This is a genomic window from Rhodococcus sp. LB1, from assembly GCF_001583455.1.
Lineage (GTDB): Bacteria > Actinomycetota > Actinomycetes > Mycobacteriales > Mycobacteriaceae > Rhodococcus_F > Rhodococcus_F opacus.
This window is the reverse complement of record NZ_LTCZ01000323.1, coordinates 25,051-80,508: the sequence shown is the minus strand read 5'-3', so window position 1 is coordinate 80,508 and position 55,458 is coordinate 25,051. Positions and strand designations below refer to the sequence as shown.

58 protein-coding genes and 3 pseudogenes (1 of these 61 only partly in view) are annotated in these 55,458 nt (G+C 67.8%); 40 read left to right on the top strand and 21 right to left on the bottom strand.

The features are described 5' to 3' along the window. From clpB to pyrE, 5 genes are all read left to right on the top strand, one after another. Positions 1 to 401 carry the 3' end of an ATP-dependent chaperone ClpB gene (gene clpB, locus AZG88_RS32870; RefSeq protein ID WP_061700223.1) on the top strand. Its footprint begins 2,152 nt before the window's first position, so the window shows 401 of its 2,553 coding nt (coding positions 2,153-2,553); its start codon lies beyond the left edge, outside the window; the stop codon is at positions 399 to 401. Positions 402 to 544: 143 nt separating this feature from the next. Next, positions 545 to 1,483 carry a DUF5666 domain-containing protein gene (locus tag AZG88_RS32865; RefSeq protein WP_061700222.1) on the top strand — a complete coding sequence of 313 codons (939 nt, stop codon included), beginning with the start codon at positions 545 to 547 and terminating at the stop codon, positions 1,481 to 1,483. Between the two features lie 94 nt (positions 1,484 to 1,577). Beyond that, complete coding sequence (locus AZG88_RS32860; protein WP_061700221.1) at positions 1,578 to 2,429, top strand: hypothetical protein; 852 nt, start codon at positions 1,578 to 1,580, stop codon at positions 2,427 to 2,429. A 67-nt stretch (positions 2,430 to 2,496) separates the two neighbouring features. Beyond that, the gene (locus tag AZG88_RS32855; protein WP_061700220.1) at positions 2,497 to 3,291 is read left to right on the top strand and encodes an SDR family NAD(P)-dependent oxidoreductase; all 795 of its coding nucleotides are present in this window, start codon (positions 2,497 to 2,499) and stop codon (positions 3,289 to 3,291) included. Between the two features lie 20 nt (positions 3,292 to 3,311). Next, complete coding sequence (gene pyrE / locus AZG88_RS32850; RefSeq protein ID WP_005238397.1) at positions 3,312 to 3,842, top strand: orotate phosphoribosyltransferase; 531 nt, start codon at positions 3,312 to 3,314, stop codon at positions 3,840 to 3,842. Between the two features lie 40 nt (positions 3,843 to 3,882). Here the strand turns inward: pyrE and AZG88_RS32845 are convergent. The 4 genes and pseudogenes from AZG88_RS32845 to AZG88_RS32830 form a co-directional block, all read right to left on the bottom strand. Beyond that, a pseudogene (locus AZG88_RS32845) lies at positions 3,883 to 5,155 on the bottom strand (MFS transporter). Positions 5,156 to 5,189: 34 nt separating this feature from the next. Continuing rightward, positions 5,190 to 5,630 carry a MarR family winged helix-turn-helix transcriptional regulator gene (locus AZG88_RS32840; protein WP_061045733.1) on the bottom strand — a complete coding sequence of 147 codons (441 nt, stop codon included), beginning with the start codon at positions 5,628 to 5,630 and terminating at the stop codon, positions 5,190 to 5,192. Between the two features lie 91 nt (positions 5,631 to 5,721). Continuing rightward, complete coding sequence (locus AZG88_RS32835) at positions 5,722 to 6,177, bottom strand: SRPBCC family protein (protein WP_005238401.1); 456 nt, start codon at positions 6,175 to 6,177, stop codon at positions 5,722 to 5,724. Further along, entirely contained in the window at positions 6,174 to 7,721 is a 1,548-nt protein-coding gene (locus tag AZG88_RS32830) for a flavin-containing monooxygenase (RefSeq protein WP_061700219.1), read from the bottom strand. The genes AZG88_RS32835 and AZG88_RS32830 overlap by 4 nt, the downstream gene beginning before the upstream one ends. 95 nt (positions 7,722 to 7,816) lie before the next feature. On the opposite strand from AZG88_RS32830, the pseudogene AZG88_RS55800 reads away from it, so the two are divergent. Next, positions 7,817 to 8,324, top strand: a pseudogene (locus AZG88_RS55800) (SRPBCC domain-containing protein). Positions 8,325 to 8,340: 16 nt separating this feature from the next. Then, on the top strand, positions 8,341 to 8,835 hold the full coding sequence (locus AZG88_RS32820) for a J-domain-containing protein (RefSeq protein WP_061700218.1): 495 nt from the start codon (positions 8,341 to 8,343) through the stop codon (positions 8,833 to 8,835). A gap of 4 nt (positions 8,836 to 8,839) precedes the next feature. On the opposite strand, the gene AZG88_RS32815 is transcribed toward AZG88_RS32820, so the two are convergent. Further along, positions 8,840 to 10,108 carry a benzoate/H(+) symporter BenE family transporter gene (locus AZG88_RS32815; RefSeq protein WP_061700217.1) on the bottom strand — a complete coding sequence of 423 codons (1,269 nt, stop codon included), beginning with the start codon at positions 10,106 to 10,108 and terminating at the stop codon, positions 8,840 to 8,842. 245 nt (positions 10,109 to 10,353) lie between these two features. Here AZG88_RS32815 and AZG88_RS32810 point away from each other — a divergent pair, with 245 nt between their 5' ends. Further along, positions 10,354 to 10,647, top strand: a complete 294-nt coding sequence (locus tag AZG88_RS32810; protein ID WP_025432075.1) for a hypothetical protein — start codon at positions 10,354 to 10,356, stop codon at positions 10,645 to 10,647. A 4-nt stretch (positions 10,648 to 10,651) separates the two neighbouring features. Here AZG88_RS32810 and AZG88_RS32805 read toward each other — a convergent pair whose 3' ends face one another. Continuing rightward, on the bottom strand, positions 10,652 to 11,293 hold the full coding sequence (locus tag AZG88_RS32805) for a ScbR family autoregulator-binding transcription factor (RefSeq protein WP_005571731.1): 642 nt from the start codon (positions 11,291 to 11,293) through the stop codon (positions 10,652 to 10,654). A gap of 102 nt (positions 11,294 to 11,395) precedes the next feature. Between AZG88_RS32805 and AZG88_RS32800 the strand changes: the two genes are divergently transcribed. Continuing rightward, positions 11,396 to 12,124 carry a lysoplasmalogenase gene (locus tag AZG88_RS32800; RefSeq protein WP_061045727.1) on the top strand — a complete coding sequence of 243 codons (729 nt, stop codon included), beginning with the start codon at positions 11,396 to 11,398 and terminating at the stop codon, positions 12,122 to 12,124. Here the strand turns inward: AZG88_RS32800 and AZG88_RS32795 are convergent. Next, positions 12,108 to 12,554 (bottom strand): hypothetical protein, encoded by a 447-nt coding sequence (locus AZG88_RS32795; protein ID WP_061700216.1) that lies wholly within the window; start codon positions 12,552 to 12,554, stop codon positions 12,108 to 12,110. The genes AZG88_RS32800 and AZG88_RS32795 overlap by 17 nt on opposite strands. Before the next feature lie 113 nt (positions 12,555 to 12,667). On the opposite strand from AZG88_RS32795, the gene AZG88_RS32790 reads away from it, so the two are divergent. The 5 genes from AZG88_RS32790 to AZG88_RS32770 all read left to right on the top strand — a co-directional run bounded on the left by AZG88_RS32790 (position 12,668) and on the right by AZG88_RS32770 (position 17,786). Next, entirely contained in the window at positions 12,668 to 13,267 is a 600-nt protein-coding gene (locus AZG88_RS32790) for a hypothetical protein (protein WP_005238419.1), read from the top strand. A gap of 4 nt (positions 13,268 to 13,271) precedes the next feature. Next, positions 13,272 to 13,958 (top strand): TrmH family RNA methyltransferase, encoded by a 687-nt coding sequence (locus AZG88_RS32785; RefSeq protein WP_005238421.1) that lies wholly within the window; start codon positions 13,272 to 13,274, stop codon positions 13,956 to 13,958. A gap of 34 nt (positions 13,959 to 13,992) precedes the next feature. Then, the gene (locus AZG88_RS32780) at positions 13,993 to 15,111 is read left to right on the top strand and encodes a glycoside hydrolase family 76 protein (RefSeq protein WP_061700215.1); all 1,119 of its coding nucleotides are present in this window, start codon (positions 13,993 to 13,995) and stop codon (positions 15,109 to 15,111) included. 67 nt (positions 15,112 to 15,178) lie between these two features. Next, entirely contained in the window at positions 15,179 to 16,534 is a 1,356-nt protein-coding gene (locus tag AZG88_RS32775) for an LLM class flavin-dependent oxidoreductase (protein WP_061045724.1), read from the top strand. A 115-nt stretch (positions 16,535 to 16,649) separates the two neighbouring features. Then, positions 16,650 to 17,786, top strand: coding sequence for a GTP-binding protein (locus AZG88_RS32770; RefSeq protein WP_061700214.1), 1,137 nt, complete (start codon positions 16,650 to 16,652; stop codon positions 17,784 to 17,786). Here AZG88_RS32770 and AZG88_RS32765 read toward each other — a convergent pair. Together AZG88_RS32765 and AZG88_RS32760 are read right to left on the bottom strand one after the other, a co-directional pair. Further along, entirely contained in the window at positions 17,783 to 18,448 is a 666-nt protein-coding gene (locus AZG88_RS32765; protein ID WP_025432077.1) for a DedA family protein, read from the bottom strand. The genes AZG88_RS32770 and AZG88_RS32765 overlap by 4 nt on opposite strands. Before the next feature lie 24 nt (positions 18,449 to 18,472). After that, positions 18,473 to 19,204: a VTT domain-containing protein gene (locus AZG88_RS32760; RefSeq protein ID WP_005238431.1), complete on the bottom strand. Its 732-nt coding sequence runs from the start codon at positions 19,202 to 19,204 to the stop codon at positions 18,473 to 18,475. Between the two features lie 204 nt (positions 19,205 to 19,408). Between AZG88_RS32760 and fbaA the strand changes: the two genes are divergently transcribed. Beyond that, on the top strand, positions 19,409 to 20,443 hold the full coding sequence (gene fbaA, locus AZG88_RS32755) for a class II fructose-bisphosphate aldolase (protein WP_061045722.1): 1,035 nt from the start codon (positions 19,409 to 19,411) through the stop codon (positions 20,441 to 20,443). Positions 20,444 to 20,502: 59 nt separating this feature from the next. On the opposite strand, the gene AZG88_RS32750 is transcribed toward fbaA, so the two are convergent. After that, positions 20,503 to 21,636, bottom strand: a complete 1,134-nt coding sequence (locus AZG88_RS32750; protein WP_061700213.1) for an Rv0361 family membrane protein — start codon at positions 21,634 to 21,636, stop codon at positions 20,503 to 20,505. A gap of 138 nt (positions 21,637 to 21,774) precedes the next feature. Between AZG88_RS32750 and AZG88_RS32745 the strand changes: the two genes are divergently transcribed. From AZG88_RS32745 to AZG88_RS32730, 4 genes are all read left to right on the top strand, one after another. Further along, the gene (locus tag AZG88_RS32745; protein ID WP_005260038.1) at positions 21,775 to 22,191 is read left to right on the top strand and encodes a DUF3151 domain-containing protein; all 417 of its coding nucleotides are present in this window, start codon (positions 21,775 to 21,777) and stop codon (positions 22,189 to 22,191) included. A 64-nt stretch (positions 22,192 to 22,255) separates the two neighbouring features. Beyond that, positions 22,256 to 23,323: an FUSC family protein gene (locus AZG88_RS32740; protein ID WP_005238441.1), complete on the top strand. Its 1,068-nt coding sequence runs from the start codon at positions 22,256 to 22,258 to the stop codon at positions 23,321 to 23,323. A 72-nt stretch (positions 23,324 to 23,395) separates the two neighbouring features. After that, complete coding sequence (locus tag AZG88_RS32735; RefSeq protein ID WP_061700212.1) at positions 23,396 to 24,322, top strand: cation diffusion facilitator family transporter; 927 nt, start codon at positions 23,396 to 23,398, stop codon at positions 24,320 to 24,322. 69 nt (positions 24,323 to 24,391) lie between these two features. Next, positions 24,392 to 24,799, top strand: coding sequence for a hypothetical protein (locus AZG88_RS32730; RefSeq protein WP_061700211.1), 408 nt, complete (start codon positions 24,392 to 24,394; stop codon positions 24,797 to 24,799). Positions 24,800 to 24,802: 3 nt separating this feature from the next. Here the strand turns inward: AZG88_RS32730 and AZG88_RS32725 are convergent, their stop codons facing one another. Beyond that, positions 24,803 to 25,264, bottom strand: a complete 462-nt coding sequence (locus AZG88_RS32725; RefSeq protein WP_025432080.1) for a pyridoxamine 5'-phosphate oxidase family protein — start codon at positions 25,262 to 25,264, stop codon at positions 24,803 to 24,805. Positions 25,265 to 25,326: 62 nt separating this feature from the next. On the opposite strand from AZG88_RS32725, the gene AZG88_RS32720 reads away from it, so the two are divergent. Continuing rightward, complete coding sequence (locus AZG88_RS32720; RefSeq protein ID WP_061700210.1) at positions 25,327 to 26,283, top strand: helix-turn-helix transcriptional regulator; 957 nt, start codon at positions 25,327 to 25,329, stop codon at positions 26,281 to 26,283. 17 nt (positions 26,284 to 26,300) lie between these two features. On the opposite strand, the gene AZG88_RS32715 is transcribed toward AZG88_RS32720, so the two are convergent. Together AZG88_RS32715 and AZG88_RS32710 are read right to left on the bottom strand one after the other, a co-directional pair. Next, on the bottom strand, positions 26,301 to 27,470 hold the full coding sequence (locus AZG88_RS32715) for a thiolase family protein (RefSeq protein ID WP_061045716.1): 1,170 nt from the start codon (positions 27,468 to 27,470) through the stop codon (positions 26,301 to 26,303). 25 nt (positions 27,471 to 27,495) lie between these two features. After that, positions 27,496 to 28,893 (bottom strand): annotated as a pseudogene (locus AZG88_RS32710) (MFS transporter); the annotation flags it as partial. A gap of 106 nt (positions 28,894 to 28,999) precedes the next feature. On the opposite strand from AZG88_RS32710, the gene AZG88_RS32705 reads away from it, so the two are divergent. From AZG88_RS32705 to AZG88_RS32690, 4 genes are read left to right on the top strand one after another with little or no spacing between them, the layout of a single operon-like run. Further along, complete coding sequence (locus AZG88_RS32705; RefSeq protein WP_061700209.1) at positions 29,000 to 29,599, top strand: sulfite oxidase-like oxidoreductase; 600 nt, start codon at positions 29,000 to 29,002, stop codon at positions 29,597 to 29,599. After that, a complete protein-coding gene (locus AZG88_RS32700) occupies positions 29,589 to 30,356 on the top strand; it encodes a ferredoxin reductase (RefSeq protein WP_061700208.1) in 768 nt (255 codons plus the stop codon). Before AZG88_RS32705 ends, AZG88_RS32700 begins: the two co-directional genes overlap by 11 nt. A gap of 19 nt (positions 30,357 to 30,375) precedes the next feature. Continuing rightward, positions 30,376 to 30,648, top strand: a complete 273-nt coding sequence (locus AZG88_RS32695) for a DUF6510 family protein (protein ID WP_005238458.1) — start codon at positions 30,376 to 30,378, stop codon at positions 30,646 to 30,648. Between the two features lie 41 nt (positions 30,649 to 30,689). After that, entirely contained in the window at positions 30,690 to 31,187 is a 498-nt protein-coding gene (locus AZG88_RS32690; protein WP_005238462.1) for a winged helix-turn-helix transcriptional regulator, read from the top strand. Between the two features lie 39 nt (positions 31,188 to 31,226). On the opposite strand, the gene AZG88_RS32685 is transcribed toward AZG88_RS32690, so the two are convergent. Then, the gene (locus AZG88_RS32685) at positions 31,227 to 32,000 is read right to left on the bottom strand and encodes a site-2 protease family protein (RefSeq protein ID WP_061700207.1); all 774 of its coding nucleotides are present in this window, start codon (positions 31,998 to 32,000) and stop codon (positions 31,227 to 31,229) included. Continuing rightward, on the bottom strand, positions 31,997 to 32,650 hold the full coding sequence (locus AZG88_RS32680) for a hypothetical protein (protein WP_025432081.1): 654 nt from the start codon (positions 32,648 to 32,650) through the stop codon (positions 31,997 to 31,999). Before AZG88_RS32680 ends, AZG88_RS32685 begins: the two co-directional genes overlap by 4 nt. A gap of 219 nt (positions 32,651 to 32,869) precedes the next feature. Between AZG88_RS32680 and AZG88_RS32675 the strand changes: the two genes are divergently transcribed. Then, positions 32,870 to 34,159: an adenylosuccinate synthase gene (locus AZG88_RS32675; RefSeq protein ID WP_005260012.1), complete on the top strand. Its 1,290-nt coding sequence runs from the start codon at positions 32,870 to 32,872 to the stop codon at positions 34,157 to 34,159. A 98-nt stretch (positions 34,160 to 34,257) separates the two neighbouring features. On the opposite strand, the gene AZG88_RS32670 is transcribed toward AZG88_RS32675, so the two are convergent. After that, entirely contained in the window at positions 34,258 to 34,992 is a 735-nt protein-coding gene (locus AZG88_RS32670; RefSeq protein WP_226955702.1) for a GntR family transcriptional regulator, read from the bottom strand. A 222-nt stretch (positions 34,993 to 35,214) separates the two neighbouring features. Between AZG88_RS32670 and AZG88_RS32665 the strand changes: the two genes are divergently transcribed. Genes AZG88_RS32665 through AZG88_RS50850 form a run of 12 tightly spaced genes read left to right on the top strand, consistent with a single transcriptional unit; the run spans position 35,215 to position 47,931 of the window. Beyond that, entirely contained in the window at positions 35,215 to 36,786 is a 1,572-nt protein-coding gene (locus AZG88_RS32665; protein WP_061700206.1) for an ABC transporter substrate-binding protein, read from the top strand. An 11-nt stretch (positions 36,787 to 36,797) separates the two neighbouring features. Beyond that, complete coding sequence (locus AZG88_RS32660) at positions 36,798 to 37,859, top strand: ABC transporter permease (protein WP_061700205.1); 1,062 nt, start codon at positions 36,798 to 36,800, stop codon at positions 37,857 to 37,859. Between the two features lie 5 nt (positions 37,860 to 37,864). Beyond that, positions 37,865 to 38,761, top strand: coding sequence for an ABC transporter permease (locus tag AZG88_RS32655; protein ID WP_025432082.1), 897 nt, complete (start codon positions 37,865 to 37,867; stop codon positions 38,759 to 38,761). A gap of 6 nt (positions 38,762 to 38,767) precedes the next feature. Further along, a complete protein-coding gene (locus AZG88_RS32650) occupies positions 38,768 to 39,754 on the top strand; it encodes an ABC transporter ATP-binding protein (protein WP_061700204.1) in 987 nt (328 codons plus the stop codon). Beyond that, positions 39,754 to 40,581, top strand: coding sequence for an ATP-binding cassette domain-containing protein (locus tag AZG88_RS32645; RefSeq protein WP_025432083.1), 828 nt, complete (start codon positions 39,754 to 39,756; stop codon positions 40,579 to 40,581). Before AZG88_RS32650 ends, AZG88_RS32645 begins: the two co-directional genes overlap by 1 nt. A gap of 60 nt (positions 40,582 to 40,641) precedes the next feature. Further along, positions 40,642 to 41,751, top strand: coding sequence for a sugar phosphate isomerase/epimerase family protein (locus AZG88_RS32640; RefSeq protein ID WP_061700203.1), 1,110 nt, complete (start codon positions 40,642 to 40,644; stop codon positions 41,749 to 41,751). Further along, a complete protein-coding gene (locus tag AZG88_RS32635) occupies positions 41,748 to 42,728 on the top strand; it encodes a sugar phosphate isomerase/epimerase family protein (RefSeq protein WP_025432084.1) in 981 nt (326 codons plus the stop codon). Before AZG88_RS32640 ends, AZG88_RS32635 begins: the two co-directional genes overlap by 4 nt. Then, complete coding sequence (locus AZG88_RS32630; protein ID WP_061700202.1) at positions 42,725 to 44,188, top strand: amidohydrolase family protein; 1,464 nt, start codon at positions 42,725 to 42,727, stop codon at positions 44,186 to 44,188. Before AZG88_RS32635 ends, AZG88_RS32630 begins: the two co-directional genes overlap by 4 nt. Beyond that, on the top strand, positions 44,185 to 45,696 hold the full coding sequence (locus AZG88_RS32625) for a chlorohydrolase family protein (RefSeq protein ID WP_063886923.1): 1,512 nt from the start codon (positions 44,185 to 44,187) through the stop codon (positions 45,694 to 45,696). The genes AZG88_RS32630 and AZG88_RS32625 overlap by 4 nt, the downstream gene beginning before the upstream one ends. Further along, positions 45,683 to 46,981: a 2-isopropylmalate synthase gene (locus AZG88_RS32620; protein WP_005238486.1), complete on the top strand. Its 1,299-nt coding sequence runs from the start codon at positions 45,683 to 45,685 to the stop codon at positions 46,979 to 46,981. Before AZG88_RS32625 ends, AZG88_RS32620 begins: the two co-directional genes overlap by 14 nt. Then, complete coding sequence (locus AZG88_RS32615; RefSeq protein WP_025432086.1) at positions 46,974 to 47,480, top strand: 2-oxo-4-hydroxy-4-carboxy-5-ureidoimidazoline decarboxylase; 507 nt, start codon at positions 46,974 to 46,976, stop codon at positions 47,478 to 47,480. Before AZG88_RS32620 ends, AZG88_RS32615 begins: the two co-directional genes overlap by 8 nt. 19 nt (positions 47,481 to 47,499) lie before the next feature. Beyond that, positions 47,500 to 47,931, top strand: coding sequence for a racemase (locus AZG88_RS50850; protein WP_082833541.1), 432 nt, complete (start codon positions 47,500 to 47,502; stop codon positions 47,929 to 47,931). On the opposite strand, the gene AZG88_RS32610 is transcribed toward AZG88_RS50850, so the two are convergent. After that, on the bottom strand, positions 47,867 to 48,460 hold the full coding sequence (locus AZG88_RS32610) for a methylated-DNA--[protein]-cysteine S-methyltransferase (protein WP_378380589.1): 594 nt from the start codon (positions 48,458 to 48,460) through the stop codon (positions 47,867 to 47,869). The two genes, AZG88_RS50850 and AZG88_RS32610, sit on opposite strands and share 65 nt — an antisense overlap. 31 nt (positions 48,461 to 48,491) lie before the next feature. Between AZG88_RS32610 and AZG88_RS32605 the strand changes: the two genes are divergently transcribed. Continuing rightward, on the top strand, positions 48,492 to 50,030 hold the full coding sequence (locus tag AZG88_RS32605; RefSeq protein WP_061700201.1) for an alkaline phosphatase D family protein: 1,539 nt from the start codon (positions 48,492 to 48,494) through the stop codon (positions 50,028 to 50,030). Here the strand turns inward: AZG88_RS32605 and AZG88_RS32600 are convergent. After that, positions 50,003 to 50,215, bottom strand: a complete 213-nt coding sequence (locus AZG88_RS32600; RefSeq protein ID WP_061700200.1) for a hypothetical protein — start codon at positions 50,213 to 50,215, stop codon at positions 50,003 to 50,005. The genes AZG88_RS32605 and AZG88_RS32600 overlap by 28 nt on opposite strands. Positions 50,216 to 50,277: 62 nt before the next feature. On the opposite strand from AZG88_RS32600, the gene yczR reads away from it, so the two are divergent. After that, a complete protein-coding gene (gene yczR / locus AZG88_RS32595) occupies positions 50,278 to 51,762 on the top strand; it encodes a MocR-like transcription factor YczR (RefSeq protein WP_061700199.1) in 1,485 nt (494 codons plus the stop codon). 51 nt (positions 51,763 to 51,813) lie between these two features. Here the strand turns inward: yczR and AZG88_RS32590 are convergent, their stop codons facing one another. Continuing rightward, positions 51,814 to 52,911, bottom strand: a complete 1,098-nt coding sequence (locus AZG88_RS32590; RefSeq protein WP_005238498.1) for a CaiB/BaiF CoA transferase family protein — start codon at positions 52,909 to 52,911, stop codon at positions 51,814 to 51,816. Between the two features lie 145 nt (positions 52,912 to 53,056). Here AZG88_RS32590 and AZG88_RS32585 point away from each other — a divergent pair, with 145 nt between their 5' ends. Further along, positions 53,057 to 53,434: a VOC family protein gene (locus AZG88_RS32585; protein WP_005260002.1), complete on the top strand. Its 378-nt coding sequence runs from the start codon at positions 53,057 to 53,059 to the stop codon at positions 53,432 to 53,434. 6 nt (positions 53,435 to 53,440) lie between these two features. Here AZG88_RS32585 and AZG88_RS32580 read toward each other — a convergent pair whose 3' ends face one another. Both AZG88_RS32580 and AZG88_RS32575 read right to left on the bottom strand, forming a co-directional pair. Then, positions 53,441 to 54,346, bottom strand: coding sequence for an SDR family NAD(P)-dependent oxidoreductase (locus AZG88_RS32580; RefSeq protein ID WP_061042634.1), 906 nt, complete (start codon positions 54,344 to 54,346; stop codon positions 53,441 to 53,443). Positions 54,347 to 54,468: 122 nt separating this feature from the next. Beyond that, positions 54,469 to 55,458: carboxylesterase family protein (locus AZG88_RS32575; RefSeq protein ID WP_231914281.1), on the bottom strand; the 990-nt coding region annotated here is incomplete at its 5' end.

Sequence of the window (55,458 nt, the reverse complement as noted above, 5' to 3'; positions counted from 1 at the left end):
TGATCCTCACGTCCAACCTCGGTGCGGGTGGATCACGGGAGCAGGTGATGGATGCGGTCCGGCACGCGTTCAAGCCGGAGTTCATCAACCGGCTCGACGACGTCGTGATCTTCGACCCGCTCACGGAAGAGCAGCTCGAGTCCATCGTCAACATCCAGCTCGACCAGCTGTCCCGCCGGCTCGCGGCGCGGCGACTGACGCTGGACGTGTCCGACTCGGCCCGCTTCTGGCTGGCCGTCCGCGGCTACGACCCCATGTACGGGGCCAGGCCGCTGCGCCGGCTGATCCAGCAGGCCATCGGCGACCAGCTCGCGAAGCTGCTGCTCGCCGGTGACGTCAAGGACGGTGACACCGTCCCCGTGAAGGTGTCCGAGACCGGGGACGCGCTCGTCCTCGGCTGATCCGTATGTGAGTGGCACGGTGTGCTCCCGCACGCCGTGCCACTCACCTGTGTTTTCACAGCGACGTCTTAAGTTTCGTCGTTACCCTGGACCGTCCGTAGCCGCAGGACACCGGCCGGACGAACCCGAGGGAGGGGCCGATCATGACGAACCCCGACGACCCGCGCACCCCGCAGGAACGCGCGTACGACGGAACGGAGTCGTGGACCACCGACGATTCCGCGTCGAGGGCTGGTGACGAGGACCCCACCCAGGCGTGGTCGCGGCGGGACCAGCCGACCGAGCATCTCGGATCGCCCGAGCAGCGCACCGAGCACATGGGCCCCGCAGGCACGCCGACCGAGCAGTTCTACACGTCCGATCCGACCGCGGCGTACGGGCGGAACCAGCCCAATCCGACGCAGGCCTACCCGACCTACGATCCGCGGTACGACCCGCAGGCTCCGCCGCCGAACGCCACGCAGGCGTATCCGCCGTACGACGCCCAGCAGTACCAGGGCGGGTATTCGACGGGGCAGTACCCGAACGCCCAGTACCCGGGCTCGCAGTACCAGGCGCCGGTCGTCGAGAGTCCCGAGGAGAAGAAACCCCGCCGGATCGGCACGTGGATCGCCGCCGCGGCGGCCGCGCTGCTGCTGATCGCCGTCATCGGCTTCGGTGTCGCCCTCTTCACGTCCGCGCCGAACAACTCCTCGAGCACCACGGCGGCGGGTCCGACCACGTCCCGTCCGCCCGCCACCACCGCGCCGCCGAAGACGACGACCCCGCCGCCGTCCACCACGTCGGAGTCGCCGCTCGATCAACTCCCCGGCGGAATCGGCGAGGCCATCGGCGCTGCCGGCGCCGCGTTCGGGACGATCAGCGCCAACGACGGCTCCACGCTGACCCTCGATGCCCTCGGCGGTTCCCAGTTGACGGTCCAGACCAACGCGCAGACCACTGTGATCGCACTCGACGGCACCACGGTCGCCGATCTGAAGCCCGGGTTCACCGTGATGGTGCAGGGAACGAAGGTCGAGAACGGCACGATGACGGCCGAGACGATCATCAGCACCGAGCTGCCGAAGCTCGGCGGTAACTGAGACGATGGGTCCGGGCAAAACCGACACGGGGTGTCCGGGTACCGCTTCGCCTCGTAACGGCGTCGACTCGCTAGGCTGATCACCGATGACGGGAATGTGGTTCGTACTGGCGTTGATCGCACTCGCAGGCGCGTGCGCGCTGCTCTATTTCGATCGCTCGCGTCGTGATCAGACGGGTCGTGTGCGGCAGATCTGGGCCAAGGCCCAGGGCTACACGTACGACAACGTCGAAGAGAAGCTACCCGGCCAGTTCCATCGGGCGGCGCTGGCCAAGCAGGAGTACCTCAGCGCCATCGATGTGGTGAAGGGCGAACGCCGGGGCGAGTCGTTCATCCTGTTCGACCTCGAGGAGACCGCGACCATCGTCGCAGTGCGCCGCCGGGTTGGCTCGGACGTCGACATCGACCTGCGCCTCAAGTCGACCCCGCCGCCCAAGGATTCGGATCTCGAACTCCTCGGTGCCATCGGACCGCGAGTTGTGTTCGCCACCGACCTCGAAATCGCCCGCAGGGTCTGCGATCAGCGCATGGTGGCGTTCACCGAGTCGGTGCCGCCGCATGTGAACATGCTGTGGAGCGAGGGCGAGTGGACCCTCGGTTCGCTGCCCATCGGCAGCAGCGGCCGTGAATGGGATTCGGCCATCGAGGCCGTCGCCCGGCTGTCCGGCATCCTGCACGTCCTGCCTCCGGTCACCGAACCGCGCGGACTCGACCGCGGCCACCACGACCCGAGCCGGCCGCGACTACGGGAAGGCGCTCCCGCCGAGGCGCGTCCCGCGCGTCCGGCGTCTCCCCGCCAGCCGGCCCCCGGCGCTACCCGCCAACAGACTCCCGGCGCTCCCCGCCCGCAGACTCCCGGCGCTCCCCGCCCGCAGACTCCCGGCGCTTCCCGCCCGCAGGCCCCCGGCGCTTCCCACCCGCAGGCCCCGGACGCTCCGCGCCCGTGAGTGCGTGACGAGTCCTGGGACTCGCTAACCGCGCACAGGCGCGCAGCGCCTTGCTACCGTCACCGGTATGTCGACGCCCTCCAGTTCCGCCCGACCCGTTGCCCTCGTCACCGGCCCGACGTCGGGGCTCGGTGCCGGTTTCGCGAGGAAGTTCGCGTCTCTCGGTTACGACCTCGTGCTCGTCGCGCGTGACGAGACCCGCCTGCACGCCCTCGCCGACGAGATGAAGGCGTTGTTCGACACCGAGTCCGAGATCCTGCAGGCCGATCTGGCCACGGCATCCGGGCGCGAGGAAGTGGCGCAGCGCCTCGGGAAGGGTGTCGAGGTGCTGGTCAACAACGCCGGATTCGGCACTTCGGGCGAATTCTGGACGGCGACGCCGGAGCTGTTGCAGTCCCAGCTGGACGTGAACGTCACCGCCGTCATGCAGCTGACCCGTGCGGCGTTGCCCACCATGATCGCGTCGGCGAACGGCACCGTCATCAACGTGGCGAGCGTCGCCGGCCTGCTGTCCGGGCGGGGATCGACCTATTCGGCGAGCAAGGCGTATGTGATCTCGTTCTCCGAGGGACTGGCGAACGGGCTGGGCGGTACGGGTGTGCGGATCCAGGCGCTGTGCCCGGGCTTCATCCGCACCGAGTTCCACGAGCGCGCGGGCATCGAGATGAGTTCGATTCCGAAGCCGATGTGGTTGAGCGTCGACCAGGTGGTCGCGGCGTCGCTGGCCGATCTCGAGGACGGCAAGGTCCTGAGCATTCCCGGCCTCCAGTACAAGGTGCTGACCACTGCCGGTCGCCTCGTCCCGAAGAGTCTGGTCCGGCGGCTGACCAACGTGTTCGGCCGGGGGCGTGCCCGCACGTAGAGGTGGGTAGGGTTTCGGGCATGAGTGATCGCGAGGATCTGGCCGCGTTGGTGCGTGAGCTGGCTGTTGTGCACGGCAAGGTGACGTTGTCTTCGGGCAAGGAAGCCGACTACTACGTGGACCTTCGCCGCGCCACACTGCATCACGAGGCGGGCCCGCTGATCGGGAAGTTGCTGCGTGAACTGGTGGCGGACTGGGATTTCGACGCCGTCGGCGGACTGACGATGGGCGCCGACCCGGTGGCGATGGCCGTGATGCACGCCCCGGGCAGGCCGATCGATTCGTTCGTGGTGCGCAAGGCCGCGAAGGCGCACGGCATGCAGCGGCAGATCGAGGGACCGGACGTCGTCGGCAAGCGTGTCCTCGTCGTCGAGGACACCACCACCACGGGCAACTCTCCGCTCACCGCGGTGAAGGCGTTGCGCGATGTCGGGGCGATCGTCGTCGGTGTCGCGACCGTCGTCGACCGCGCGACCGGTGCCGACGAGGTGATCGCGGCCGAGGGTCTCGAGTACCGTTCGCTCCTCGGCCTCCCTGACCTGAACCTCTGACCGCACATGTGAGTGGCGAAGTGTGCTCACATGGGGGTGTTCAGTCGGCGTCGGCGGCCGTGACGGCCAGTGCCTCCTCGACGCTGTGCGGTTCGGGATCGTGCTCGTCGACGTGGGCGAGGACCTGGCGTCCGGTCGCGAGCACGATGATCGCGGCGGCGGTGCACACGGCGCCGACCCAGAACGGCATGTGGATGTTGCTCTCACCGAGCTTGCCCGCGACCCACGGTGCTGCGGCGCCACCGACGAAGCGGACGAAGCTGTACGCCGCGGACGCCGTCGACCGCTCGACGGGCGCGGAGATCATCACGGTCTCGGTGATGAGCGTGTTGTTGACACCGAGGAAGAGTCCGGCGAGCACGACACCGACGACGAGTACGGTCTTGTTGTCGGTGAACGCGGCCATCCATCATGGCGAGGTCGAGGGCGAACAGCGCGAGGGCCACCATCATCATCGGCAGGGTGCCGAAGCGCCGCTGCAGTCGCGGGGCGAGGAACACCGACGCGACGGCCAGCGCGAGACCCCACCCGAAGAAGATGAATCCGATCGAGTACGTGCCCATGTCGAGCGGGAACGGCGTGTACGCGAGCAGTGTGAAGAAGCCGTAGTTGTAGAGCAGCGCGGTGATCGCGACGGTGAGCAGGCCGCGGTGGCGCAGGGCGAGGAACGGTGCGGCGATCGACGTGCGGTGCTCCGGCTTGGGTGCGGACGGCAGCATCACGACGATGAGGATGAACGCGACGGCCATCAGGGCTGCGACGCCGAAGAACGGTGCGCGCCAGCTGATGTTGCCGAGGACGCCACCGACCAGCGGGCCGACGGCGATGCCGATGCCCAGCGCGGCCTCGTAGAGGATGATGGCCCGCGCGACGCCGCCGCTGGCCGCGCCGACGATGGCGGCGAGGGCGGTGGCGATGAACAGGGCGTTGCCCAGTCCCCAGCCGGCGCGGAAGCCGACGATCTGCCCGATGGTGCCGGAGCTGCCTGCCAGCGCCGCGAACACGATGATGACGGCGAGACCGGTGAGGAGGGTCTTCTTGGCGCCGATCCGGCTCGACACCACGCCGGTGATGAGCATCGCGACACCGGTGACCAGCATGTAACTGGTGAACAGCAGCGACACCTGGGACGGCGTCGCGTCCAGTTGTTCGCCGATCGGCTTGAGGATGGGGTCGACGAGCCCGATGCCCATGAACGCGATGACGCTGGCGAAGGCGACGGCCCACACCGACTTCGGCTGGTGGAGGAGGCTCGGTGGCGCCTCGCTGGATGTGCTGTTCGTGACGGTTGCGGTCGTGGTGCTCACGGCCACCTCCTTCGATGTACGTCGGGGTGTGGATGGGTTGTCAGGAGCGGTCCGACGACTTGACGATCGAACGCAGTTCCGACAGGCCCTGCGTCAGTCGTTCGAGTTGCTCGGGTTCGAGGTCCGCGAAGTGCGGGGCGAGTGCACCCGCGATCTCGTTGCGGGACAGGGTCAGCCATTCGCGGCCCAGGTCCGTGATGGACACCCGGACGGCCCGGGCGTCTTCCGGATCGGGTCGGCGGGCAACGTATCCGCGATCGGCCAGCTTCTGGAGCAGGGCGGTCGCGGACGGTGGGGAGCAGCGGTCGATGCGGGCGAACTCGCTGATGCGTAGCTCGCCGTGGTCGTCGAGCAGGGCGAGGGCACGTGTCCACGTCCGGGGGCGGTCCTCGGATCCGAAGGAGCTCGCGAGCCTGGTGAATCGGTGAGAATTCGTGACCAAGTCGACGAGCAGGCTCTGCAGCCGAGTGTCGTCGTCCATGCCAAACATATTACATAGGCTAACTAACTATGTAAACTCGACGAAGAGCTTCGCGGCCCGCATCCGCCCCGACGGGCGCGGGCCGCGAAGATCAGGACGAGTGCTTCGCGCTCTGCTCGACCTGGCGCCGCAGGGTGGCGTCGGTGTGGCGGATCGCCTGCGCGACGAAGGGCTCGATGATCTTGCCGAGCGCCTTACCTGCGAGGCCGCCGGGCAGGTCGTAGCGGAAGTCGACCGTCATGCGGGTCTCGGTTTCGCCGGCCGCCTCGAACTGCCACCGTGAATGGGTGTACAGGCCGTCGATCGATTCCAGCTCGATCACCGAATTGCGTTCCCATCCGGTGACCTTCACCACGGAGTCGAGGGTCTTGGGGCCGACCTTCATCGCGGCGTCGTAGACCGCGCCGAGGCCCCGATCCTGGTCGCCGATCGGATCGAACTTCGTGATCCCGAACATCCAGGACGGGACGTGGCGGTAATCGTCCACGTAGTCGAACGCAGCCGCGACCGGTGCGCCGGCGAGGGCAGTGTGATGGATCTCGATCATCGTGACTTTCCTGAGGGGTGGAGGACGGGGGACTGCGCTGTCCGGTACGGCCGGATGGCGTAGTGCTCGAGGTCGAACCGGGCGAGGCGACGGCGCAGGGAGCCGGTGGACCAGGGCCACGCGGCGAAGTTCCTGCCGTCGGCGTCGAGGTAGTAGCTACTGCATCCGCCGTTGTTGAAGACGGTCGGCTCCAGACCCTTCTGCACCGCGTCGTTGAACCGGCGGAACGGCTGATCGCGTACCTCGAGCACTTCGATGCCCTGCCGCTCCGCCTTGGTGAGTCCGTCGATCACGTAGTCGAGCTGGGTCTCGGCCAGTCCGAGAAACGAGTTGTACACCAGGATGTTCGGGCCGAGCATGATGTACGCGTTCGGTGCGCCGGGCGTCGTCGTGGCCAGGTAGGCCTCGGGGCTCTTCGACCACTTCTCCGACAGCAGTGTTCCGTCGCGTCCGCGGATCCGGCTCGCGATCGGCGGATGACTCACGTCGAAGCCGGTGCCGAAGATGATGACGTCGACCTCGCGGCGGATGCCGTCGGCACCGACGACCACGCGTCCGTCGACCTCGGCGAGGGCGTGCGGAATCAACTCGACGTTGCTCTTCGCCAGCGCCGGGAGATACGTGTTGGACAGCAGGAGGCGTTTGCATCCGAGCGTGAAGTTCGGTGTCAGGGCCGCGCGAAGTACCGGGTCCGGCACCTGCCTGGCCAGCCAGCGGGTACCAAGGGGATTGAGGAGCCGGGCGGTGCGTTCGCGGCGCATTGCCAAACTGAGCGTCCGCAGGACGACGTCGAGGAGTCGCCGGAACGCGCGCTGCACCGCGGGCACCCGCGCGAACACCGACTGGGCGATCCGGGGGAACGGAAAATCCAGGCGCGGCACCACCCAGGCCGGGGTGCGCTGAAAGACGTACAACTCCTCGACGTCCGGCTGGATCTCGGGGATGAACTGCACCGCGGACGCGCCGGTGCCCACGACCGCGACCCTCTTTCCGGTGAGGTCGACGTCGTGGTTCCAGCGGGCCGAGTGGAAGAGGTCGCCGTCGAAGCCGTCGATTCCGGGTACGGCAGGAGTGCTCGGTTCGGTGATGGGGCCCGCGGCGAAGATCACGTGCTGGGCGACGATCGTGCCGCGGCTGGTGTCGAGGATCCAGCGTCGGCGCTCGTCGGACCAGGTAGCTTCGCGGAGTTCGGTCTGCATCGAGATCCTGGACTGCAGACCGAACGTGTCGACGGTGTCCTCGATGTAGGACAGCAGTTCCGGTTGCAGGGCGAAGTTGCTGCGCCACCGCGGATTGGGGTGGAAGGAGAACGAGTACACAGGGGCGGGGATGTCGACACCGCACCCGGGGTACGTGTTCTCGCGCCACACGCCCCCCACTCGATCGGACTTCTCCAGCACGACGAAGTCCGTGATGCCCGCGCGTTCGAGCTTGACCGCGGCGGCGATCCCGGACAGTCCGGCGCCGACCACGACGACGCGCAGGTGCCGCTCGTCTCCGCTGCCGTCGGGTGCGGCCGCGTGCTGGGTGGTTGTCGCTGTCATGGCTTCTTCCCTGCGCGGATGGGGAACCGTCGTCGCCGGTCCAGTTAACTGAGACGCAGTGTCACAGTAAAACGAAGAATGCGCATTGGCAAGCGATTGCGTTCGCCGTACGCCGGTCGGTGGGCAGCCGGACGCTCGAGGCGGGCGAGGCCCGCACCGTGACGATCGGTCAGACCTACGACGCCACCGTCGAGGAAGTGTGGGAGGCCTGCACCACCGCCGAGCGAATCCCGCGGTGGTTCCTACCGGTGACGGGTGACCTGCGCCTGCACGGTCGCTACCAACTCGAAGGCAACGCCGGCGGCGAGATCCTCACCCTGTGACCCGCCGAACGGATTCACCGCGACCTGGGAGTACGGCGGCGACGTCAGCTGGGAACTCGGGGTCATGGGGCTGTACCTGCACCTGAGGACGGGGGAGTCGATGGACCCGAAGGCGAGCGAGGCCTGGTCGACGACCGATGAGGGCAAGGAGTTCATCACGGCGAGCAGTGAGAAATGGCGGGACGCGAGCATCGCGTTCGGGACGCCGGAGGGTGCGGCGACCGCGGCCGGCGATCGCACGACCGCGTTCTACACGGGAGCCGACACCGAGGCGGGCTGAACCGGGTCCTGGAAGAATGGCGTCCGTGACCGAGCGCAAACCTCCCGGGGTGAGCTTCGAGAGCTGGATCGACAAGCAGATCCGGCTGGCTCAGGAGCGCGGCGACTTCGACGATCTCCCCGGCTCGGGTAAACCGATTCCGGCAGGCGATGTCGACGACGAACTGTGGTGGGTGAAGAACTATCTCCGGCGCGAGAATCTGCCCACCGATTCGCTGCTCCCGACGCCGCTGCAGCTGCGGAAGGAGATCGAGCGGTTGCCCGACACTATCAGTGGGCTGCCGTCGGAGCAGTCGGTGCGGGACGTGGTGGCCCAGCTCAACCTGCAGATCGTCGCCTGGTTGCGGGCACCCTCCGGCCCACGGATCCCGGTCAGTCCGGTCGACGCGAACGAGGTCGTCGCGACCTGGCGGCAGCAGAACCGGCCGGCGCGGAAGCCGCCGGTGACGGCGACCCCGGAACCCGGCGATCCGCCCCCGGCCTGCAGACGATGGTGGCGACGGAAACGGTGACGGATCATCCCTTCCGGAAATCACCCGATTCCATCACCCGGGACACGAGCAGTCCGGCGATCAGCCCCCAGAACGCAGCCCCGACGTTGAGGAACTGCACGTTCGACACGGTCACGAGGAAGGTCACGAGCGCGCCGAGCGTGTGCCGGGAGCTGAACGCGGCCACAAACGAACCCTGCAGCGCCCGGAGCATCGCGAGTCCGCCGAGCGTCGCGACGAACGCGACCGGGGTGGCCAGCATCAGCTGAACGAACAGCGGCGCGAACAGGCCGACGACCATGGCGAGCAGCCCGCAGACGACGGCCGCCGTGTACTGCCTGGTGCGCTGCCCCGACGCCACCAGCAGGGCGTTGGTCGGGCCCGTCAGGCACGTCGAGACGGCTCCGACCGCGGAGGTGGCGAGGGACCAGACCCCGCACAGCACGGTGCCGACGTTCATCGGCGGCTTGTGGCCGACGGACGTCAGCACGGCCGCGCCCTGACCGTTCTGCACGACGATGACCGTGATTGCCAGCGGCACGACCAGTTCGGTAATCGCCTGCCAGGTGAACTGCGGCGCCTGGAACATCGGTGCCGCGATCCACGGTGTACTCGAACCGGTCGGGTGGAAGCGGCCGGTGACCGCGACCGCCGCCGCCCCGACGAGCAGTGCGCCGAGGATCGGCGGCATCCACCGGCCGAACGCGGCGCGGGATGCGAGGACGACGAAGACGAAGACCATCGGAACGGCGACGGCCGCATCGGTTCCCACGGCGTGGACCAGGTCGGTGCCGAACTTCAGGAAGACGCCGGCCACCATGGCCATGACGATCGGCATCGGGAGCATCGCCATGACCTGACGCACCCGCCCGGTCAGGCCGAGGGCGAGGATCAGGAGCCCGGTCACCAGAAACGCGCCGAGCACTTCCGGCCACGACAAATGGGTGAGCGAGCCGCCGACGATGATCGTGCCGGGGATCGTCCAGAAGAACGCGAGCGGCCGGCGGTACAGCCAGCTGGCGACGGCGGTCAGGATTCCGTTGACGAAGAAGACACCGAAGATCCACGACGCCATCTGCTGGGGCGACAGTCCGCCCGCGGAGCCGGCGGCCAGGATCACGGCGACGGGACCCGTCGCGGAGAAGATCAGCCCGATCAGACCGTTGGCGGCGTAGGTCCCGCCGAGGTCGCCGATCAGGCGGCGCGGGCCCGCCGGCGGCCACGGCGGTCTCTCGAAGCGAGAGGGAAGGGTCTGCACGTCTTCGCTGCGGGCCGGTTCCTCGGTGGTCGTCATGAGGCCTTCCTGCTCGGGCGATGTTCACGATGTACGCAGAGCGGGCGTGGATCTCGCAATGCGTACATTCGGGTGTGGTCTGGATCATAACCACTCGCGTCCCCGCGCTGCACGGCGGGCCGTCGAACCCTGGGTGGGGTGCTTTCCATCCCTGGGGTGAACGACACTCGGGCGCCATCACGACAGACTCGAAGGCGTCGACCCGACACCACCCCGCACCGACGAACCATGCGAAGAAGGGCCACATGGCTGAACTCACCCGAATTCCCCGAGAGCGAGGCACCGTCTACGCGCGGCGCCCCACGGTGGCAGCGGAACGCGAACCGCGATCCGCCGTCGAACGGACGTCGACGTTCCTGGCCTACGGCCTGCTCGCGTTGTTCGGCGGACTCGGCATCTTCGGAACGATCTGCTCGGTCGATGCCATCCCGGACGGCGCGCGGATCGCCGTCGTCCAGACGGTGCCGACGCAGACGCAGCCGCTCGATCTGCCGCATCCGGCGCCGGACACTCCCGAGCCCACTCCCGGCGGCGTCTGATTCGTCAGGATGCGACGTCGTCGCGCAGTGCCGCGAGTTCGAGTAGCCGGGGCAACATGTCCGGCGACGCGATCGAGGGCAGGAGCAACGCCCACATGTCGGCCAGGCGCTCGTACAGGTCGGAACGTCCGGTCAGCGCCTCGGACACCAACTGCATGCCGGTGAACGAACTGACCAGGAACCGGGCGAGTGCCGCGGGGTCGACGGTCGCGCGCAGTTCTCCTGCCTCCCGCGCCTTGCCCGCGAGTGCGACGAGGGTGTCGGTCCAGTCGATGTAGGGGTCGGTGGCCGGGCCGCGGGAGGTACCGAGTTCCAGGGTGAGTCGCACACCCGCTCGCACGATGGGCTCGGTCAGCAACTGGCGCGCCATCTCCTTGGCGCACAACAGGATCGCTTCCATCGGTGACTGCGCCGTCGCGAGCACTCGCTGCGCCGCCAGCATCGCCATGGCGTGCTGTTCCTTGATCACCGCCCAGGCGAGCGCTTCCTTGGACTCGAAATGAAAGTACAAGGCGCCCTTCGTCACGTCGGCATAGGAGAGGATTCCGCTCAGGCTCGCGCCGCCGTACCCGAGCTTCTCGAAGCTCAGTGCCGCACCCTCGAGTACCTGATGGCGGGTGGCTGCCGCGCGCGCCTGTTTTGCCATCACCTGTGCCTCACAATCGCGGATTGTCCGTCGCGTCCACTCTCAAGTCAACCACTCTTCGGGCCGGTAACCTCGGCACGTCCGCAAGTGTGGGAGGAACACGTGAAGTCGAAGAACAACTGGGGTGTCGAGCACGCGGTGTTCGCCGGTGCGACGCTGGCCACCGTCGTCGGGGCCGTCACGGGGCGTGAACGGTTGCAGCAGGCCGCGAAACCACTGATCGCACCCGCGCTCGCCGCCCGTGTCCTGCGGCGGCGTGCAGATGCGGATCCGGCCGACGTCGCGCTCCTCCTCGCCGGTCTCACGGCCGCGACCGTGGGTGACGTCTTCATGATCGATCCCGACGACGACGCCCGTCTCGTGCGCGGCGCGTCCTCGTTCGCCGTCATGCAGGTCGGCTATTCCGCGCTGCTGCTGCGCCGGGGCGCCCGGCCCACTGCGCCCGCAGTGCTTCCCAGGCTCGCCGGCTGGGCAGGCGCGGCGGCTTTGCTCCACGGGCGGGCGAAGGAGGTCGCCGTGCCGTTGACCGCGTACGGGTCGCTGCTCGGCACCACGTCGACCCTGTCGGCCGATCCGTCTCTCGCACCCGGCGCGGACGTCGTCGCGAATGTGGCGGTGCCGGGAACCGACCGTCGCAGCTGGCTCGGTGCGGGCGGGATGCTGTTCACCGCGTCCGACGGTCTGATCGTGTTGCGGCGCTTGTTCATCCGGGGCGAGAAGGGGAGGGCTGTGGCGGAAGGAGTGGTCCTCGCCAGCTACGCGGCGGCCCAGTTGCTGCTCGTCGAGGGGATGCTCGCGCTCGGGCGTCGCCGGATCACGGGCAGAGCATGATGTGGTCCCGGTCCTTCGGGTCCACGAGGATGGTGATCGTCTCGCCGGGCAGGAAGCGTGTCGCGTTCTCCCGCCGCACCTCGTAGACGACACGTCCGGCGTAGCTCTCCGATCCGGGCACGGTCAGCCGGAGGTTCAGTTCGGTGAGTTCCCCGTTGTCGGGAGTGCGGCGCAGCGGAGTGACGTGCTCGATGCGGGCCCAGCCTTCGAGTCCGTGCCGTTCGAGTTGGCGGTCGGCGCGGCTGGGCCGTTCGGCCGCCATCATCCCGAATCCCAGCGCCGAACCGAAGGCGGCGACCAATCCCATGATCTGGTACGGGATGGTGGCCGGCGGGGTGTGCTCGATCAACCATCCCAGCCAGACGGCGAGGACGATGACGTAGCCGACCGTGACGAAGCAGACCGTCCGCACGATGCGCTGATGATTCATCGATTGCCTCCACCTCCAGATTAGCCCGTCCGGCCTCGCCGAAGCGGCCCCGCCGCCGCACTGCCGTTAGAGTGCAGTGTCGGCAGCAGATAAGCATGTGTGGAGGTGGCCGTATGGCGTGGCGTCGGGTGTCGTTGGTGTGTCTGAGCATTGGCTCGGCCGTGATGCTCGCAGGGTGTGGTGGATCGTCGGACGCGGTGGCTCCGCCGACGTCTACGACGACTGTCGCGGCTCCTGTGACCACCACCACGACCACGGTTCCGCCGACGACCACCACCACGACGATTGCGCCGCCGCCCACGACGACGGAAGCACCGACGACGACGCTCGTCGACGTCCCCTACGAGCACAACGAGTCGTACTTCTTCACGTCCCCGGACGGCGGGTTCCAGTGCGGCATCATCAAGCTGCCGAACCGTACCGAGGCCGGATGCCAGGGGTCGACGAGCCCGGTGCCGCCGCGCCCGGCCGACTGCATGGTCGACTGGGGACACGGCATTCGCGTCGAGAACGACGGCGAGGCGTCGTTCATGTGCGCCGGTGGCCTCGTCTACACATCGGGGGGCGACGAACCGGACGCGGCCCTGCCCGCCGGGGCGAAGCTGGCGAAGCTCGGCTACACGTGCAGCACCACGGCCACGGCCGTCACGTGCACCAACGACGAGACGTCGCACGGTTTCACCGTCGCTCCCGATTCGAACAAGACGTTCTGACCTCGTGAGCGGAGTCGAGACCGACCGGGTCGAGGTCGCCGAGGCGGGGCCCACCGAATGGGGGGACAACCCGAACGGCGTCGGCCCGTGGACCGAGGAGCACGACACCCCGGTCCCTGCCGACCCGCACTACGACCCCGAACTGCTGGCCGGCGGCGATCGCCGCAACGTGGTCGACGCCTACCGGTACTGGACGCGGGAAGCGATCGTCGCGGACATCGACAGCCGTCGCCACCCTCTCCACGTGGCCATCGAGAATTTCGGGCACGACGCCAACATCGGGACGGTGGTGCGCACCGCCAACGCGTTCGCCGCCGCCGCGGTCCACATCGTGGGACGTCGACGCTGGAACCGCCGCGGGGCCATGGTCACCGATCGGTACCAGCACGTCCTCCATCATTCGGACGTCGACGGCCTCGTCGAGTTCGCACGTGAGCGGGGTCTCACCATCGTGGCCGTCGACAACACACCCGGATCCGTCCCGCTCGAGACGGCGAGTCTGCCCCGCGACTGCGTGCTCCTGTTCGGCCAGGAGGGGCCGGGAGTCACGGACCAGGCGAAAGAGGTTGCGGCGATGACGGTGTCGATCGCCCAGTTCGGTTCCACCCGCAGCATCAACGCGGGCGTCGCCGCGGGAATCGCCATGCATGCGTGGGTTCGTCAGCACGCCGACCTCGACCGTGCCTGGTAGCGGAACCCCCGGCGAATAGGCAAGATCAACTCTTATGCAGGACTCGTGGTCGGCGCGCGCGGACGCCGCTGAAGAAGCGGTGGTGAGCAGGCACCTTCGCCGGCTGTGGGCGCTCCCGGGCACCACGCTGGGCGTCGTCGCCTGGCCGCCGGTGCGGCGCGAGCGACTGTTCCTCAGCTGGCACTACTGGTGGCAGGCCCACCTGCTCGACTGCGCCGTGGACGCGCTCGAACGGGACCCCACGCCGCGCCGTCGCCGTCGCATCGTGAAACTGGCGCGCAGCCACCGTCTGCGGAACCTGTCGGGCTGGACCAACAACTATTACGACGACATGGCCTGGCTGGGGATCGCCCTCGAGCGCGCCCAGCGAATGCACTTCATAGACAACAGAAGTGCGGTTCAGGCGCTCGAATCCCAGTTGTTCGACGCCTGGGCGCCCGAGGCCGGAGGCGGCATCCCGTGGCGGAAGGGCTCGAATTTCTACAACGCGCCCGCCAACGGGCCCGCCGGGATCATGCTGGCCCGCACCGGAAAGCTGTGGCGCGCCCAGGCCACGGCCGACTGGATCGACGACACGCTGCGGGACGTGCACACCAACCTGATCGTCGACGGCATCCACCCGGGCGGTGAAATCGAAAGGAACGTCTACTCGTACTGTCAGGGCGTCGTGCTCGGCCTCGAAACCGAACTCGCCGTGCGCCTCGGTTCGCCGCGGCACCGCAACCGGACCCATCGGCTGGTCGACGCCATCGACGAGCATCTCGCACCCCACGGCGTCATCGACGGCGGCGGTGGGGGAGACGGTGGCCTGTTCAACGGGATCCTCGCGCGGTATCTGGCGTTGACCGCGGTGATGCTGCCCTGGGAGTCGCCCGCCGACATCCGGGCCCGGGAGATCGCCGCCCAGCTCGTGCTGACCTCCGCCGAATCGGCCTGGGAGAACCGCCTGCAGATCGAGGGGCAGCCGTTGTTCGGCCACGACTGGACCAGGCAGGCGCAGCTGCCGGGAATGGGCGGGGGAATCGCCACGTTCACCGGCGGCACCGTCCGGTCGTCGGGCATCCCGGAACGCGACATGTCCGTCCAGCTCGGCGGCTGGATGCTGATGGAGGCCGCGCACATGGTGTCCGCGGCGGGGTATCCGCGGCGGTAGGGCATCGTTCGAATCACGCGAAAATTAACCGTGTCGCCCTCGATTCGGCGCTGTTAGACAGTTCGTTATGTCAGATCAACAGCGGCAGCTGAGTCTCAATGCGTTCATCTACCCGGCCGGGCACCACGAGTCGGCGTGGCGCCACCCGCTCACGACGCCCGAGCGGTTGTACGACGTCTCCTATTTCCAGGACATCGCGCGGACCGCGGAGGCGGCGAAGCTGGACGCGATCTTCTTTGCCGACGGCCCGGCCCTGCGCAGCGACGTCGAGCACGGCGCCGCCGGAGCACTCGAACCGATCACGCTGCTGACGGCCATCGCGACCGCCACCGAACGGATCGGCCTGATCGCGACCGCGTCCACGACGTACTTCGAGCCCTACAATCTGGCGCGGCTGTTCGCGTCCCTCGACCACATCTCCCGCGGCCGGGCCGGCTGGAACATCGTGACCACCGGAACCGACCTGGCGGCCGCCAACTTCGGGCTGGCCGGCCACCCCGACCACGCCGACCGCTATGCGCGGGCGCGGGAGTTCGTCGACGCGACCGTCAAGCTGTGGGACAGCTGGGAAGACGACGCCATCCTGATCGACAAGGCCGCAGGCATCTATGCGGACCCGTCGAAGATCCACGAGATCAACTACGTCGGCCGACACCTGCGGGTGCGCGGACCGTTCAACGCGCCACGCTCCCCGCAGGGCCATCCGGTGCTGGTGCAGGCGGGTGCGTCCAACGACGGTCGCGCGTTCGCGGGCCAGTACGCCGAGGCCATCTTCACCGCGCACCAGCGGCTGTCCGACGGGCAGGCGTTCTACGCGGACGTCAAGCAGCGCGCGACGCAGTACGGTCGCAACCCCGATCACGTCAAGGTCCTGCCCGGCATCAGCCCGTTCCTCGGCGACACCGAGGCCGAGGCCCGCGACCTGGAGCGGGAGTTCAACGAACTCACGTCGCCCGAGTACGGGCTCGCCCAGCTCGAGAGCCTCACGGGTTCGAGCGTGCGCCACCTCGATCTCGACGCCCCCGTGCCTGCCGGTCTGTTCGGGGACGCCGGCGACGTCACGGACAACCAGCAGAGTCGCCTGCAGGTGATCGCCGGGATCGTCGAGCGGGAGAACCCGACCCTGCGCGGATTGCTGCACCGTCTCGCCGGTGCGCGCGGGCACCGGGTGGTCGTCGGGACGCCGGTGCAGGTGGCCGACACCATCGAGGAATGGTTCACGCAGGGCGCGGCGGACGGTTTCAACGTCATGCCGCCGTACTACCCGGGCGGTCTCGAGGTGTTCGCGGAGAAGGTGGTCCCGATCCTGCAGGAGCGCGGGCTGTTCCGCACCGAGTACTCGGGCACGACACTGCGCGACCACTTCGGTCTGCCCCGCCCCGAGAGCCAGTACGCGGACGTGTCCGGCGCCGTCGCGCTGTAGGACGCGCACGCAGGCGTCTGCTCGCGTCCGATGTCGCATCCGTTCCGTTCGAGTGTGCGGATGCGACATCGGGAGCCCGGGGCTCCGGCTTAATGAAAACGGTTATCATCTCTGGATGACTGTCACCCGGCCGCTCCCCGTCACCGTCCTGTCCGGCTTCCTCGGCGCGGGCAAGACCACCCTGCTCAACCACCTCCTCGCGAACCGGGACGGCAGGCGCGTCGCCGTCATCGTCAACGACATGAGCGATGTGAATATTGACGCAGCCCTCGTCGCCGGGCAGGGGCACCTGGACCGGACGCAGGAGAAACTCGTCGAGCTCACCAACGGCTGCATCTGCTGCACCCTGCGGGAAGACCTCGTCGAGGCCGTCGCGCGGCTGGCGCAGGAGGGCCGGTTCGACCACCTCGTCATCGAATCCACCGGCATCTCCGAGCCGATGCCCGTCGCCGCCACATTCGAGTGGGAGTTCGAGGACGGGTTCAGTCTCGGTTCGGTGGCCGCCCTCGACACGATGGTGACGGTCGTGGATGCATCGACGTTCCTCGGTGAGCTGGCCAAGGGCGAGCGGCTCGACGACCGGAACCTCGAAGCCGGGGAGGGCGACGAGCGCAGCATCTCCGACCTGCTCGTCGACCAGGTGGAGTTCGCCGACGTCATCCTGCTGAACAAGACGGATCTGGTGAGCGAGGGCGCCGCCGGTGCCGTCGAGGCCACCGTGCGCAGGCTCAACCCCACCGCGACACTGCGGCGCACCACGCGCGGCGTCGTGGATCCCGGCGAGGTTCTCGGGACCGGCCTGTACAACCCGGAGGTCGCGGCCGAGCTGCCCGGCTGGGCCGAGGAACTGGCCGGGGGCCACACCCCGGAGACCGAGGAATACGGCATCCGCAGCGTCACCTACCGGGCGACGCGGCCGTTCCACCCGGCCCGGCTCGAGCAGGCGCTGGGACGGTTCACCGGTCTGCTCCGGAGCAAGGGCTTCTGCTGGATCGCGAGCCGCCCCGACCTCGCCGCCGTGTGGTCGCAGGCCGGTCCGAACCTGGTGATCGAGCCGGCCCAGCTGTGGGCGTCCGCGCACGAGATACCGGGGCAGGAGATCGTGTTCATCGGTGTCCGCCTCGACCCCGACGGTCCGCGGCGGATCCTGGACCCGGCGCTGCTCACCGACGACGAGCTGGCGTCAGGGCCGGCGGCCTGGGTTCGGTTCGACGACCCGCTGCCCGCGTGGGACGCGGTGCATCGGCACTAGTCCAGAACTTCTTCGACGGCCACTTCTTCGGGCGGCCGCGCCATCTCCTGCCGGTAGTGCCACACCCCGAGCACCGTGCCGATCACCAGCAGCGCGACCATCCCGGCGAGCACGGCCGGCATCAGCCACGACACCCGGTCCAGGAACGAGCCGAAGTAGAAGCCGATGAGCAGCAGGACGGGTGCCCAGAAGATGGCGCCGATGGTGCTGGCGATCGTGTACTTGGTGTGGTTCATCTTGGCCGCACCGGCGACCAGCGGGCACAGGGTGCGGACCCACGGAATCCAGCGGGCGATGAGTACCGCCCAGAAGCCGTGCTTCTCCAGCAGGACGTTGACCCTGTGCAGGTTGGTGTAGTTGAGATACTTCCCGCCCTTGCGGGCGAGGATGCGGTTGCCGGTGCGGTGACCGATGACGTACCCCACCTGGTTTCCGCAGATGGCGGCGATCATCGCGCCGACCGACAATGCCCACACGTGGCCGGCGCCCGACGCATGGTTGGCCAGCACGATTCCGGCGGTGATCAGCATCGAGTCGCCGGGCAGGAACAGGCCCAGGATCACCGCGCACTCGATGAACACGAACGCGAGGACGACGATCCAGACCAGCGCTGGGCCGGCCGAGACGAGAGGCCCGAAGGTGCCTGCTGCCGTGGTGACCATCGTCAGTGCGCTACTCGATCGGTTTCAGGAGGTCGGATCGGTGGGTGTGGTGACCGGCTGCGCGTCCTCGGTCGTGGCGCCCGCGCTCTGCCGCGACTTCACGACGCGCTTGCCCACCTCGAGAATGATCGGCAGGACGGACACGAAGACGATCAGCAGGAAGATGATGTCGACGTTGTCGCGGATGAACTCGATCTGACCGAGCAGGTAGCCGAGCAGCGTGACGCCGGCGCCCCACAGGATGCCGCCCACGATGTTGTACGTCAGGAACAGCGAGTACTTCATCCGCGACGCACCCGCGACGACCGGCGCGAACGTGCGCACGATCGGAACGAAGCGGGCCAGGATGATGGTGATCGGGCCGTGCTTCTCGAAGAAGGCGTGCGACTCGTCGATGTACTTCTTCTTGAAGAACCGCGCGTCGTCGTGCTTGAACAGGGCGGTACCGCCCTTGCTGCCGATGAAGAAGCCCACCTGGTCGCCGAGGATCGCGGCGATGGGGATCAGAACCAGTAGCGCCCAGATGGGGGCGAACGGTTCGATCTCCGTCGACTTCGACGCCGCGATGAGTCCCGCGGTGAAGAGAAGCGAGTCGCCGGGGAGCAGGGGGAACAGCAATCCCGACTCGATGAAGACGACCAGGAGAAGTCCGACGAGCACCCACGTGCCGAAGGAGTTGAGGAGGTTCACCGGGTCGAGGAATCCCGGCAACAACGCGAGGTTGGTCACGGAATCCGATGCTGCCTGCACAATCACGGCCCTCAGCGTACCGGCGTATTCCCCGACTGACGGAATACTGCAGGTCATGGAGTTTCGGCCGGGTCGTGGACCTGCCGAAACGGGGTGCCGCGACAGCCACCGGGCGACGTACGCTACCGGTATTGCCATACTGCTAGGACCACATCGCGCGCTGCGCTGATCGCGCGCGCCGAAATCGACTCTTATTGGAGGACTGCCGCCGTGCCAATCGCGACTCCCGAGGTCTATGCCGAGATGCTTGGTCGGGCCAAGGAGCACTCCTTTGCCTTCCCCGCCATCAACTGCACTTCTTCCGAAACCATCAACGCCGCCATCAAGGGCTTCGCGGACGCCGGCAGTGACGGCATCATCCAGTTCTCGACCGGTGGCGCCGAGTTCGGTTCGGGCCTGGGCGTCAAGGACATGGTGACCGGCGCGGTCGCACTCGCCGAGTTCGCGCACGTGATCGCCGCGAAGTACGACGTCACGATCGCCCTGCACACCGACCACTGCCCCAAGGACAAGCTCGACACGTTCGTCCGCCCGCTGCTCGAGATCTCGCGGCAGCGCGTCGAGGCGGGCCGCAACCCGCTGTTCCAGTCCCACATGTGGGACGGTTCGGCTGTCCCGATCGACGAGAACCTGGAGATCGCCAAGGAGCTCCTCGCGAAGGCGAAGGCCGCCAACATCATCCTCGAGGTCGAGATCGGCGTCGTCGGTGGCGAAGAGGACGGCGTGGAAGCCGAGATCAACGACAAGCTGTACACCTCGCCCGAGGACTTCGAGAAGACCGTCGACGCCCTCGGCACCGGCGAGAACGGCAAGTACCTGCTGGCCGCGACGTTCGGCAACGTGCACGGCGTCTACAAGCCGGGCAACGTGAAGCTTCGTCCCGAGGTGCTCGAGACCGGACAGAAGGTCGCCGCCGCCAAGCTGGGGCTGTCCGAGAGTTCGCAGCCGTTCGACTTCGTCTTCCACGGTGGATCGGGCTCGCTGAAGTCGGAGATCGAGGCTGCGCTGAACTACGGCGTCGTCAAGATGAACGTCGACACCGACACCCAGTACGCGTTCACCCGTCCGATCGTGGGTCACATGTTCACCAACTACGACGGCGTGCTGAAGGTCGACGGCGAGGTCGGCAACAAGAAGGTCTACGACCCGCGCAGCTACCTGAAGAAGGCCGAGGCCGGCATGGTGGCCCGTGTCGTCGAGGCCTGCAACGACCTCAAGTCCGCGGGACGTTCCGTCTCGGGATAGGCGCTTCGCGCTCGTGCACCTTTCCGGTAGCCACCGCTACCGGAAAGGTGCACAGTCGTTTATCGGGGGTCGCAGATCTTCCAGGTGCCGTCGACCTTCTCGAGGTTGAACGTGCGCCACGACTGCTCGCCGGGGTTGGCGGCGGTGTGGGCCTTCACCTGGGCGATGGCGGTGTCGCCGGTGATCTGCACGGCGTCGACGCCGCCGACCACGGGAATGTTCTGCTGCGTGACGGCGACCTGGTGGACCTCGGCGAAATCCTGATCCGAGAGGCCCAGGTAGTACTCGGCGAGGCTGCCGCAGGTGCTGGTGCGCAGCGTCGCCAGGTCGCCCTGGGTGAGTGCCGCGACGAACGTGTCGATCGTTCCCTGCACCTGGGCCTCGGGGGAGTTCTCGGCCTGGTTGTTGTTGTAGACCACCACGCCGGCGACCGCGATGGCGGCGACGACGATGACGCCGGCGGCGATCGCGGCGAACAGCCACACCTTCCCGTGCTTCTTGGCGGGCTGCTGCGCCGCGGGGACGCGCTGCGGCGCGCTCTGCTGGGGCGGCAGCACCCGCTGCGGTGCGGCCTTCGGCGGGACGGGTGCCGGCCGAGGGGGAGCGGGCGGCGGGGGCACGGGCCGCGCGTTCTGAGGCTGGTTCGGCTGGGCGGCGGCAGGTCGGGGTGGCGGCGGCGTCGCCGGGACCGCAGGCTTCGTCACGGGCATCGCGACCGTCTCGTCGTCCGACGACGGTTTCGCCTGCCCCTGCACCTTCGCGTTCTGCGTGGTCGGTGCGCGGTGCATCTTCACGGTCGCGGCGTCGCCCGATGCCGGCATGCTCTTCTGCGTCGGGATCGCGGTGGTGGCCGCCTCGGATGCCTTGTCCGCGGGTTTCGCGGCAGAGTCCGGGCCGGCCTGAGGTGTCTCGGCTCGTGGGCGTGGTGCCGGAGGCTTGGGCAGTTCGGGCTGCGGCTCGTCGGCCTTCTTCTCTGCCGCCTTCTCGGGGGCCTTCTTCTGCGGGGGCTTCGGCTCGGGTGACTTCGGTGCGGCGGGCTCTGCATCCGCCGCAGGCTGCGCGGTCTTCGCAGGCTTCGCGGTCGCGTCGGCGCCGCCGGTGCCCTTGCCGGCGGTGGTGCCTGCCGCTGCCGGTCCGGACGGTGTGTCCGCGGCCGGCTTCTGAGTCGATTCGTCTTTCTTCGGGTCCTGCACGCGCTGCCCCTCGGTCTGCAGAGAAATGAACGTTGGGGGCAGCCTAACGACATCGTGCGTCATCGGAGACCGCGACAGGGCGCGTCGCGGACGCGGGCCGACGCAGTGACGGCACTGCGTCGGGGGCACAATAGGCGCATGACGTCTTTCGGTGACCTTCTCGGACCACAGCCCACGCTGCTCCCCGGGGACGACGAGGCCGAGTCGGCCCTGTTGAACCACGAGGATCCGGCTTCCGTCGCAGCCGCCCATCCCACCGCATCCATCGCATGGGCCTACCTGGCCGAGGCGGCCCTCCAGGCCGACGAGACCATCGCGGCGTACGCCTACGCGCGCACCGGGTACCACCGTGGACTGGACCAGTTGCGTCGCAACGGCTGGAAGGGTTTCGGCCCGGTTCCGTACAGCCACGAACCCAACCGTGGCTTCCTCCGGTGCGTCGCAGTGCTGGCGAAGGCGGCGAAGGCGATCGGCGAAACGGACGAGTACGCGCGGTGCCTCGATCTGCTCGAGGACTGCGATCCCCGGGCTGCCGAAGCGCTTGGCGTCGGTTAACGCCCTCAGCTCGGCGAAAGTCCGTGGCCGGGACGGGCTGAGGACTTCGGCCCAGCGACTGCGGGTGTCGGCACTGCCCATCCTGCAGTGCGCGATCGCTGCCGGCGCTGCCTGGTGGGTGGCGACGGTGGTGATCGGTCACCCGACGCCGTTCTTCGCGCCGATCGCCGCGGTGGTGTCGCTGGGGCTGTCTCTCGGCGCCCGACTGCGCCGTTCCGTCGAGTTGGTGGCCGGTGTCACGATCGGGATCGGGGTCGGCGACCTCATCGTCTCCATCATCGGGAGCGGTACCTGGCAGATCACTCTCGTCGTGATGCTGGCGATGTCCGCGGCCGTATTGCTGAACAGCGGACCGATCTTCTCCATGCAGGCGGGTAACTCCGCGGTGCTCGTGGCGACGTTGCTGCCACCCGGCGGCACCGCGGGTATCGACCGCATGGTGGACGCCTTGACCGGTGGCCTGGTGGGGATCGCCGTCGTCGCGCTGATTCCCACGCATCCCGTGGGGCGGGCGCGGAAGTACGCCGCGAACGTTCTCGGGACGGCGTCCGAAGTGATGCAGCTGGTGGCAGACGGTCTGGTGGCCAACGACGACAAGCCCATCGAGAAGGCCCTCCAAAAGGCGCGGGCAACGCAGGCGTCGATCGACACGCTGCGGACCCACCTCGCGGGCGGCCGTGAGATCAGCCGAATCTCGCCGCTGTACTGGAACACCCGCGGCCGGCTCGAACGACTCACCGCGGCCGCGGACCCACTCGACAACGCGTTGCGCAACATCCGGGTTCTCGCGCGGCGTTCGCTCACGCTGGTGCGTGACGACGAGATTCTCAACCCACGGCTCGTCGACCAGGTGGAGAAACTCGCCCACGCCTTGGAAACCCTCCGGCAGATGGCGCTCGCCGACCCCGGTCAGCAACCCGATCAGGCCGAGGCGGCACGGGTACTGCGTTCGGTGGCGTCCGGATTGAAACCGGAACTGGTGGAGAACGCGGGCCTGTCGGCCACGGTCGTCTTCGCGCAGATCCGGTCTCTGACCGTCGACCTTCTGCAGGTCGCAGGGCTCAAACGCATCTCGGCCATCGCCACCCTGCCGCCGACCGTGGAGAAGCCGGCCTATCGTCCCGAGCTCTGACCGCCCGAGCACGCTGTTGAACATATGCGCATGTACGCATATGATCGGCACAACTCGGGAGGAGGCTCACCCATGGGAGTCGGTCACGGCCATTCGCACGGCAACACACAAGGCGGCGGTGAGGTAGGCCCGTCCCGGGGGCGGATCCGCCGCATGGTGATCGCCCTCGTCATCCTCCTCGCGTTCCTGGTTCTCGAGGTCGTCGTCGGTCTGACCGTCAACTCGCTGTCGCTGCTCGCCGACGCCGGGCACATGCTGACCGACGTCGTCGGAATGTCGATGGGGCTCGTCGCACTTCTCCTGGCGCGCAAGGGCAGCACCACCGCCGCCCGGACCTTCGGCTGGCACCGCGCCGAAGTGCTCACGGCCATGGCCAACGCCGCGATGCTGCTCGCCGTCGCGGTCTGGGTGTTCTACGAGGCGATCTCCCGCATCGGCGACGCCCCCGAACTTCCCGGCATGGCGCTGATCCTCACCGCCTCCGTCGGTCTCGCCGCGAACCTCGTGGTGATGCTGATGCTGCGCGCCGATTCCAAGGACAGCCTGGCCGTCCGCGGCGCGTACCTCGAAGTGCTCGCGGACGCCGTCGGCAGTGTCGGCGTGCTCATCGCCGGCGGCGTCGTGCTGGTGTTCGACTGGACCTACGCCGACATCATCGTCGGTGTCCTCATCTCGCTGTGGGTGGTGCCGCGGGCGATGAAACTGGCCGCCGCGTCGCTGCGCATCCTCACGCAGGCGTCCCCCGAGGACGTCGATGTCGAATCGGTGCAGGCCGACCTCGAAGCGCTGCCCGGGGTCACCGGTGTCCACGACCTCCACGTGTGGACGCTCACGACGGGAATGGACGTGGCCACCGTGCACCTGACCACGGACGCCGACTCGTCCGTCGTCCTCGAATCGGCGCGGACCGTCCTCGAGAGCCACCTGCTCTCGCACGCCACGGTGCAGGTGGAATCCACCGCCAACGGACGTCACTGCGCCGAGAACGTCACCTGGTAGGGGCCCTGTCTGTTTCGTCCGGTATCGCGGCGGGAAACCGTTGTGGGACGACTCACGGAAGGGAACACCATGTCCACTCTCGCAGCGTTCGCACGACCCGTCGCCGTCGCCGCTCTCGGTGCGGCCGCCCTCTTCGCAGCACCCGCCGCCGCATCGGCTGCGCCGTTCATGCCCGATCCGCTGGCGAACTGTAAGCCCGCCGCGACGCTCGATGTCGAAAAGGAAGGCAACCAGGTCGAGTGGGAGTTCGAGGGGCCGAAAGAGGCCACCACCGACGCCCAGGTCACGTACCTCAACATCGGCGGCCAGGCGCCGACGCTCGGCACGTCCGGGCCGTTGACGAACGGTGAGGGTGTCGAACGCGAACTGCCCGGCTTCACCGGACATTTGATTCCCGGCGGAACCTACGACCCCGACGGGCCGAACGGGCCGCTGGAGGCCTGCGCTCTCGGCTTCGGATTCGCCGTCACGCAGTGACCGTCACTTGGTGAACCGGGTGACCTCCGCTCCCGGCCGCCACAGGTCGACGTACAGGTGGTCGCCGTCGACGGTGGTGAGCACCACCTCGTCGAGGCCGAGTTCGAAGACGTCCGCTTCGGGGATTTCGTCGGGGTAGTGCTCGAGGATCTGCTGTTTCCGCTCTCCGAGGATCTCGTCTGCGCGGCCGCTGATCTTGGCGTCGCCGCCGTCCATCGTGTGGTGGCCGGGGTTGCTGTGGAGGGAGAATCGCGGATCGCGTTGCAGGTCCTGCACTTTGCGTGCACCGACCATCGAGCCGAGCAGTAACGCGCCCTCGTAGAACTCGACCTCGGTGCCGCTCACCCTCGGGGAACCGTCCTTGCGGAGCGTCGCCAGCACGTGGTGCTTGTGCGCCTCGAAGCGTGCGGCGACAGCCTTGGCGAGGTCGGGTGCTTCTGTCTCGAACTGCGTCCAGTTGGTCATGCCGACCAGTGTGCCCCCTATCCCTGACATCCACTGTCAGGAATTTTCACTAGAATCGGGGAATGCGGTCGAGTCGGCTCGTCGAGTTGATGCTCCGTCTGGAGGGCAGTCGCGGGGCCACCGCGCAGCAACTGGCGGACGAACTCGGGGTGTCGGTCCGCACCGTGTATCGCGACGTCACGGCGTTGTCGGCGGCCGGTGTGCCGTTGTGGACGGAGAGCGGACCCGGCGGCGGAATCCGGTTGCTCGACGGCTGGCAGTCGAAACTCGGCGGCATGACGGGCGAGGAGACGTCCGCGTTGATGTTGCTCGGCGTCCCGTCGATCGCCGACGATCTCGGTCTCCGCGACGTCACCGCTGCGGCGCAGTCGAAGTTGTTGGGGGCGTTGCCGGTCCCGCTGCGCGCCGGCGCTCAGCTGTGGCGGGACCGGCTCTACGTCGACGCCCCCGGCTGGTTCGACGGGCCACGCGACAACGGTGATCTCCTTGTGGTGGCGTCCGCGGTGCTCGAGGGTCGGCGTCTCGGCATCCGCTACCGCAAGGGGAGCCGTTCCGCGGCACGAACTCTCGATCCCCTGGGGCTGGTGGCGAAGGCCGGTGTCTGGTATCTCGTTGCGCAGCATCGAGGACGGACGCTGTCCTATCGGGTGTCGCGGATCAGTGACGCGACCGTGCTGAAGCAGCCGGCGGTGCGTCCCGACAACTTCGATCTGGGTGCGTGGTGGACGGCGTCGGTGGCCGAATTCGATCGTGCGCTTCTGCGATTCCGGTGCCGGGTGCGGCTCTCGCCCGCATCGTGGCGCCGACTGCCCCGGGTGGTCGGTGTGGAAGCCGCACGCGTCGAACCCGGCCCGCCGGACGACGCCGGCTGGGTGACCGTCGACCTGTCACTCGAGGCCGAAGACGTGGCACTCGAACAGTTGACCGTTCTCGGCGGGGGAGTCGAAGTGCTCCAGCCGCACTCGCTGCGCGAATCGCTGCGTGCGGTGGGAGACGCGATCGCCCGCCGGAACGGCTGAGATGGACTACCTCCGCGTCACCCGAGTCGTTCGAGCACCGTGGCATTGGCGAGTCCGCCCGCCTCGCACATGGTCTGCAGGCCGAACCGGGCCCCGCGCTGGTCCATCGCGTTCACCAGCGTGGTCATGAGCCGGGCGCCGCTGGCCCCCAGCGGATGTCCGAGCGCGATCGCGCCGCCGTGCACGTTGACGCGGTCCAGATCGGCTCCGGTGTCTGCGGCCCAGGCCAGGACCACCGGCGCGAAGGCCTCGTTGACCTCGAACAGGTCGATGTCGGCGATGTCGAGGCCGCTGCGCTGCAGCACCTTGCGTGTCGCGGGGATGACAGCGGTGAGCATCATCAGCGGGTCGTCGCCGACGACGGAGAAGCTGTGGAGCCGGGCCAGCGGCCGCAGTCCCAGGCGTCCCGCGATCTCACTGGTGGTGATCATGAGCGCCGCACTTCCGTCCGACAGGGGACTGCTGTTGCCTGCGGTGATCGACCAGTCGATCTGCGGGAACCTCTCCTCGTAGAAGTCACTGCGGAAGGCGGGTCGGAGGCCGGCGAGGGCGTCCAGCGTCGTGTCCGGCCGAATGGCCTCGTCGACGCTCAGCTCCGGCAGGACGGCGAGTTCCTTCGCGAAGTTCCCGGCACTCGTTGCCGCCGCGGCCTTCTGATGGCTGCGCAGGGCGAACTCGTCCAGCTGGGTGCGCGAGAGTCCCCACCGGGCGGCGATGAGTTCGGCGCTGATGCCCTGCGGGACGAGGCCGTCGGGGTAGCGGCGCTCGAAACCGACACCCATCGATTCGCGTCCGATGCTGCTGGACCCCATGGGAACTCGGCCCATCGATTCGACCCCGGCGGCGACGACGATGTCGTAGGCGCCCGACATCACGCCCTGCGCGGCGAAGTGGACGGCCTGCTGGCTGCTGCCGCACTGCCGGTCGACGGTCGTGCCGGGCACGGATTCGGGGAATCCGGCGGCGAGAAGCGCACTGCGGGTGATGTTCTGGCTCTGGTCACCGACCTGGGTGACGGTGCCGCCGATGACGTCGTCGATCAGTGCGGGATCGATTCCCGTGCGTTCGACGAGGGTCGACAGGCTGTGGGCGAGAAGGTCGACGGGGTGCACTCCGTGCAGGGCGCCCGAGGGCTTGCCCTTGCCGATCGGCGTGCGGACGGCCTCGACGATGACGGCGTCTCTCATGATCGTTCCTTTCGGTGCTGTGAGTACTTGTCAACCAGTACTCACGGGGTGGGTTCATCCGTGTGGCGGTGAGCGCGGCGACGACGGCCACCACAGCCACCGCCGACCAGGCGAGTTGGAACGCGGAGTGGGTGTCTTCGTCACCGGCGGTCGTACCGAGGAGGGCGACCAGCATGCTCACGCCCAGCACGGTTCCGACCTGTCGGCTCATGGTGACGACGGCACTACCGGTGGCCGAGCGCGACGGCGGTAGTCCGGCGGTGGCGGACGACAAGATCGTCGGCAACGCCAGGCCGACCCCGACACCGGCGATCATCCAGCCGGGCAGCAGTTCCGACGCGTACTGCGGTTCCATCCCGACGGACGAGAGAACGAGCACGGCGCCGGCCGCCCACAGGGCGCTGCCCGCCGCGGTGAGCGCTGCGGCCGAGAACCTGCGGGACAGGAACTGGCCGACCACGGCGAACACCGGCACCATCAACGGGCCCGGCGCGATCGCGAGACCTGTCAGCAGCGCGGAGTACCCCCACACCTGCTGCAGCCACAGAATGTTCGCGAGCAGGCCGGCCGCGAAGGCGGCACTGAACGCGAGCGCGGTCACGTTCGACCAGGCGAACGTCCGCACCTTCAGCATGGCGGGTTCGATGAGCGGCTCGCGCTGCCTGCTGTTTCTCCACCAGAACAGTGCGACGGACGCGGCAGCGACGGTGAACGCGAGCGCGATTCGGGGGTCGCTCCATCCCCAGTCGGGTCCCTGGACCAGTCCGAGTGCGAGGGCGCCGATGCCGACGGTCAACAGGGCGCCGCCGAACAGGTCGAGGTTTGTGTCGGGGGCGGTCGGGCGGAAGTCGGGGACCAACCGCACGGTGGCGATCAGGAAGGCGATACCGATGGGGACGTTGATCAGGAAGGCCCAGCGCCACGACGCCTCGACGAGCAGGCCACCCACCACGGGTCCGAAGGCCGCGGCCGCGGCCCCCGACGCGGCCCAGATCCGGACCGCGCCCGCACGTGTGGCTTCGGGGACCGTGCTGATGAGCAGTCCCAGGCTGGCGGGGGTCAGGGCGGCGGCACCGACGGCCTGGAGCAGTCGGAAGGCGACGAGCATCCACAGTGAGGGGCTCAGCGCGCACGCCGCGCTCGCCGCGGTGAACAGCGCCAGCCCGAGAAGGAATCCGCGCCGGCGGCCGACGCGGTCGGCCCAGCGTCCGAGCGGAACCAGGAGTGCGGCGAACACGATCGCATAGCCGCCCAGCACCCAGCTGAGGTCGCCGAGGCTGTAGCCGGGGTAGCTCGCCGCGATGTCGCCGAACGCGACGTTGACGACGAACAGATCGAGGCTGGCGACGAACGGTGCGCCGGAGAGGACGGTGAGGAGCGGGCCGAGCCGCACTTCCTCACGCACCTGACTATTGATGGCCATAGTCAGCAATCTACACCTGACTATGGCTATGGCAAGTCAGGTGTGACGGACGCCTCGGATCGACGGTTTGCGCTGCAGAGATCCCGTGGCGGTCCTAACGTGAGGCATGGCTGTTCTGACCCCCGGATTCCACGGCAGACCTCGCAGCGAGCACTCTCTTCCGCCCGGGCAGTACGAGGTCGGCGATTTCCCGGTCCTCTCGGCGGGACCGACGCCCCGCGTCCCGACCGACACGTGGACGCTGACCGTGACCGACGAGACCGGCCGGCGCCACGAGTGGTCGTGGGCCGAATTCATGAAGCTCCCGCAGGAGCGACCGACGGTCGACCTCCACTGCGTCACACGTTGGTCGAAGTTCGGAACGTCGTGGAACGGGGTCTCGCTCGACACCCTGTTCGCGGACGTCGAGACGTCCGCGGGATTCGTCCTCGTCGGATGCGACGGCGGCTACACCACGAACCTCCCCGTCGCCGACATCCTCGGTGGCAAGGCGTGGATCGTGCACACCTACGAGGGGGCGCCCCTCGCGCCTGTGCACGGGGGTCCGGCCCGTCTGCTCGTGCCGCATCTCTACCTGTGGAAGTCCGCGAAGTGGGTTCGGTCGATTCAGCTCGTCACCCAGGACGTCCCGGGCTTCTGGGAGCAACTCGGATACCACGATCGCGGCGACCCGTGGCGGGAGCAGAGGTACCAGGGTGACCAGTGAACTTCTGGGCCGCGCCGTGCTCAGCTGGCGAGTGGCGGAACTCGTCGAGTCGTGGCCCGAGACGGCGAGTGCGCGGGCACTGGTCCTCGAGGTCCCGGACTGGCCGGGGCATCGCGCCGGGCAGCACGTCGATCTCCGCCTGACCGGTCCCGACGGATACACCACCGAACGGAGCTACTCGCTGGCGTCGCCGGCCGAGCGTTCACCGGGTGGGTGGCGATTGCAGTTGGTCGTCCAGCGGGTGGCGGACGGTGAGGTGTCTCCGTATCTGACCGATGTGTTCGCCGCGGGCAATCTGATCGAGGTGCGCGGACCGATCGGTGGCTGGTTCGTGTGGTCGCCGCGCGAGGGTGGCGGCGCGCCGGTGCTTCTCGTCGCGGGTGGGTCGGGGATCGTGCCGCTGATGTCGATGATTCGCGAGCGGCGGTTCCGGCACGACCGCACGCCGTTCCGGCTCGTGTATTCCCTTCGGACGCAGGCCGACGAATTGTTCGCGGACGAGCTGAACCGGCCCGGGAGCGGCGACGGGGGAGTCGAGACGTTCGTCCTCTGCACCCGTGAGGACTCGCCGCGGCGTCCGGCGGGTCGGATCACTGCCGCCGATCTCGCGGCATGGGGATGGCCGGCGGACTTCGCGCCGCGCTGCTTCGTCTGCGGGCCCACCGGATTCGTCGAGGAGGCGGCTCGCCTGCTGCTCTCGCTCGGGCACTCGCCGGACGACATCAAGGCCGAGAGGTTCGGTCCTTCGGGGCCGTGACCGGAGGAAGGAATTGTCGATGAGTACGTTGCAGGGCAACGACTTCGAGGACGGGAATGTTCTCGGCGGGCCGTTCGCGGAGATCTTCGTTCACGACCTCACCGCGGCGACCGGGCAGTGCCGGTTCTGCGGTCTCGACGGACCGATGGCGGCGGTGCACGTCTATACGCGTGCGCCCGGTGTGGTCGTGCGGTGTCCGGGATGTCAGGAGGTGCTGCTGCGACTGGTGTCGACTCCGCGCGGGCTCGAACTCGACGCCAGCGGGCTGTCGCACCTGTCCTGGAAACTGTGAGCGCTGACTATGGAACTTGCAAGTCAGCTATGCTGAGGTGCATGGACGCGGCACGGTTGGACGGCTTTCTGGCAGATCGCGACACCTGGCGGGCGACGCACTGCTCCATCGGCAAGGCGATGGACGTGATCGGCACGCGTTCGGCCGTCCTGATCCTGCGCGAGGCCTACTACGGCACCACGCGATTCGACGACTTCGCGAAGCGGGTCGGCATCACCGAGGCAGTGGCGGCGTCCAGGCTGCGTGAACTGACGGCCGAGGGCCTGTTCGAGCGGCAACCTTACAAGGAGCCCGGGCAGCGCACCCGCTACGAATACGTGCTCACCGAGAAGGGGCGCGACCTCCTGCCCGCCGTGCTCGCGCTGATGCAGTGGGGCGACAAGTACCTCCAGGGCAAGCACGGTGCGCCCATCGGGATGCGGGACGACGCGACCGGCGAACCCGTGCGCGTCGAGGTCCGCAGCCCCGACCGCGAGGTGCCGCTGGCGGAACTGCGGCTGACCCCCAACTTCACCGAAGAGGATGCGTCCCGCCCGTGAGTACTTATTAACCGCGGGCGGGTAATAAGTACTCACGGGTCAGAGCCAGAAGCGCATCAGACGGTTGCCGTACTGCGCGTAGATCTCCGGCACCCCGGACAGTTCGAACAGCCGGTAGATGACGTCGAAGAACACCACGTTGATCGACGGCACGAACAGCAGCGCCACGAGGATCAGCAGTCCGTACGGCTTGAACTGGTCGACAGACCTGCGGGTGCGGGGCGGCAGGAACGGCTCGAGCGCGGCGTACCCGTCGAGTCCGGGGACCGGCAGGAGATTGAGCACGGTGGCCATCACCTGCAGGAACGCGAGAAAACTCAGTCCCGTCCAGAACACCAGGTGGTCGCCGCCAAGCCCGAACCAGCGGATCACGGCGAGGAGGACGATCGCGGACACCAGGTTCACGGCGGGTCCGGCGAGCGACACCCGCGCCTGCACCTTCGGCGGGAACAGTCCGGTGCGCAGGTATACGGCGCCGCCGGGCAACCCGATCCCACCGAGTGCGATGAACAGCACCGGCAGACCGATCGACAGCAGCGGGTGGCTGTACTTCACCGGGTTGAGCGTGAGGTAGCCGCGCACCTCGACGTCGGTGTCGCCGTGCCGCCACGCCGTGTACGCGTGCGCGAACTCGTGCAGGCAGAGCGTCACCACCCATCCCGCGACGACCAGCAGGAACACCCCGACGTGGCCGAGGACCGACTCCATTTCGGCGCGCCACGCGAGAACACCGCCGGCGACGGCGACGGCGACGACCAGAAGGAACACCGGACTGGGGCGGACCGCGGTGGTCCGGGCCCGGGGCAGGTTCATCGGACCAGCAACCACTCTTGATCGTGACGGTAGAACGTCGAACGCTTGACCTCGCGCGGGTTCGGCACACCGTCGCGGTTGAGCGCCGCGGCGGGGGACCCGAGCTGCACGGCGCGGCCCTCGACCCAGCGGCGGGGCAGCCAGCGCCTGCGAGGTTCGACCGACGCCCGCAGACCGGGCATCCGGGGGGTCGGGGTGACGTTCATGCTCGTCGTCGTCCCCGAGAACAACCGGGTGTCGTCGACGTAGGCCTCGCCGACGAGCGGCCCCCCGTCCGGACCCGTGACGGTGGCGCACCCGACGAGCGCGATCCCCGCGTCGTCGCGGATGAGGGGGACCGGCTTGGCCGTCCCCTTCAGCGCGGTGCGGGCGCCGCGGGCGCCGGAGGCCAGGTGGTAGGCCTCCGTCGCCTCCGAACGATGCTCCGCGACGTACGCGAGCTCGATGTGCAGGCGTTCGGTGCGCATCAACCGGGTCAGCGTGGCCGCGAAGGCGGCGTCACTGCCCACCACGATCAGTCGCGGATCCACGACCACCTGAAGTTTGGAGAAGACCTCGTCGAAGTCGTCCTTGTCCGGGACGGCAGGTGCGCTCGAGGTCGAAATGGAGCCCAGAGGTAGGGGAAGCGGCACGTCGCCGCAAATGAGCACTACGGGGGTCAACGCCACTCCTCGCCCGGATGTCCCGCCGCGATTTACGCAGCCTTCCCTTTCGGATCATCCTAGTGGCACGCCCGAGATGGCCTCCCCAGCCGTACTGTGGGGTCTGTTCTCCGTGCCCTCGGCTAGACTGTTCCCCCGGCCACTGCCTACGAACGGCAGGACCACGCAGTCGGATACGACTGTACGTCGACCGTAGGAGACAACGTCATGCCGGCAATCGTCCTGATCGGCGCCCAGTGGGGCGACGAGGGCAAGGGCAAAGCTACCGATCTACTGGGCGGACGCCTGCAGTGGGTGGTGCGCTACCAGGGCGGTAACAACGCCGGACACACAGTGGTTCTTCCGAACGGCGACAAGTTCGCACTGCATCTGATCCCGTCCGGAATCCTCACTCCGGGCGTCACGAACGTCATCGGCAACGGTGTCGTAGTGGACCCGGGAGTGCTGCTCACCGAACTCGCCGGACTCGACGAGCGGGGCGTGGACACCAGCCGCCTGCTGCTCTCGGCCGATGCGCACCTGATCATGCCGTACCACGTTGCCATCGACAAGGTCACCGAACGCTTCCTCGGGGCCAAGAAGATCGGCACCACCGGCCGCGGCATCGGGCCCTGCTACCAGGATAAACTCGCGCGTGTCGGCGTCCGCGTGCAGGACGTGCTGGACGAGAAGATCCTCACCCAGAAGGTCGAGGCGGCACTCGAGTTCAAGAACCAGGTGCTCGTCAAGATCTACAACCGCAAGGCCCTCGACCCGCAGCAGGTCGTCGACGAGGTGCTCGAGCAGGCCGACGGGTTCAAGCACCGCATCGCGGACACGCGCCTGCAGCTCAACGAGGCACTCGAGCGCGGCGAGACGGTGCTGCTGGAGGGTTCGCAGGGCACGCTCCTCGACGTCGACCACGGCACCTACCCCTACGTGACGTCGTCCAACCCGACGTCCGGTGGCGCAGCGGTCGGTTCGGGCATCGGACCCACCAAGATCACCACGGTGCTGGGCATCCTCAAGGCGTACACCACCCGCGTCGGCTCGGGCCCGTTCCCGACCGAACTCTTCGACCAGAACGGCGAATACCTCGCCAAGACCGGCGGCGAGGTGGGTGTCACCACCGGCCGCGCTCGTCGCACCGGATGGTTCGACGCCGTGATCGCCCGCTACGCAACGCGTGTCAACGGCATCACCGACTACTTCCTCACCAAGCTCGACGTGCTCAGCAGCCTCGACACCATCCCGATCTGCGTCGGCTACGACGTCGACGGCGTGCGGTACGACGAGATGCCCATGTCGCAGACCGACGTTCATCACGCGAAGCCGATCTACGAGGAAATGCCCGGCTGGTGGGAAGACATCTCCCACGCCCGGACGTTCGAGGAACTCCCCAAGAACGCGCAGAACTACGTCCTGCGCCTCGAGGAACTGTCGGGTGCGTACATCTCCTGCATCGGCGTCGGCCCCGGCCGCGACGAGACCATCGTCCGCCGCGACGTGGTGCGGTAGTCCGCGCTCTCTCCGCTTCACCTCGCCGCCCGATATCACCCCGGTTCCGTCAGATCGAACCGATGTGACATCGGGCGACGGGTAGGTGGCGCGGCGACCTACAAGGTTGCGGGCAGCGACGGCGCGAGGCGCTCCAACGTCGGCTTGCGTCCGTGCTCGATGTGAGCGAACGCGCTGGCCTCCGCCAGCCTGCCGTTTCCGCTCCGGATCGCTTCGACGAGTTCCCGGTGCGCTGCACACGACACTGCGGGATTGTGGTGCCACGTCAGCCGGAACAACCAGTGGACCCGGCCCATCAGTGAATTCATCACCGACACGAGCAGCTTGTTGCCGGACAGTTCGACGACGTCCATGTGGAACCGCGCGTTGACTGCCGGGATCAACAGGGGTTCGTCGTTTCCGATCAGTTCCTCGGTGCGCGCCATCGTCGACAGCAGCGCCTCCATGGATGCACCCCGAGCGACGTTCTCGGCTGCGCATCGTGCCGCGTACGGTTCCAACGTCAACCGCACGTCGAACAGTTCCTCGATGTCGCGTAACGACAGTTGAGTCACGACCGCGCCCCGCCGCGGCAGGATCTGAATGAATCCGTCCCATTCCAGCTGGGGCAACGCCTCGCGGAGCGGGACCCTCGAGACGTCGAACTCCTGCGACAATTCGCGCTCCCGCAGGCGACTGCCGGGTGGGTATGCGCCCGAGATGATGCGCTCACGAATCACGGAATAGATCTGTTTCGGGAGTGGCACGTCCGACAGTCCGCCGGCCACGCCCGTGCCCAGAGGCGACGTCGTGGATGTCGCGACCCCGATCTCGCCGTTCAGGTTCACCGTCATGAACCGATCATGGCATACCAAGTTGAAGTCGACCACCGGACGTGTTTCACGTCGATACTGGTCAGAGGGATTAACCCGAATGTAACGCTCCACGCTTGGCGCTCCGGTTCCGCACTTGGTAGACCATATACATCCGGCCCGGCAGCGCAGTGTGGCGCAATTCGGTCGCCGCTCACTTCGTCGAAAGCTTCGGAACTACCCTCTCCATTCGGAAGGATTCCCGTGTCCACTGAACGAAAAATACTTGCTCGCAAGGGTTTCGGGTACGCGCTGATCGGCCTGGCGGTCACCTCCTCCTTGGTGGCGTGCACCAGCGCAGCCAGGACCGACGCAGGTGGCGGACCGGGCGGCCGCCCCGTCGTCCTGGCCTACCAGAATCAGATCTCCACGCTCGACCCCATTCGCGCCGACTACGCTCAGACGAACTTCGTCGACCAGGCGTTGTACGACACCTTGGTCACCTATGACGCCGACAACGAGATCGTCGGTCAGCTTGCGTCCGAGTTCGTCCCGTCTCCGGATGCGCGATCGATCCAGATGACCTTGCGCGCGGCGACCTTCCACGACGGTGCCCCTGTCACCGCCGAGGACGTCCGTTACACGCTCGATCGGACGGCGGCGCTGGGACAGGGCATTGCCGGTCAGATGACGGGATACCTGGGTACCACGGTCACCGGTCCGCAGAGCTTGACGATCGAACTGACGGAACCGAACTCGCTGTTCCTGGGCGCTCTCTCGAAGATCTACATCCTCAACTCGGCCCTCGTGAAAGCCAACGAGGGGACCGACCGGGGTCAGGCCTATCTGGCGGGCCACGATGCCGGGTCCGGGCCCTACTTCCTCGCAGGCCCGGGCGGTGCCGACACGTACACGCTGACACGGTTCGACGACTACTGGGCGGGCGACGAGGGGCGTCCGGCCTCGCTCGTCTATCGGCGAATCGACGAGAGCGCCACGCAGAGTGCGGAACTGAAGGCAGGCAACATCGATGTGTCCTTCGGGCTCACCAACGCCGACGCGGAGGCGCTGAGCGGTTTCTCCGGTGTGACGGTGCAGAGTCAGCCGGTCAACCTGCAGGCGAACATCTTCTTCAACGTGATGAACGGGCCGACGGCGAACAAGGCGGTACGACAGGCCATCCAGATGGCGTACGACTACACCGGTGGCCTCGAGACGATCCGCGGCGGCAACGGCACCATCGCCACCGGACCGCTGCCCGGACAGTTCTCGTGCCGGCCGGAGATGCCTGCCTACGGGCAGGATCTCGAACAAGCGAAGAAGTTGCTTTCCGACGCCGGGATGTTCGATCTGACCCTCACCATGAAGTTCCAGCCCGTCTTCAAGGAGCAGGAACGCGAAGCGACGTTGCTGCAATCCAACCTCGCGCAGATCGGTGTCACGCTGGAACTCGAGCCCATCGCGTACGCGGACTATCTGTCGGCTCTGAAATCGCCCGACTCGATTCCGCAGATGATGCTCGCCACCGACTTCGCGCAGTACCCGGATCCCGGAGTGATGCTGGTCAAGACGTACAAGTCGGACCAGGTCGGTACCAACAAATCCGGCTACCGCAATCCCACAGTGGACGAGTTGCTCGGCCGCGCGGCCGAGACCTCCGATGCCGAGGTGCGGTGTGACCTGTACAAGCAGGCTCAAGAGGACATTCGCCACGACGCGGTGGCCGTCAACATGTACACCTTGGGGCAGACCACCGCTCACAGCAACCGGGTGACCGGTGTCGGTCCGGCGGTCGTGGGCAGCGGAGTCTGGGTTCCCGCGATCCGTGTGGCGTGAGGGAGTACCCGATGACGACACTCGACATGCCTCGCGCACTACATCGTGCCATGGCGCCGGCAGCGTTTCTCGGCCGTAAACTCGGCGCAGCGATCCTCACCCTGGTCGGACTGGCCACCATCGTCTTCGCCATGACCAAGGTGATTCCCGGCAACGAAGCTCAGGTGGCCGCGGGGGAGAGCGCCACCCCGGAACAAGTCGAAGAGGTGCGTAGTCAGCTGGGTCTGGACAAGCCGGCCGCCATGCAGTATTTCGACTATCTGGGCCGGATGCTCCACGGCGATCTGGGCACCTCGACTTCGACCCGCCAGCCAGTGCTCGACGACGTCCTCGCGCGACTGCCCGGAACCCTCGAATTGGTCTTTCTCGCAATGGTGCTCGCGGTATCCTTCGCGGTTCCGGTGGCGACGATCGCGGCCGCACGATCACGAGGAGGATTCGACAAGGTCAGCCGGGTCGGTGCGATCGTCGCATTCGGGCTTCCCGGTTTCTGGCTCGCGCTGATGTTGCAATGGGTGCTGGGCTCGTGGCTGCAGATCCTGCCGATCTCGGGACGCATCTCGGTGGGCGTCGAGGTCCCGCACCGAACGGGAATGACACTGGTCGACGCCGCCCTCGCCGGAGACTTCGCCGCGTTCAGCAATGCGTTTCAACACCTGATGCTGCCCGCGTTCGTGCTCTCCGTCGCCGTCGCCGCACAGATGTTCCGAGCTCTCCGCGCCGACCTCGTCCGCGTCCGGAGCCGCGATCACATGACCGTTGCCCAAGCGAAAGGTGTTCCAATCCTGCGGCTGTGGACCCGGCACGCGCTGCCCAACGCGACCGGACCGCTCCTGAACATCATCGGCATCGAGATCGGCATGCTCGTCGGTTCCGCGATCTTCGTCGAGTCCGTGTTCGGGTTGTCGGGGGTGGGCGACTACCTCTCCAATGCGGTGAGTCGTAAGGACATCACCGCGGTCATCGGCACCGTCACCGTCGTCGGCGTGATCGTCGTCGTCGCGAACTTCATCGTGGACATGCTCCAGCTGGCCCACGACCCCCGGCTGCGCACACCCGGAAAGGTGCAGTGAGTCCGATGAGTATTGCAGCGAATGTCACCGGCGTGGCCGGAGTGGCAGGACGATGGAGATCCGCGTCGATCCGCGGTCGTCGACGCCGATCGCGATGGGGACTGCTCGACATCGTGGTCGTCGGTGCTGTCGCCGTGATTGTGGTACTCGCCGTCGTCGGTCCGTGGGTCGCACCCGAATCCGTTTACCGGTCGGATATCGCGAACGCCCTCGCCGGGCCCAGCAGCGAACACTGGCTGGGGACCGACGACCAAGGGCGAGACGTTCTGTGGCGCACGATCGCGGGCGCCCGGTCGTCGGTGCTGTCCGCCGTTCTGGTCGTCGCCGCGTACTCGCTCATCGGAACGGCACTTGCCACGATGGCCACGGTCGGAGGGCGGTGGATCGACGAAACTCTCATGCGAGTGACGGACATCGGGTTCGCTCTCCCCGGGCTCGTCGTGGCACTGGGTATCGCCGCTGCGCTCGGTCCGAGCTTGAGCAGCGCCCTGATCGCGATGATCGCCACCGGGTGGCCGTATACGGCGCGACTGCTGCGCGGCGTGATGCGCGAGACGATGGCATCGCCGTTCGTGGACGGCGCGGTGGTGCTCGGGGTCAGCCGATGGCGCCTGATGAGGCGGCATGTGCTGCCGAACTCGCTCGACGTCATGACCGTCAAATGGGCGGGAGACATCGGCAATACCGTTCTGGTGCTCGCGGGTCTGTCGTTCATCGGTGTCGGTGCCCAGCCGCCCAGCGCGGAGTGGGGCGCGGCCGTCGCCGGCGCACGTGACTACCTGTCGACGGCCTGGTGGGCCGCGCTCGTGCCGGGCATCGCGATCGTCATCACGGCCGCGGCCTTCGGCCTGCTCGGTGACATGTTGCACGAGCGGCGTGACCCCGCACGACAAGGAGCGTGATCGATCATGACGACAGAAGTAGTTCAGCGCACCGCACTCCTCCAGGTCTCCGGGCTGACCATCGACACGGAGCCGGGCGGCACGTCCGTCCGGTTGGTGGACGGCGTGGATCTCACGGTGGCGGCAGGCGAGCGCGTGGCTCTGGTAGGCGAATCGGGTTCGGGAAAGTCGGTGACGGCGCGGGCGCTCATGCGTTTGGACGGCTCACTGACGATCGGCGGTTCGATTCGGCTGGGCGACACGGAGATCCTGGCGCAGACCGAACGCCACCTCAGCATGATCTGGGGCAGTCGCATCGGGATGGTGTTCCAGGACCCGATGAGTGCGCTCGACCCGCTGCAGTCGATCGGCGCACAGGTGAGTGAGCCACTGCGGCTACGGGGTATCAGGAAGAAGGACGCCCTGCGGCGGGCTGCCGAGGTGCTGAGCGAACTCGGGGTGGTGCGTGCGCACGACCGACTCGGCGCCTATCCGCACGAATTCTCCGGGGGCATGCGACAACGGGTAGTCCTCGCGATGGCCCTCGTCGGGGAGCCGGAGATTCTGATCGCCGACGAGCCGACGACGGCACTCGATGTCCGAGTGCAACAGCAGGTGCTGAAACTGCTCGACGAGGTCACCCGTGAACGAGGACTCGGCCTCCTGTTGATCACGCACGACCTCGGGGTCGTCGCCGGACTCGCCGACCGTGTCGCGGTGATGTACTCGGGGCGAATCGTGGAGGACCGACCGGTCGGCGCACTGTTCGCGGACCCTCTGCACCCTTACACCGCGGGACTGCTCGCCGCGGTGCCGAGGCTGGATGTCCGTCTCCCGCGGATGACCACCATTCCGGGTGCACCTCCGTCACCGGCGCTGCGGCCTGCCGGCTGCCCCTTCCATCCGCGATGTCCTGTCGCGATGGACCGCTGCGCGAGCGAAACCCCACCGACGACGGCGACCCCTGACGGTGGACGCCTCGCCTGCCATCTCGATCAAGGGAGCGGGAACTGATGGACGGAACACCTCTTCTCGATATCCGAGCTCTGAACAAGTCTTTCGGAGGATCCCGCGGCAGCAAGGCCCTCGACGACGTGTACCTGTCGGTGCCCGAGGGCGGGACGTTCGGACTGGTCGGCGAATCCGGTTCCGGCAAGTCCACCCTCGTCAAGTGCATCGTTCGGCTCGAACGACCGGACTCCGGGACCGTCACCTTCGAAGGGCGCGATGTCCATAACCTCCGGGGCGGAGAGCTGCGCCGGTTTCGTCGCGACGTCCAGTTGGTCGCGCAAGATCCGTACGCCAGCCTCAACCCTCGGATGACGGTGGAGCAGATCGTCGGCGAGGGGCTCGTCGTGCACCGACTGGCCCGCACCCGTGCGGAGCGGCGTGAGCGGGTCGCGCAGACCCTGATCGAGGTAGGTCTCGACCCGGATGCGATGGGCCGACTGCCGGCGACGTTCTCCGGCGGACAGCGGCAGCGTATCGCCATCGCGCGCGCCCTGATCCTTCGCCCGAGGTTGCTCGTGTGCGACGAACCGGTGTCGGCCCTGGACGTCTCGGTACAGGCACAGGTGATCAACCTGCTGGCGTCCCTGCACGAGGACCTCGGGGTGACGATCCTGTTCATCGCGCACGATCTCGCGATCGTGCAGCAACTCTGTTCTCAGGTGGCGGTCCTTCGGTCCGGGGTGGTGGTGGAGGAAGGGCCCACCCGGCAGGTGTTCTCCACTCCACGTCACCAATACACCCGCGAACTGCTCGAGGCGGTGCCGGTTCCCGACCCGGTTCTGGCCCGCGCCGGGCGAACCATCCCCGGTGGCGCCCTGACTCTGCCGTGAGGCTCTCGAGCCCCATGCCTCTCTCATCTCATCGATCACCCCTGACAGAAGTAGGTAGACATGCGAATTGGTGTAGACGGACGCAAGATTCCCGAGAGCCGCACTCGGGGTCCCGTGAACAGCCTCGAACATGCGCACGAACTGGGTATGGCCGGTTTGTTCTTCCGTACCGTGCTCGATATGAGTCCGGCCCTGGACGCCGGTGAACTGCGCGACATCCGGGCCAAGGCAGACGAACTGGGCATGTACCTGGAGACCGGTCTGGGCAAGGTCAATCCCTATGCGAACCCGGAGGCGCCGGAGCTGCGTGCCGTCGGCGACGGCGACATCGTCCTCGGCTTCCGCCGGATGATGGAAGCCTGCGCCGCCATCGATTGCCGTGAGCTGTGGGTGGCCACCGCGAACTACAAATCGGCGTACAGCGGCCGCTGGGCATACGACCGCTTCCGCACCGACGTGACGTGGACGGAACAGCTGGCCGCGACGGCGCGTTTTCTCGGAACACTGGCTCCGATCGCACGGGACCTCGGTATCCACCTGAACCTGGAAACACACGAGGAGATCACGTCGTTCGAACTCGTCCGGCTGGTGGAGGCTGCCGGCTCGGACGTGGTCGGCGTCGTGTTCGACACCGCGAACGTGCTTCAACGCCTCGAACATCCCGTCTGGGCGGCCGAACGGCTGGCACCGTACGTGCGTCAGACGCACATCAAGGACGCCGCGATCACCTACACCGACGGCGGTCTCGCCTATCAGATGCGCCCGTGCGGCACCGGGGTCGTCGACTTCCATCGCATACTGCCGGTACTGGCGGCGGCGAATCCGGCGCTCAATCTCACGATCGAGAACGACGAATCGCTCGACGACCTGCCTCGTCCCCGCCGGACGATGCTCATCGAAGCGTTCGACCCCGAATTCCTCGACGGTCACCCCGATCTGACGGTCCAGGAGATGGCGGCGTATCTGGACATGGTGCAGTCGTACGACCGGCGGATCCGGTCGGGGGAACGGATCGACAACGCCGCCTATGCCGCGCTGCCGTACGGCTATGCGGAGACGGTGTCGTACATCAGGTCCAGTGCGGATCACGTGCGAAGCGTGTGTGCGGAACACGATCTTCCCGTCGAATCGGCCACGAAAGCAGTCGATCTCGCGGAGTCGGCGCGGTGATCGCCGGCGACCACGTCGGCACAGTTCGTCGGGACCTCGGTGCGTGCGCGCGTGTGCTGGGCGAGGAATCAACCCCTCGGGAGACCATCCGCACGGCGTCGGGTCTCGGTCTGCGGCACGTGGAGTTCGCTTCTCCTTTTGCGATTTCGCCCGCGCTCGATCCGACCGCCTTTCGGGCTCTCGCCGACTATGGACGTTCACTCGGTGTTCGGCTGAGCTGCGCGCTGGGAATGGTGTCCGCCGGGCATGCCGAACGAACCACGCGATTCCGCGAGGCAGGGCGAGGCGATCTGGTGGCGGGACTGAGCAAGGCGTTGAGGGCGATCGGGGAACTCGACAACGACTACGTCCAGGTCGTCGTGGGGACGCTGGACGACCGCTATGACGCGTCGGTCGTGTGGCCGGAGCAACTCGACGCCACGGCGCAGTTGTATCGGAACCTGTCCCGGGTGCTCACCGACCTGGGCCTGAAACTCGCGGTCAAGACGCACGAGGAGATCACGTCACACGAAATCCTCTCGCTCATCGACGCCGTAGGCTCCGACCTGCTGGCGGTGGCCCTCGACCCGGTCAATCTGCCGGTGCGAGGCGAGGATCCGGAGCTGGCGACCGCCCGGCTCGCACCGCACGTCGCCCGGATTCACTACGACGACGCGTGGATCACCTTCACCGGTCGCGGTCTCGCGCGACGGTTGTGCCCGGGCGGTGAGGGCGACATCGACTGGGGAGCGATCTTCCGCATCCTCGACGGCGCGGGCGGGGGCGCGCCGGTCCTCATCGACCTGCACCGCGGAGAGTTCGAGATGCCGGTGTGTGACGAACGGTGGCTGCTGCAGAACAGCGACGTCTCACTGAGAGAACTCTCGATACTGTCGTCCCGGGCGCGGCCCGACCGGCCTCCGGTGATGGCAACAGCGCCGCGACTGCGGGCTGCGCTGTCCGAACTGGCGACGATGACGCGCGGGACGGCGGCATGACCGCGATGTTGCTGCACGGGGCCACAGTCGTGACCGTGGACCGTGAACGCCGGATCATCGACGACGGCGCCGTCCTGATCGACCGTGGCCTCATCAGCGCGGTCGGTGACAGCCAGGCGCTCCTCGCCGTCACGGATCCGTCCGTCCGCCGAATCGACTGCCGGGGCAAGCTGGTGATACCCGGGCTCGTCGACGCCCACGGTCACGCCGGCCACTCGCTGATCAAGACGCTGGGATGCGACAGCCCGACGTTCTGGATGCGCACCGTCACACCTGCGTACTTCCACGCGACGACACCGGAGTACTGGTATCACGACGGGCTCGTGTCCGCGCTCGAGCGCGTCCGCGCCGGAGTGACGTGCGGAGTCAGTGTCATGGGATCACGGCCCCGCAGTGACGATCCCGAGATCTCACTGGCTCACGCGCGCGCCTACCGGGAGATCGGAATACGCGACGTCGTGTGTGTCGGGCCGGCGGGTTTGCCGCTGCCCCATCCGGTCACGCAGTGGTCCGGCGTGGTTCCCCGTCGACGTGAGGTCGGATTCGACGAGTTGCTGTCCGGCGCGGAATCGGTGATCGAGACGGTGAACGGCTACGAAGGCGATCTCACGTCGGTGTTCCTGACACCCTTCACCATCGTCCCCTCGCTCGATCCGTCCCGCCCGTCGCGACCCGACGTCGCTACCCATCTCACCGAGGACGATCGATACCAGGCGCGCCGGGTCCGGGAAGCCGCAGAGCGCTGGGGTGTCCGCATCCACTCGGATGCCTTCGGTGGCATGGTGCGGCTCGCGGTGAAGGATCGTGAGAATGCGCTCCTCGGGCCGGACGTGCACCTGCAACACTGCACGGGTTTGTCTGCCGAGGAGGTCGCGATCCTGGCGGAGACCGGGACGTCCGTGGGCCATGCACCGGGAGGACGTGCGCCGGTCCCTCAGATGTTGCAGGCAGGCATCACCGTTGCGATCACCACCGACGGTTCGTCGCCGCGCCGTCCCTTCGACCTCTTGCAGGCCGCGCGCGCCGCTCAGGCCGCAAATCAACTTCTCGCCGACGATCCCTACCTGCTGCCACCAGGTCGATTGCTCGAGATGATCACGATCGATGCTGCGGCGGTCCTCGGAATGGCCGACGTCATCGGATCCATCGAAGTGGGTAAACGCGCCGATCTCGCGATTCTCGACATGCGCAAGCCGCATCTCGTACCTAACTGGATGCCGGTGCATCGCCTCGTCTACGAGGCGACCGGAGCCGACGTGAACACCGTGATCGTCGGCGGAACGGTGGTCATGGAAGACCGCATCGTGTGCGGAGTCGACGAGACGGCGGCACTGGACGAGGGGGACCGGCACGCCCGACTACTGGTCGAACGCGCCGGCCTGGCGCACCACCTCACCGATCCCGGATGGCGAAGCAACAGGCGTGAATTCGACGAGCCGATCGCGGTGAGAGTGCCATGACGGAACCGGTGGTCAGGATGACGGCGGCCCACGTCCTGGCCCATCGCGACGGTGATCACGTGCTCGTGTCCGACGGAGAGATCGTCTATCGCGGCACGCGGATCCTGCACGCGGGACGGGGATGGGGCGGCCCGGTCGACGAGACGATCGACTGCGGCGACGCTCTGATCATGCCGGGATTCATCGACCTCGATGCGCTGGCAGACATCGATCACGCGCTGCTCGACTCCTGGGCGACACCCGATCTGGCAGTCGGGCAGCAGTGGTCGGCCGATTATTTCCGATCACGGCGGCGCGACGTGTTCGACCCACCCGAGCGAGCCGTCATCCGCGAATATGCACTGTCGCAGCTTCTTCGGCACGGTGTCACCACCTTCATGCCGATCGCCTCCGAGTCTCACAGCGAGTGGGCGGAGACCTACGACGACATGGTCGAGGTCGCGCGGATCGCGGAACGTCTCGGAATTCGGGGATACCTCGGCCCCGCCTACCGGTCCGGCGTCAACGTCGTCGACGGTGGACGCCGGTCGGTGCTGTTCGACGAGGAACGGGGCCGAGCCGGGCTTCGGGATGCCGAGCGCTTCCTCGACTATGCCGCTGACCACGGCGGCGATCTCGTACACGGCGCTCTCCTGCCCTGCAGGATCGAGACCCTGACAAGGGAACTGATGGCGGCGACCGCACAGCTGGCGGTTGCCCGCGACACGGTGGTGCGACTGCACTGCATGCAGGGTGAGGTGGAGTTGGCGCTGCTCGACGAGTCGTACGGGATGCGCCCCGTCGAACTCCTCGAGACGTCCGGACTTCTGGAGACGCGTCTGCTGGTGCCCCACGGCATCCATCTCGGGGCACCGGGCGGTCAGGGTGGGCAGGCCGACCTGCGGCGCCTGGCGGAGGCGGGTGTCACGATCGTGCACTGCCCGATGACGTCCATTCGATACGGGGCGGTGCTGGAGTCGTACGACCGGTATCGAACGGCCGGTGTCCACCTCGCTCTGGGAACCGACTCGTTTCCCCCGGACCTCGTCCGCGGAATCGACTACGGGACCCATCTCGCGAAACGGGCTGACGGATCACTTTCGGCGGGTGCCACAGCCGATTACATCCGTTCGGCGACGATCGGCGGTGCTCGTGCCCTCGGCAGACCGGATCTGGGACGCCTGCAGCCGGGAGCGAGCGCCGACTTCATCGTGGTCGATCTCGCAGACTTCGCCATGGGTGTCCGCGACGATCCACTTCGCACCCTCACGATGAACGGATCGGCCCGCGACGTCCGCCGGACGGTGGTAGCAGGTAGCACCGTCATGGTCGACGGCGTCGTCCTCGGCGCCGACCAATCGCGGCTGCAGGCTCACGCGCAGGTCCTGTTCGAACGCATGAGAGCGGCATACAGCGAACGCGACCACCGACGCAGACCGCCGGCCGAACTCTTTCCGCCGACATTCCCCGACATCACGAAAACCACGAAAACCACGACACCGAAGGGGTATTCGCATGATCAATCCTGAGCACTCCCACCTCGTCGACGGCAGTCACTGGGTCAGCCCGTTCAATTTCGACACCACCGTCCAGGCACAGTTCGACTGGCCTTCACCGTTCGCGCTGATCGACAGCACCCTGCGGAAGACGCTCTTCACCGCAGGCGCGACCACGTCGATGGACGGATTCGTGCGGATCGCCGCGGCGCTCGGTGCGGCAGGGATCCGGGAGGAAAGCGTCAACATCAACTGGGGCGGCGGAGCGTCACCGATGCCGCGCGAAGCGGCGCTCGTTCGCGCCGTCGCCGCCCGGGACTTCGGCTTCCGGCTCAATGTGTACGCCGACACCCTGCTGTCGGACGGGGAGAACTACCAGCAGGTCGGTATGAAGGAAACCGTCGATCAGCTGCACGAGTGGGGAGTACGGACCTTCGCACCTGGCATCGTCCCGGCACCCTCGGCCGCCGCCCGATCGCGTCAGTACTGCGATCTCGAGAAGTTCTTCGAGTACCTGCGTGAGCTGGGCTGCGACGCCACGATCACACTCGCCAACGTGGGCCGCCGCGACTTCGACGATCTGGTGGCAGCCTGCAACTTCGCCGTCGAACTCGGTGCGCGGCGCCTCGATCTGATGGACTCGACCAGCAGTCTCGGCCCCGAAGCGATGAAACTGTTCGTCCGGACGTTCCGGGAGCGCCTGGTCGGAGACGTGCCGATCACGATGCACGTGCACGACGACTTCGGCCTCGGCACCGCCACGGCCGTTGCGGCCGCGACGGCAGGCGCGAGCCCCGATGTGTCGGTGTCCGGAATGTCCTACCGCGCCGGCTTCGCCGCGCTGGAGGAGGTGGTGCTCGCTCTGGAAGTTCTCTACGGCGTCGACACCGGTATTCACGTCGAACAGCTGACGTCCCTGGCGCAACTCGTCGCGTCGGAAAGTTCGGTGAGCCTGCCGCCACTCAAGCCGGTGGTCGGAGGATATGCCCACCTCAAGCACATGCCAGGCGACGTCATCGCTGCGATCACCGGGGGACCGGACGTGTTCCCGCCCGTCTCGTCGTGCGTGAGCCCCGCGATGGTGGGCGGTCGACAGGAGTGGGTGTGGGACAGCCTGACCACCGACCGTATGGCCGAGGTGCTGCTGCAGTCGCTCGGACTCGAGGCCGCCGCGGAGGAGATCGCGTTCGTCCGCACCGCTCTGGACGACGCGGTGGCAGCGGTGACGTCTTATCCACGGTGGCTGACCGCCGGGGAAGCGTCGCGTGTGGCGGAAGAAAGCCTCGCACTCTATCGGCGTGCGAGCGCCCATGCCTGACACTGCCGTCGTTACGCTCAATGCCCTGGACGAGTCTGCCCTGGAAAAAGAGTTGTTGACCTGCACACCGTCGCGGACCTGGGCAACCGCGGTCCTGTCCGCACGACCGTACGCCGACTGTGAGGACCTCCTCGCGGCGGCGGCGGCCGCGTGGCGGTCCATGACGCCCGAAGACGTCGCGGCGGCGCTGGAGAACTATCTTCCGCTCTCGGACCCTCCCGACTCGGCCCATGCCGCCGCCGAGCACGGTGCACTCGTCGCCAGTTCGGCCGGAAAGCTCACCGTCCTGCGTGAGCGGGAGTCCCGGTATCGCGCTCGTTTCGGCTTTCCCGTGGTCATCGCGGCGAAGGGGCTCACTCTCGACCGCATCCTGGCGGAGATCGACCGGAGAGTGACCAACGATCGAGCCGACGAGTTGCTTCTCGCCGCACACCACGTGGTCGCGATCGGAGAGGGGAGGATCGCGTCGTTGATCGCGAGGTGTGAAGGGCCGGGGTGACTGCGATACATTCGAGCCGATGATCAGGACTGTCGAAGCGAGTACCCGGACGCCGGCCGGGCGGTGGTACGACAGCTTCCACGCAGCGGCCGCCGTCCTGGAGGCATTCGGGCACGACACGTCGGACGCCGGCAGGTGCGTGGCGGTGGTGTCGACGGATTTGGGCGTCTGGGTGTTCGAAGGTGACCCGAGGTCGACGGTGGACGCGTTCGTCCACGCGGTGGAGCGGGCGATCGTCGCCGGCGGGCAGGCGTTCGCGCTGGGATGCGCCAGGGTGACCGGGGCGGATCAGCGTGTCGTCCGGACCCTCCGGATCCCCGACGGCGACAGGATGGCGGCGGCCGCGGCACTGGCGCGCGAACTCGTCGGCGACCCGCAGGCGCTGATCAGAACAGCACCGGGTCGTCGAAACCCGGAGTGTGTTCGAGGGCCAGCAGTTCGCGCTTGGTGAGGGTGCCGCCGCCGGCGGAGAAGCCACCCACCTGCCCGCCTGCGGCGAGGACGCGATGGCACGGGATCACGATCGGCAGCGGGTTGCGGCCGAGGGCCTGACCGACGGCCTGCGCGGCACCCGGCTTGCCGAGTTCCGCCGCGATGTCGCCGTAGGTGAGCGTGGTGCCCGGGTCGATTGCGCGGGTGATGTCGTATACGTTGCAGTCGAATTCGGGGACTCCCTCGAAGTCGAGGTCGATCCACCGCAGATCGTCGAGTGCGCCGCCCAGATGTTCGCGTATTCCGTCGACGGCCCGCTGGACCGGCGCCGGCGGCTGGTGTTCCACCGCATCCGGGAAGCAGTGTTCGAGACGCTGCCGGGTGGATTCGGGTGAACCTTCGGGCAATTGCACGCCCACGATCCCCGCGGCCCGCCACGCAATGGCGCAGGTGCCGAGGGCCGTGTCGAACAGGGCGATTCCTGTGGTCACCAATCCAGTATGCCTCCCACATCTGACGTTCACCTTCCGTTGACCGCGGTTGGACATCCTCGAAGCTCGCCGACCGAGGAGATGTTCCGTGTATCTGTCCCGCCGTGCCCTGCTCCGCTCCACCGCACTCGGGTTGCTGGCCGTGCCCGCCGCCGCGTGCTCCGATTCCGGCAGTGCGGGTCCGGCGCTGGTCCGTGAACGCCCCACCCTGACGCACGGTGTCGCGGCCGGGGACGTGCGAGCCGACGGTGCGCTCGTCTGGGCAAGGTCCGACCGTCCCGCCACGATGATCGTGGAGACCTCGGCCACCGAGTCCTTCACCGACCCGGTGCGATTCGAGGGTGGACTGCTCACCCCGGACACGGGCGGCACCGGACGGCTGCGGCTGACCGGACTACCCGCAGGGCAGCAGGTGCACTACCGGGTGACTCTCGAAGGCGACGACGGCTCCACCTCGGAGGCGGTGACGGGTGTCTTCCGCACCGCTCCGAGCGCCGCAGGCGACATCCGGTTGCAATGGTCCGGGGACACGGCTGGTCAGGGATACGGAATCAATCCGGACATCGGCGGAATGCGAATCTTCGACACGATGGCCGCGCGCGACCCGCACCTGTTCCTGCACTCGGGCGACGTCGTGTACGCCGACGGTCCGCTGAAGGAGTCCGTCACGCTGCCGGACGGACGCGTGTGGCGGAACACGGTCAGTGAGGCGAAGAGCGCGGTCGCGCAGACGTTGGACCAGTACCGCGGCCAGTACGCGTACAACCTCACCGACGACAACTACCGCAGGTTCAATTCTTCTGTGGCGCAGATCGTTCAGTGGGACGATCACGAGACCGTCAACAACTGGTACCCCGGCGAGATCCTCGATCTCGACGCATACACGGAGAAGAACGTGGACGTGCTGGCGCAGAGGGCATTCCAGGCGTACCACGAGTGGCTGCCGGTGGAGCCGGGCGACGCGGTCGACGGTCGGGTGTACCGCAAGATCGGGTACGGCCCACTGCTCGACGTGTTCGTCCTCGACATGCGCACCTACAAGGACGCGAACGGCGTCAACACCGGTGCGGCCGGGCAGATTCTCGGTGCGGCACAGAAGGACTGGCTGATCCGGGAACTCGGTGCGTCCACGGCGACGTGGAAGATCATCGCCAACGACCTCCCGCTCGGGGTGGTGGTCCCGGACGGCGACACCGCGTTCGAGGGCGTCGCGAACGGGGAGCCCGGTCAGCCGTCGGGCCGGGAATCCGAGATCGCCCAGGTGCTGTCGGCGATCAAGGCGGGGCGGATCACCGGGACGGTGTGGCTCACCGCGGACGTGCACTACACCGCCGCGCACCGGTACTCGCCCGACCGCGCCGCGTACAAGGATTTCGACGAGTTCTGGGAGTTCGTCTCCGGTCCGCTCAACTCGGGCGGTTTCGGTCCCAACGACCTCGACGCCACGTTCGGCCCCGAGGCCGTGTTCGTGCACGCGCCGCCCGCACCCAACTCGTCGCCGCTCGACGGATACCAGCACTTCGGTGAGGTGTTCATCGACGGGCAGACGTCGGAGTTGCGGGTGGACCTCCTCGACGCGACCGGGACGGTGCTCTTCAGTCAGCTGCTGCCGCCACCGGCGCGCTGATCGTCTGAAGCAGGCCAGTCTGGATCTTCTGGACTGCTCGGCTGTTCGGTAAAGATTCCGCCGAGAGGGGCGCCGATCCGGAACTGCTCCAGGCGAAACACGCCGGTACCTCCCTCTTTGGGGCCGTAGTGCGCGACCGCTGCGGCAAGGAGGAGCATGCACGCGAGGGTGATCAGTGTCGTCATGGATTCGAGCTTCGCCAGAACTGGCTTTGAGTTGAATAGCCAAGAGGTTGATACTGGACTGCATGATGACTCGCGTACTCGGTGCACGCTCCCTGGCCAGGGACCTCGGCAACTGGCAGGACGACAGCGGCCGCCGGTCGGTGGCACGGCCCGCCTACCGGGCGCTGGCCGACGGGATCCGCCTGCTCGTGCACGACGGCCGCATCCCCCTGGGGGTCGCGTTGCCGAGCGAGCGCGAACTGGCGTCGATGCTGGAGTTGAGCCGGACCACGATCACGTCATCGTATTCGGTGCTCCGGGACGAGGGGTATCTCATCAGCCGTCAGGGATCGCGCAGCACGGTCGCGCTGCCGCTCGGGGCACGGCAGAACGGGCTGATGTTCCGGGCGCACCAGCCCGGTTCCGACAGTTCGGTGGTCGATCTCAGCTATGCCGCGATGGCCGCGCCCGCGGAGGCGGTCGAGCAGGCCTACGCCTATGCGTTGCAATCGCTTCCGCAGTTCCTGCCGACGCACGGAATGGAGCCGGTCGGGATCGGCGCGTTGCGGGACGTGATCGCCGCCCGCTACCGGGCACGAGGGCTGGAGACCTCGCCCGAGCAGATCATGGTCACCTCCGGTGCCCAGCACGCGCTGCGGCTGCTCCTCAACGTGCTCACGGCGCCGGGGGAGCGGGTGCTGGTCGATCACCCCACGTACCCCAACGCGCTGGAGGCGATCCGCAGGGTCGGTGCGCGTCCGGTCCCGGTCCCGGTCCGTCCGGAGGGCGGGGCGTCCGGGGCGTGGGATCTCGACGGAATCCGCAGCGCCGCCCGGCAGACCGCGGCCCGGATGGCGTACCTGATCCCGGACTTCCACAACCCCACCGGACTGTGCCTCGACGCGTCCGGGCGGGCCGAATTGGCGCGGATCGCGCGCGACACCCGCATGACCCTGGTGGTGGACGAGACGATGGTCGACCTGTGGCTGGACGAGCCGTCACCGGGGCCGGTCGCGGCGCACGGCAGGGGAGCCGCGAAGTCGGAGGTCGTGACGATCGGGTCGGCGGCGAAGTCGTTCTGGGGCGGGCTGCGCGTCGGCTGGATTCGCGCCGATCCGGCGCTGATCACCCGGCTCGCCGGGGCGCGGGCCGCGGTCGATCTGGGCACGCCGGTGATGGACCAGCTCGCGGCGGCGCATCTGCTCTCCGACGACGAACTCGTCCTCGCACGTCGCCGGGCGGAGCTGCGGGAACAGCGGAGCGCGATGCTCGACGCTCTCGCCGACCGCCTGCCGGACTGGATCCCGACCATCGGTTCGGGAGGGATGTCGCTGTGGCTGCGCATGCCCGCGCCGGTGTCGACGGCGCTGGCCGCGACGGCCCCCAACTTCGGGGTGCTGCTGGCGGCGGGACCGCGGTTCGGTGTGGAGGGAGCGTTCGAGCGGTTCGTCCGGCTCCCGTACGCGCGGACGTCCGACGAGCTGCGCCGCGGTGTCGACTGCATCGCGGCAGCGTACGAGACGCTGGCCGTCGACCGTGAGCTCGCGGAACCGTCCCTCGTCGTCTGAGCCCGTGAGTGGCGAAGCGTGCCGGAACACGCTTCGCCACTCACGTGGGGATCAGGTCCAGACTGTGTCGATGTCGACGCCTTCGCGGGCAGGCGGGGTGGGTGCGCCGGCAGGGGTGCGGGAGAACCGCGGCGCCGGGGCGTGCTGGGTGACGCCGTCGAGGTCGATCAACGACCCGCGGGCGGCGATGTGCTCGTTGGACGGCGCCTCCGCGAACGTCAGCACGGGAGACACGCAGGCGTCGGTGCCGAGGAAGATGGCCGCCCACTCGTCGCGGGTCTTCGACAGGAACTTCTCGGCGAAGACCTTCTTCATCTGCGGCCACGCCGAGATGTCCATCTGCTGCGGCAGTTCGGCGGGGTCGAGTTCGAGGCCCTGCAACAGCAGGGCGTAGAACTGCGGCTCGATCGAGCCGACGGCCATGTACTTGCCGTCGGACGTCTCATAGGTGTCGTAGAACGGCGCGCCGGTGTCGAGCAGGTTGACGCCGCGCTCGTCGGACCAGACGCCGCGGCCGCGGAACGCCCACATCATGTGCGACAGCGCGAGTGCGCCGTCGACCATCGCCGCATCCACGACCTGGCCCTTGCCGGACGACTGGCGCTCCACCAGCGCCGACAGGATCCCGAAGATCAGGAACATCGAACCGCCGCCGAAGTCGCCGACCATGTTCAGCGGCGGCACGGGACGCTCACCCTTGCGGCCGATGGCGTGCAGGACACCGGTCAGCGAGATGTAGTTGATGTCGTGCCCGGCGGCGCTTGCCAGCGGGCCCTCCTGGCCCCAGCCCGTCATCCGTCCGTATACGAGCCGCTCGTTGCGCCCGAGGCAGACGTCGGGGCCCAGGCCCATGCGCTCGGTGACCCCGGGGCGGAAGCCCTCGATCACGACGTCCGCACGCTCGATCAGACCGAGGACCTTCTCGACCTGCTCGGGGTCCTTCAGGTTGGCCTCGACGACGCGACGACCACGCTGGATCTGGTCGTACGGGCCGTCCGGCGGAATCACTCCGGGACGCTGGACGCACACCACGTCGGCGCCGAGATCGGCCAGGAGGGCGGCGGCGTGCGGGCCCGGGCCGAGGCCTGCGAATTCGACGACGCGAATGCCCGCGAGCGGGCCCTTCTTCTCTGTAACTGGAGCAGACACGCGAGTTCCTCATTCCGGTGCGAGACAACCTGTCGAATCGACGTTAACTTGCGGGCGCACGGCCGTGTGCTCCGGGTCACGGGATACCGCCCCGGGTGACCCCGCGCTCTTGCCTGCCTGCGGGTCCGCGGGGCACAGTTGATTCATGAGTCTTCAGGGTGAGCTCGTGAGTTTCGTGGCCAGCACCGATCTGGACGTCTCGGAGATGTTCTACGTGGAGACCCTGGGGCTGACTCTCGTCTCACGGGACGAGTTCGCGTTGGCCCTCGATTGCAACGGCTCCCTGCTCCGGGTCACGCTGGTGCAGGCGAAGGCCGACACCGGGTACACCGTGCTGGGGTGGAAGGTCGCCGACCTGAACAAGGTCGTCGAATCACTGCGCAGCAAGGGCATCGAGTTCACCGAGTACCCGGGGATGGATCAGGACGAGCACGCGGCCTGGCGCGCCCCGGACGGCATCCGCGTCGCGTGGTTCCGGGATCCGCACGACAACGTGCTGTCGCTCTTCGAGGATCCGAACTGACCGGCGTCAGGGGCGGGCCGCACCGCGGCCGGCGAGTAGTGCCTCGGTAGCGTCCCACAACCGCGCGGCGAGTTCGGCGTCACGTGCATCCTTGCTCGCGTGAACAACCTTGCAACCCTTCACGTATTCGCCGGTGAACTTGCCGCTCTCCGTCGCGGTGGCGGTCCAGACCACCGTTTCCGCAGCCTTCGCGACGTCGGCGGTGAACGGGGTCAGGAGCGTCCCCACCACCTGGTGGCCGAACAGCAGACCCCGCCCGAGCGAGGTGCCGCGGACGAAGCCGGGGTCGGCGCAATTGACGACCAGCCTCGCGGGATCGGACCGGCGCGCCAACTCCCGCGTGAACAGGGTCAGGGCGAGTTTGGAGTTGTTGTGCGCACGCTGGCCGTGGAACGTGTCCTTCGTGCCGTCGAGGTCGTCGAAGTCGAGGTGCCCGCCGCGATGTCCCGACGAGCTGACGTCCACGATGCGTGCCGGATGCCGATAACCGGCGGCGTCGGCGGTCGACGCCGCAGCCATCGCCGGAGCCAGCGACGTCGCCAGCACGAACGGCGCGAGGTAGTTCACGGCGAACATCTCTTCGATGCCGTCGACCGTCAGCTGACGATGCCCCACGTCGATGCCTGCGTTGTTCACCAGCACATCGATCCGCGGGAACCGGTGCAGCAGTTCCTCGGACAGCTTGCGTGCCCGGTCGAGCGAGGACAGGTCGGCGAGCGCCGAGTTCAGCCGGTCGCGGTCGGTGCTCTCGGACAGTTCGGCGATCACCGCGTCGATCTCGTCCTGGTCCCGGCCGACCACGACGACGGTGGCCCCGCGGCGCGCGAGTTGGCGGCAGGTCTCCAGGCCGAGCCCCGAGGTGGCACCGGTGACCACCATGGTGCGGCCTGCGAGATCGTTCGACTCGGTCATTCTCGCCTCCCGAATGCAGGTCTCTACGAGAGTAGGGCAACCGGGAGGGTCGCACCGTGGAACGAACCGACGGTGCGGCCACGGGTCAGGCCGTTACGCATGCGGCTCGCCGCGGGTTCGGCCTAGCGTCGGTGCTCGTACCCCAGCCAGGCGCGTCGACGCTCGCCGAGCGGATCGTTCTCCACCCGGCTCGTGTCGTCGATGATGAGCGTCTCCCGGCGCTCCGGCGAGTACCGGGGCCATCCGGGTGCGGGGGTCCCGTGCCGGGCGAAGTGCAGCCAGTGCGACTGGACGGTGTCGGTGACCGCCCGCAACCCGCGGCGGCCCCCGAGCGCGGTGAGCAGCCGCGCCCACGGCCCGGTCAATCCGAATACCGCGTACATTTCCGTCGCGTGGGTGGCGCCCAGCCCGAGGACACGGAGTAGCCGGGGTGCGAAGTCGTACCGGTAGCTGTAGGTCGGTGCGACGGTCGTGTGGCCCTGTGCGCAGAGGACGGACGGTTCCCAGAACGTCACGTCGCCGCCGAGGTCCGCTGCCGCACGCCGACCGGGATAACCGGGGTAGGCGGCGATGGCCCGTTCCTTCACCGACGCGTCCACGTGCGAGAACATCTTGTCGATCCGGGTGGGATCGGTGGGCAGGATGTTCAGGAACCGGGGAAAGACCCTGCCCTCGTGGCGGTTCGTGCCGATGATCAGCGGCACCGGGTGCCCGGAACCGGAAGCGAAACAGTCGAGCGGATGCGTGGGAAGGAAGAAGCCGTCGACGACGGGCGCGAACGCGCGGGTTCCCGGTTCCTCGTCGGCGCCCCGGCGCGCCAGTGTCGTCCCCGCTTCGACGAAGTCGGCCGGGTCGGCGGTCTCGAGCCACGTCGCGGCCTCGGCGGGCGGGACCCCGGCGATCTCGAGGAACTCGCGCGACCACCGCGCGGCCCGCTCGGGGTGATACGCGGACGCCACCGGAGGGCTTTCCGCGATGGCCCGTGCGAACAGCCCCTTCGCGGCGGGGGTGGTCATCAGTGTGGTGACGGCGTTGGCGCCCGCGGATTCGCCGAAGACGGTGACGTTGTCGGGGTCGCCGCCGAATTCGGCAATGTTGCGTTGCACCCATTC

Coding starts and splice junctions, on each gene's coding strand:
- AZG88_RS32690 (WP_005238462.1), top strand. CDS start 30,690: ATGGACGCGGCACGGTTGGACGGCTTTCTGGCAGATCGCGACACCTGG.
- AZG88_RS32620 (WP_005238486.1), top strand. CDS start 45,683: ATGATCAATCCTGAGCACTCCCACCTCGTCGACGGCAGTCACTGGGTC.
- AZG88_RS32655 (WP_025432082.1), top strand. CDS start 37,865: ATGAGTATTGCAGCGAATGTCACCGGCGTGGCCGGAGTGGCAGGACGA.
- AZG88_RS32585 (WP_005260002.1), top strand. CDS start 53,057: ATGAGTCTTCAGGGTGAGCTCGTGAGTTTCGTGGCCAGCACCGATCTG.
- AZG88_RS32645 (WP_025432083.1), top strand. CDS start 39,754: ATGGACGGAACACCTCTTCTCGATATCCGAGCTCTGAACAAGTCTTTC.
- AZG88_RS32820 (WP_061700218.1), top strand. CDS start 8,341: ATGGCGTCCGTGACCGAGCGCAAACCTCCCGGGGTGAGCTTCGAGAGC.
- AZG88_RS32615 (WP_025432086.1), top strand. CDS start 46,974: ATGCCTGACACTGCCGTCGTTACGCTCAATGCCCTGGACGAGTCTGCC.
- AZG88_RS32580 (WP_061042634.1), bottom strand. CDS start 54,346: ATGACCGAGTCGAACGATCTCGCAGGCCGCACCATGGTGGTCACCGGT.
- AZG88_RS32840 (WP_061045733.1), bottom strand. CDS start 5,630: ATGGACGACGACACTCGGCTGCAGAGCCTGCTCGTCGACTTGGTCACG.
- AZG88_RS32855 (WP_061700220.1), top strand. CDS start 2,497: ATGTCGACGCCCTCCAGTTCCGCCCGACCCGTTGCCCTCGTCACCGGC.
- AZG88_RS32630 (WP_061700202.1), top strand. CDS start 42,725: ATGACCGCGATGTTGCTGCACGGGGCCACAGTCGTGACCGTGGACCGT.
- AZG88_RS32780 (WP_061700215.1), top strand. CDS start 13,993: ATGCAGGACTCGTGGTCGGCGCGCGCGGACGCCGCTGAAGAAGCGGTG.
- AZG88_RS32860 (WP_061700221.1), top strand. CDS start 1,578: ATGTGGTTCGTACTGGCGTTGATCGCACTCGCAGGCGCGTGCGCGCTG.
- AZG88_RS32775 (WP_061045724.1), top strand. CDS start 15,179: ATGTCAGATCAACAGCGGCAGCTGAGTCTCAATGCGTTCATCTACCCG.
- AZG88_RS32695 (WP_005238458.1), top strand. CDS start 30,376: ATGAGTACGTTGCAGGGCAACGACTTCGAGGACGGGAATGTTCTCGGC.
- AZG88_RS32625 (WP_063886923.1), top strand. CDS start 44,185: ATGACGGAACCGGTGGTCAGGATGACGGCGGCCCACGTCCTGGCCCAT.
- AZG88_RS50850 (WP_082833541.1), top strand. CDS start 47,500: ATGATCAGGACTGTCGAAGCGAGTACCCGGACGCCGGCCGGGCGGTGG.
- AZG88_RS32795 (WP_061700216.1), bottom strand. CDS start 12,554: ATGAATCATCAGCGCATCGTGCGGACGGTCTGCTTCGTCACGGTCGGC.
- AZG88_RS32790 (WP_005238419.1), top strand. CDS start 12,668: ATGGCGTGGCGTCGGGTGTCGTTGGTGTGTCTGAGCATTGGCTCGGCC.
- AZG88_RS32720 (WP_061700210.1), top strand. CDS start 25,327: ATGCGGTCGAGTCGGCTCGTCGAGTTGATGCTCCGTCTGGAGGGCAGT.
- yczR (WP_061700199.1), top strand. CDS start 50,278: ATGATGACTCGCGTACTCGGTGCACGCTCCCTGGCCAGGGACCTCGGC.
- AZG88_RS32660 (WP_061700205.1), top strand. CDS start 36,798: ATGACGACACTCGACATGCCTCGCGCACTACATCGTGCCATGGCGCCG.
- AZG88_RS32810 (WP_025432075.1), top strand. CDS start 10,354: ATGGCTGAACTCACCCGAATTCCCCGAGAGCGAGGCACCGTCTACGCG.
- AZG88_RS32835 (WP_005238401.1), bottom strand. CDS start 6,177: ATGATCGAGATCCATCACACTGCCCTCGCCGGCGCACCGGTCGCGGCT.
- AZG88_RS32600 (WP_061700200.1), bottom strand. CDS start 50,215: ATGACGACACTGATCACCCTCGCGTGCATGCTCCTCCTTGCCGCAGCG.
- AZG88_RS32685 (WP_061700207.1), bottom strand. CDS start 32,000: ATGAACCTGCCCCGGGCCCGGACCACCGCGGTCCGCCCCAGTCCGGTG.
- AZG88_RS32670 (WP_226955702.1), bottom strand. CDS start 34,992: ATGACGGTGAACCTGAACGGCGAGATCGGGGTCGCGACATCCACGACG.
- pyrE (WP_005238397.1), top strand. CDS start 3,312: ATGAGTGATCGCGAGGATCTGGCCGCGTTGGTGCGTGAGCTGGCTGTT.
- AZG88_RS32765 (WP_025432077.1), bottom strand. CDS start 18,448: ATGGTCACCACGGCAGCAGGCACCTTCGGGCCTCTCGTCTCGGCCGGC.
- AZG88_RS32745 (WP_005260038.1), top strand. CDS start 21,775: ATGACGTCTTTCGGTGACCTTCTCGGACCACAGCCCACGCTGCTCCCC.
- AZG88_RS32830 (WP_061700219.1), bottom strand. CDS start 7,721: ATGACAGCGACAACCACCCAGCACGCGGCCGCACCCGACGGCAGCGGA.
- AZG88_RS32650 (WP_061700204.1), top strand. CDS start 38,768: ATGACGACAGAAGTAGTTCAGCGCACCGCACTCCTCCAGGTCTCCGGG.
- AZG88_RS32610 (WP_378380589.1), bottom strand. CDS start 48,460: ATGTCCAACCGCGGTCAACGGAAGGTGAACGTCAGATGTGGGAGGCAT.
- AZG88_RS32805 (WP_005571731.1), bottom strand. CDS start 11,293: ATGGCAAAACAGGCGCGCGCGGCAGCCACCCGCCATCAGGTACTCGAG.
- AZG88_RS32730 (WP_061700211.1), top strand. CDS start 24,392: ATGTCCACTCTCGCAGCGTTCGCACGACCCGTCGCCGTCGCCGCTCTC.
- AZG88_RS32770 (WP_061700214.1), top strand. CDS start 16,650: ATGACTGTCACCCGGCCGCTCCCCGTCACCGTCCTGTCCGGCTTCCTC.
- AZG88_RS32735 (WP_061700212.1), top strand. CDS start 23,396: ATGGGAGTCGGTCACGGCCATTCGCACGGCAACACACAAGGCGGCGGT.
- AZG88_RS32675 (WP_005260012.1), top strand. CDS start 32,870: ATGCCGGCAATCGTCCTGATCGGCGCCCAGTGGGGCGACGAGGGCAAG.
- AZG88_RS32725 (WP_025432080.1), bottom strand. CDS start 25,264: ATGACCAACTGGACGCAGTTCGAGACAGAAGCACCCGACCTCGCCAAG.
- AZG88_RS32705 (WP_061700209.1), top strand. CDS start 29,000: ATGGCTGTTCTGACCCCCGGATTCCACGGCAGACCTCGCAGCGAGCAC.
- AZG88_RS32865 (WP_061700222.1), top strand. CDS start 545: ATGACGAACCCCGACGACCCGCGCACCCCGCAGGAACGCGCGTACGAC.
- AZG88_RS32715 (WP_061045716.1), bottom strand. CDS start 27,470: ATGAGAGACGCCGTCATCGTCGAGGCCGTCCGCACGCCGATCGGCAAG.
- AZG88_RS32640 (WP_061700203.1), top strand. CDS start 40,642: ATGCGAATTGGTGTAGACGGACGCAAGATTCCCGAGAGCCGCACTCGG.
- AZG88_RS32815 (WP_061700217.1), bottom strand. CDS start 10,108: ATGACGACCACCGAGGAACCGGCCCGCAGCGAAGACGTGCAGACCCTT.